Origin of the sequence: Janthinobacterium sp. EB271-G4-7A (assembly GCF_020858075.1) — a bacterium.
Classification (GTDB): Bacteria; Pseudomonadota; Gammaproteobacteria; order Burkholderiales; family Burkholderiaceae_D; genus Janthinobacterium; species Janthinobacterium lividum.
Genome location: NZ_JACYMI010000001.1, coordinates 2,994,552 through 3,052,222, shown reverse-complemented (window position 1 = coordinate 3,052,222; position 57,671 = coordinate 2,994,552). Strand labels below are relative to the sequence as shown.

Sequence of the window (57,671 nt, the reverse complement as noted above, 5' to 3'; positions counted from 1 at the left end):
CAGCGAACTGATGTTGCAAGCGGAACCGGAAGATCTGGTCAAGTTCGGCCTGATCCCGGAACTGGTGGGCCGTCTGCCCGTCATCGCCACCCTGGCTGAATTGACGGAAGAAGCGCTGATCCAGATCCTGGTCGAGCCGAAGAATGCGCTGATCAAGCAGTATTCGAAGCTGCTCGAGATGGAAGGCGCGGAACTGGAGATTCGTCCGGCCGCCTTGCATGCGATCGCCAAGAAGGCGCTGGCGCGCAAGACCGGTGCCCGTGGCCTGCGTTCCATCCTGGAACATGCTTTGCTGGACGTCATGTACGAACTGCCGAGCGAACAAAATGTGGTGAAAGTCGTCATCGACGAAAATACCATCACCAGCGGCGCCAAACCTTTGTTGATTTATCAAGAGACTGCCAAGGCCTCCGGAGAAAATTGATTACTGCCGAGACAAATGCATAAAAAGGGTTTTGATTCCTTAATGCATGGCAGTACAATTTAAATCAATGAGTGCAGGCTTCAATCGGAAAGCCACTCGCGGCGCTTAGCTGCGCGTGGCTTTTTTACTGTGAAAACTGCATTTATTACCGTCATGCGGGTGTGTTTTGCGAAATAGACAGAAAAATGTTTGTTTCACAGAATTATTTATTCTCGCCGGTCTTGTGTTTTGGCAGCGAGCGCCAACATCGTAAACACGCTTTCTATAAGGTACGCCATGACAACTTCCAAATTAACTGAGCAAACTCAACTGCCGTTATTGCCGTTGCGGGATGTCGTCGTTTTCCCGCATATGGTGATACCGCTGTTCGTTGGCCGTCCAAAGTCGATCAAGGCGCTGGAAGCTGCGATGGAGCAGGGCAAGAGCATCATGCTTGCCGCTCAAAAAGCAGCCGCGAAGGACGAGCCGTCTCCTTCGGATATCTATGAAATTGGCTGCGTCGCCAATATTCTGCAAATGCTGAAGCTGCCCGATGGCACCGTCAAGGTGCTGGTCGAAGGCGCGCAGCGTGCCCGTATCAACCACATCAGCGATGCGCCGACGCACTTCATCGCCGACCTGACGCCGCTCGAGTCCGAGCCGGGCGACGAGTCGGAAGTCGAAGCCATGCGCCGCGCGATCGTGCAGCAGTTCGACCAGTACGTCAAACTGAACAAAAAGATTCCACCGGAAATCCTCGCTTCGCTGTCGGGCATCGACGATGCCGGCCGCCTGGCCGACACGGTTGCCGCGCATCTGCCGCTGAAGCTTGAGCAAAAACAAGTCATCCTGGAAATTTTCAGCGTGGCCAAGCGCCTCGAGCACCTGCTGGGCCAGCTCGAAGGCGAGCTCGACATCCTGCAGGTGGAAAAGCGCATCCGCGGCCGCGTCAAGCGCCAGATGGAAAAGTCGCAGCGCGAGTACTACCTGAACGAGCAAGTCAAGGCGATCCAGAAGGAACTGGGCGAGGGCGAAGATGGCGCCGACCTCGACGAGCTGGAGAAAAAAGTCGCTTCGGCAAAGATGCCGAAGGAAGCGCTCGACAAGGCCACCAACGAGCTGAAAAAACTCAAGCTGATGTCGCCGATGTCGGCCGAAGCCACCGTCGTGCGCAACTACATCGACACCCTGGTCAATTTGCCTTGGAAAAAGAAATCCAAGGTCAATAACGACCTGGCGAATGCGGAAAAAGTGCTCGAGGGCGACCACTACGGCCTCGACAAGGTCAAGGAACGCATCCTGGAATACCTCGCGGTGCAACAGCGCGTCGACAAGCTGAAAGCGCCTATCCTGTGCTTCGTCGGTCCTCCGGGCGTCGGCAAGACTTCGCTGGGCCAGTCCATCGCCCGCGCGACGAACCGCAAGTTCGTGCGCATGGCCCTGGGCGGCGTGCGCGACGAAGCCGAGATCCGCGGCCACCGCCGCACCTACATCGGCTCGATGCCGGGCAAGATATTGCAATCGCTGTCGAAAGTCGGCGTGCGCAATCCTTTGTTCCTGCTCGATGAAGTCGACAAGATGGGCGCCGATTTCCGTGGCGATCCATCGTCGGCCCTGCTGGAAGTGCTCGATCCGGAACAGAACCACACGTTCTCCGACCATTACATCGAAGTCGATTTCGACTTGTCCGACGTGATGTTCGTGGCCACGTCGAACTCGTACAATATTCCGCCAGCCTTGCTCGACCGCATGGAAGTGATCCGTCTGTCCGGTTACACGGAAGACGAAAAGACCAGCATCGCGCAGCGTTATCTGCTGCCGAAGCAGATCAAGAACAATGGCTTGAAGGAAGAGGAAATCTCGGTGGCCGAGTCGGCCTTGCGCGACATCATCCGCTACTACACGCGGGAAGCCGGTGTGCGTTCGCTCGAGCGTGAAGTGTCGAAGATCTGCCGCAAGGTGGTCAAGATGCTGCTGCTGAAGAAATCCGACAAGAAGGTCATCGTCAACTCGAAGAACCTGGATAAATTCCTTGGCGTGCGCCGTTATGATTTTGGTGTCGCAGAGAAAGAAAACCAGGTAGGCCAGGTGGTCGGTCTGGCATGGACGGAAGTGGGCGGCGATCTGCTGACTATCGAAGCCGTGTCGATGCCGGGCAAGGGCGGCATCATCCGCACGGGTACGCTGGGCGACGTCATGAAAGAGTCGATCGAGGCAGCCCGCACGGTGGTGCGCAGCCGGGCACAGCGCCTGGGCATCAAGGCGGACGTGTTCGAGAAGAGCGACATCCACATCCACGTGCCGGAAGGCGCGACACCGAAGGACGGTCCTTCGGCTGGCGCGGCCATGACGGTGGCGATGGTGTCGGTCTTCACGGGCATCCCCGTGCGCGCCGACGTGGCGATGACGGGCGAGATCACCTTGCGCGGCGAAGTATTGCCGATCGGCGGCCTGAAAGAAAAGCTGCTGGCAGCGCATCGCGGCGGCATCAAGACGGTCCTGATTCCAGAGCAGAATGTGAAAGACCTGGCCGATATTCCGGACAACGTCAAGAACAAACTGGAGATCGTTCCCGTGCGCTGGATCGACAAAGTGCTGGAAATCGCCCTCGAACGCATGCCTGAAGCGTTGGCGGACGTCGCTGCGGTGGAGGCTGTCACGGCTGCCGCGGCCAAGCCTGACGCGGCCGGCGAGGTAGTAAAACACTAACGTTTTACCCCTGTTTTCCCCAAACAAGCGCTTTTAGAGCGCTTGTTTTATATTGAAACGTGAATTGCGCCCCCAAAGCGCTTGACACATATACAGTGTGGCTTGTTTAATACGCCTGCACATTTTTTTCGCCGGACAGCTGTGGTGCCAAAAGTGCCGCAACGATACGGTAAACGTTTTATACCTTTGTAATTGGGGATGCTAGTGAACAAGACTGAATTGATCGACCACATTGCTGAAAAAGCTGACATTTCCAAAGCCGCCGCTGCGCGCGCACTCGACGCTGTTATCGGCGGCGTGACGGAAACTTTGAAAAACAACGACAGCGTGACGCTGGTTGGTTTTGGCACTTTCTCGGTCAGCGAACGCGCTGAGCGTACCGGCCGCAATCCGCGTACCAAAGAAGCGATCACGATCGAAGCTGCAAAAGTTCCAAAATTTAAAGCTGGTAAAGCTTTGAAGGATGCTGTAAACTAACGGACTTCGGTGAGGTGACAATCACCGGAAACATTTGGCGGCGCCTTCGGGTGCCGCGATTTCAGGGTTGAAGTTCTTTGAATCGCAACCCTGGATACAAATGCAAGTAGTACTGTGTATTTTTCGGAGTGGTAGTTCAGTTGGTTAGAATGCCGGCCTGTCACGTCGGAGGTCGCGGGTTCGAGTCCCGTCCGCTCCGCCAAAAAAATACGCTCTCAAGGAGTGGTAGTTCAGTTGGTTAGAATACCGGCCTGTCACGTCGGGGGTCGCGGGTTCGAGTCCCGTCCGCTCCGCCAGAATATAGAAGCCCGCGCTGCTGAATAAGTAGCGCGGGTTTTTCTTTTATGCGCCCGATTATCTTTGCCCCCCCCTCGTTTTAATTCTGCCGCCATGCTTTTTCCGAATGGCCCGCGCGCGCATTTAAATCCGCTTTAAGCTTTGCCAGGTTTAATGTCCAGGCTGCCGCCTGGCCGGCCATGCGCCGCCAGGGCAGGGCGGGCGCCCTGATTTACTCTTGCTATAGCGCTATGGGCATTGTAGAATCAGGAGATAATGGCTTGGGCGTCAGAATCCTGCTTTAGTTCCAGCGCCAAGTTGTTGAATCTAAAGGGGAAGTGGACATCTGTCCCGTCCATTCCGCCGAAGAAATCAAGGCGAACGCATGTTCGCCTTTTTTTATAGTGATCCACTCATCCCGAATTGGCTGACCATGTTTGAATTTATTCGTACCCATCGACGCTTGATGCAGTTTCTCTTGATGCTGGTCATCGTCCCGTCTTTTGCACTGGTCGGTATCAGCGGCTACCAAAGCTTCGGCGATGGCGCGAACACCATCGCCAAGGTCGGCGACCAGGTCGTTACGCAGCAGCAATATGAAGAAGCGCAACGCCAGCAGATCGACCGCTACCGCCAGATGATGGGCGAGCAGTTCGACCAGAAAATGTTTGACACGCCGGAAGCACGCCAGAGCATCCTCGACAACCTGATCGCCGAGCGCGCCGTGGCCGCCGAAGTGGGCCGTAGCCACCTGGTCATCAGCGATGCCGTGCTGCAAAAGGAAGTGCTGGAAATCCCGGGCTTGACCTTGCCGGACGGTAAATTCGACCTGGAACGCTACAAGGCCATGCTGGCAGCCCAAGGCATGACGCCGCAGATGTACGATGCGCGCCGCCGCAGCGACCTGGCCCTGCAGCAACTGGCCGGCGCCGTGCAAGGCACCGCCTTCGCGCCGAGCACCGTCTCCAAGCGTTTGTCCGACATCACTTCGGAAGAGCGCGAAGTGCAGGAACTGCTGCTGCCGATCGCCCAGTACGTGCCGGAAGTCAAAGTGACGGACGCCATGATCAAGGCTTTCTATGACAAGAACAGCAAGTTCTTCGAAATCCCGGAACAAGCCAAGGTCGAATACGTCGTGCTGGACGACAGCGCCGCCGGCGAGCAAGTCGACGTCACCGACGCCGACGTGACCGGCTACTACGCGAAGAACCAGAAAGCCTACACGACGGAAGAAGCGCGCCAGGCCAGCCACATCCTCGTAGCCGTCAAGAAAGACGCCTCGGCCGCCGACAAGGCAGCCGCCAAGGCCAAGGCCGAAGCCATCCTGGCCGACGTGCGCAAGACGCCTGCCAGCTTTGCCGCCGTGGCGAAAGCCAAGTCGGAAGATCCGGCGTCCGCAGAGCAGGGCGGCGACCTGGGCGTGATTGGCAAGGATGGCTTGCCGGCACCGCTGCTGAGCGCTGTCGCGAAACTCAAGCAAGGCGAGATCAGCGACGTCGTCGCTTCCGATTTCGGCTTCCACATCCTGACCGTCACCTCGCTCAAGCCACAGCACGTGCGTGCGCTGGATGAAGTGCGCGGCGAAATCACGGCGGATCTGCGCAAGCAATTTGCCGCCAAGAAATACTCGGAAATGGCGGAAACGTTCACCAACACGGTCTACGAGCAATCGGACAGCCTGAAGCCGGTGGCCGACAAGCTGAAATTGAAAGTGGAAACCGTCGCCAACCTGTCGCGCACGCCGTCGCCAGCACTGGGCAAGGCGCCGTTCAACAATGCCAAGTTCCTGTCGGCCATCTTCTCGAACGATTCGCTGAAAGACAAGCGCAACACGGAAGCCGTGACCGTTGCGCCGAACGTGCTGATCGCCGGCCGCGTGGTGGAATTCAAGCCGGCGACCAAGCGTCCGCTGGCCGAAGTCGAAACGATGATCCGTCAGCGCGTGACCCTGGAAGAAGCGGAAAAGCTGGCCAAGAAAGCGGGCGAGACCAAGCTGGCAGCCTTGAAGGCATCCGGCGATGCGACGGGTTTCGGCGCGGCGCAATGGGTATCGCGCAGCAAGCTGGACGGCATCAACCGTGCCGCCATCGCGCAAGTCATGAAAGCGGACACGAGCAAGCTGCCAGCCTATGTGGGCGTGGACCTGCCAGCCCTGGGCTACGGCATCTACCGCATTGCCAAGGTGCAGCAGCCGGAGCAAGTGGACGCGGCGCGCCGCCAGCAAGAGAAAGACCAGATCGGCGGCATCCTGGCGCAACAGGAAATGTTCGATTATGTCGAGTACCTGAAAGCCAAGGCCAAGGTGAAGATCGTCAAGCCGGTCACCGCCCCAGCCACCCCAGCGCCGGAAGCACCGTAAGATTTAGTTTCCACGCATAAAAATAGCCGCTCTCAAGCGGCTATTTTTTTGAACACCTGCTAAAACTTACTGCGCGTCGTGACTTGCGTCTTGCGATGCTCACTGTGCTAAAGCACAGTTCCGCTTCTCATCCACAATTCACTTCCGCTCGCTACAGTTTTATCAGGTGTTCGGTACACTGGTTTACTTAGCTTTCAGCAACGGCGCCAGCTGTGGCCAGATATTTTTCAGGATGGTTGGATGGGCTAGCGCATTCGGGTGCATGCGGTCGGCCTGGAACAGCTGCGGCTGGTCGGCGATGCCTTCGAACATGAAGGGCACCAGCGGCGCCTTCCATTCCCTGGCCAGCTTGCCGTATACGCCGTAAAACTGTTCGCCGTAGGCGCGGCCATAGTTGGGCGGCATGCGCATGCCCACCAGCACCACCTGCGCCCCCGTCTTTTTCACGGCGTCGCCCATGGCGCGCAGATTCGCTTCGGCGGCCGCCACGGGCAAGCCGCGCAAGCCGTCATTGGCGCCCAGTTCGATCAGCACGACATCGGGCTGGTGCTTGGACAGCAGGGCGGGCAGGCGCGCGCGGCCGCCGCTGGTGGTCTCGCCGCTGATGCTGGCATTGACGATGCGCGTATCGTTCTTTTGCGCCTGCAGCCGCTGTTCCAGCAGCGCCACCCAGCCCGTGCCCCGCGCCAGCCCATACTCGGCCGAGAGGCTGTCGCCGAGCACCAGCAGCGTTTTTGGTGCAGAATAGGCGTTCGTCATGCTCGATACCAGCAGCAGGGCTGCCGCAGGAAGCAGGGACAGCGTGCGCCGCCGCATGCGGCTGCTGCCCTTGACACTTATTTGTTCACGAAATTTTTTAAGATAGATCAGCATGCCCGAATTCCCTAAAGCGACTTCCACCAGTTTTCTCCCGTCAGAAGCAGCGGCCCAGCGGCCCGCCGCACCCCACAGCCAAAATGCCCAGCCGGCCATCGAAGTGGTCCAGCTGGCCAAGCGCGTACCCGATGCCGATGGTGAGCTGACCATCCTGCATCAAGTCGATTTTACCGTGCAAACGGCGGAGACGCTGGCCATCGTCGGCGCCTCCGGTTCCGGCAAGTCGACTTTGCTGGGCTTGCTGGCGGGCCTGGACACGCCTAGCGAGGGCAAGGTGATCCTCGATGGCACGGATATCTTCGCCCTCGACGAAGACGGCCGCGCCGGTTTTCGCAAGGAAAAGCTCGGTTTCGTGTTTCAGTCCTTCCAGCTGCTGGCCCATTTGACGGCGCTGGAAAACGTCATGCTGCCGCTGGAATTGCGCGGCGACCCGGACGCGAAGGAAAAGGCGCAAGCCATGCTGGGCAGAGTCAACCTGGGCAGCCGCCTGAAGCACTATCCGAAATACCTGTCCGGCGGGGAGCAGCAGCGCGTGGCCCTGGCCCGCGCGTTCGTGACGGAACCGCCGCTGCTGTTCGCCGACGAGCCGACGGGCAGCCTCGATGCGGCCACCGGCGAGGCCGTGATCCAGCTGATGTTCGAGCTGAACCGCGAACGCGGCTCGACCCTGGTGCTGGTCACGCACGACAGCTCGATTGCGGCCCGCTGCGGGCGCACCATCACGATTGCGGCGGGCAGGTTGGTGTAATTGCGGCGCGGTGGTGTTGGATTACGCTGCGCTAATCCAACCTACGGCTTGAGGATGTCGGACGTCGGGTAGGTCGGATTAGCGGAACGCGTAATCCGACAAACACGCACCGCATGCCTATGCCGACAAGGCATTGATCAACCTGCGTATCGCCGGGATCAATTCCCCCGCCGTCAACCCGATGGGGCCGCTGCCTGCCGCCACCAGCGCATCGGCGGCGGCGCCGTGCAGCCACACGGCGCCCAGCGCCGCTTCCCATTCCGGCCAGCCTTGCGCCAGCAGGCTGCCGCACAGGCCGGACAACACGTCGCCCGTGCCGGCCGTCGCCAGCGCGGGGCCGCCCGTGTTGTTGACGACGACCTGGCCGTCGGGCGCGGCGATCACCGTGCCCGAACCTTTTAATACCACGATTGCGCCCAGCTGCGTGGCCAGCTGGCGCGCCGCGCCCAGGCGGTCAGCCTGCACTTCGGCCACCGTCATGTCGAGCAGGCGTGCCGCTTCCAGCGGATGCGGCGTCAATATCGTCGCTCCGGCACCCGTGCGCACGGCCAGCGCCGATTGCAGCTCCGGTTCGGCCGCCATCAGGTTCAGCGCGTCCGCATCCAGCAGCAGGGGGCTGTCGCTGTCAATGGCGCGCTGCAGCAGTTCCACCGTATCGGCCTTGTCGCCGAGGCCGGGGCCAGCCACCAGGGCCGCGAAGTGCAGGCCCGAGAAATCCACGTCCCTGGCGTGCCGGCACATCAGTTCCGGCTGGCCGCTGTCGAAGGCGGGCGGTGCGTCGGGAAACGCGATATACACTCTTCCCGCGCCCGCATGCAGGGCCGTGCGGGCGGCCAGGATGGGCGCGCCGGCCATGCCTTGCGCGCCGCCGATGACGGCCACGCTGCCGTAGCTGCCCTTGTGGGTATTCTGGCGCCGTGGCTGCAGCTGGCGGGCGAACAGGTGCAGGCCGCCCAGCTGCGCCTTCGCCGCGGGCAGCAGGGCAGGGGCTATGGCCAGCGCAGCCACTTCCACTTCCCCCGCATGGTCGCGGCCATTCGCCGTGTGCAGGCCTGGCTTGTCGCCGATGAAGGTGAGCGTATGCGTGGCGCGGATGGCGACGCCATCGATGGCGCCCGTGTCCGCGTGCAGGCCGCTGGGCACATCGAGCGCCAGCACGGGGCAATCGAGATTGTTGACCAGCTGCGCCATGTCGCGGCATTCGCCGTCCAGGGGACGCGACGCGCCGATGCCGAACAGGCCATCGATGACGAGGTGCCAGGGCGCGGCGCCCACTGCCGCAGACGCCATCGAAGTTGCCGCTTCCATGAAGCGGGCGGCGCTGTTGCGCGCGCGGCTCAGCGCCTGTTCGCGCTCGGGCGACGTGGCTTGTGCCTCGGGCGCCAGCCAGACGAGCACCTCGGTGCCGCTGCCGGCCAGGTGCGCGGCCGCTTCCAGCGCGTCGCCGCCGTTGTCGCCGGGGCCGGCCAGCACCAGTACGCGCCGGTGGCCCGCGCCGTCGCCATCTTCCTGGGCGTGCAGCAGCTTCAGGGCGGTACTGGCGGCAGCCTGGCCCGCGCGCTGCATCAGCAGCCCTTGCGGCAGGTCTTGCATGGCCGCTTGTTCGATGGCGCGCAGTTCGGCGATGGAGTACAGCGGTGTTGCAGAGTCGATCAGGGGCATGGAGCGTGTTCCGTTAGTCAGCATGTCTTCAACATAAGGCCGAAGCGGTCGAAAGGCAAGGCGCGCACGCCTGAAACGCGTCCCTGTTTGGCGGCTACAATAGCCATCTCACATAAGCGCGGGGGCAAGGCGATGGACTGGCAATTCTGGATCGACCGGGGCGGCACCTTTACGGACATCGTGGCGCGCCGTCCTGACGGCAGCCTGGCCACCCATAAGCTGCTGTCGGAAAACCCGGGCCAGTACCGCGACGCGGCGCTGGCCGGCATGCGCCAGTTGATGGGCCTTGCGCCTGGCGCGCCGCTGCCCGTGGAACAGGTGGGCGCCATCAAGATGGGCACGACGGTCGCCACCAACGCGCTGCTCGAACGCAAGGGCGAGCCCACCGTGCTGGCCATCACGCGCGGTTTTCGCGACGCCTTGCGCATCGCCTACCAGAACCGCCCGCAGCTGTTCGCCCGCCAGATCATCCTGCCCGAACTGCTGTACGGCGACGTGATCGAGATCGATGAAAGGGTGGGCGCCCATGGCGACGTCGTGATGCCGCTCGACGAGGCGGCCGCGCAGGCCGCGCTGGACCAGGCCTATGCGCGCGGCGTGCGCGCCATTGCGATCGTGCTGATGCACGGCTACCGCTATCACGCGCACGAGGCGCGGGTGGCGCAGCTGGCGCGCGAGGCCGGTTTCACGCAGGTGTCCGTGTCGCACGAGGTCAGCCCCATGATGAAACTGGTGGCGCGCGGCGACACCACGGTGGTCGATGCCTATCTGTCGCCTATCCTGCGCCGCTACGTCGACCAGCTGGCGATGGAGCTGCCCGGCGTGCACCTGCAATTCATGCAGTCGAACGGCGGCTTGACGGATGCGCGCGCCTTCCAGGGCAAGGACAGCATTCTGTCCGGTCCCGCGGGCGGCATCGTCGGCATGGTGCGCGCCAGCGCGCTGGCCGGTTTCGATAGAGTCATCGGCTTCGACATGGGCGGCACGTCCACCGACGTGTCGCATTACGCGGGCGAATTCGAGCGCGTGTTCGAGACGCAGATCGCCGGCGTGCGCATGCGCGCACCCATGATGAGCATCCACACGGTGGCCGCGGGCGGCGGCTCCATCCTGCATTTCGACGGCGCCCGCTACAAGGTGGGGCCGGACAGCGCGGGCGCCAACCCGGGGCCCGCCAGCTACCGGCGCGGCGGCCCGCTGGCCGTCACCGACTGCAACGTCATGCTGGGCAAGCTGCAGCCCGCGTTCTTCCCCCGCGTTTTCGGCCCCGACGCGAATGAAGCGCTGGACGTGGCCACGGTGCGCGCCCAGTTCGAAGCGCTGGCGCGCACGGTGAGCTCCACCCCGGAGCAGGTGGCCGAAGGCTATATCGCCATCGCAGTCGGGAACATGGCCAACGCCATCAAGCAGATTTCCGTGCAGCGCGGCCACGACGTCACCGAATACACTCTGACCAGCTTTGGCGGCGCGGGTGGCCAACACGCCTGCCTGGTGGCCGACGCGCTGGGCATGCGCACGGTGTTCATCCACAGCCTGGCGGGCGTGATGTCGGCCTACGGCATGGGCCTGGCCGACCAGAGCGCCATGCGCGAACAGGCCATCGAGGTGGTATTGGGCGTGGATCTTGCCGGCGATTTCGCGCAACTGGGCGAACTGGCGCGGGGCGACTTGCTGCGCCAGGGCGTGGCAGGGGGGCGCATCGCGCTGGTGTCGCGCGTGCACCTGCGTTACGAAGGCACGGATTCGGCCCTCGTCGTGCTGTTCGATACGGCCGCCGGCATGCAGGCGCAGTTCGAAGCGGCGTATAAAAAACGCTTTTCCTTTTTGATGCCGGCGCGCGCATTGATCGTCGAAGCCATTTCCGTGGAAGCCATCGGCGCGTCCGATGCGCCGCAGCCGGCCACGCCGGCGTATGCGGCGCGCGCGGGCGCGCTGGCGCCCGTGCAGACGGTGGACATGTACTGCGCCGGCGCGTGGCGGCCAAGCGGCCTGTATGCGGCAGACAGCCTGCGTCCCGGCGACGCCATCGATGGCCCGGCCATCGTCAGCGACGCCAACGCCACCACCGTCATCGAACCGGGCTGGCGCGCGGACGTGACGGCGCATGGCCATTTGATCTTGCGCAGAGTGGTGGCCTTGCCCGAGCGGCGCGCCATCGGGACGAATGCCGACCCCGTGATGCTGGAAATTTTCAACAACCTGTTCATGTCGATTGCCGAGCAGATGGGGCTGCGCCTGCAGAATACGGCCCATTCCGTCAACATCAAGGAGCGGCTCGATTTCAGCTGCGCCATCTTCGATGCGCAAGGCCATTTGATTGCCAATGCGCCGCACATGCCCGTGCACCTGGGGTCCATGGGCGAGAGCATCCGCACCGTCATGACGCGCAATGCGGGAACCATGCGGCCGGGCGACGTCTTCATGCTGAACGACCCGTACCACGGCGGCACGCACTTGCCCGACGTGACGGTGATCTCGCCCGTCTTCGATGAAAAGGGAGAATCCATCCTGTTCTACGTGGGCTCGCGCGGCCACCATGCCGATATCGGCGGCACCACGCCCGGTTCCATGCCGCCCGATTCCAGGCGCATCGAGGAAGAGGGCGTGTTGATCGACAATTTCAAGCTGGTCGACGGCGCCACGGGTTTGTTGCGCGAGGCGGAAACACTGTCCCTGCTGGCGGGCGCCAGCTGGCCGGCCCGCAATCCCCGGCAAAACCTGGCCGACCTGCGCGCCCAGGTGGCGGCCAATCAGAAGGGGGCCGAGGAACTGCACAAGATGGTCGCGCATTTCGGCCACGCCGTCGTGCAAGCCTACATGGGCCACGTGCAGGACAATGCCGAGGAAGCCGTGCGCCGGGTCATCACGACCTTGAAGGATGGCAGCTATGCGCTGGACCTGGACAACGGCGCGCAGATCAAGGTGGCGATCAGGGTCGACGTGGCGCGGCGCAGCGCCGTCATCGACTTTACGGGGACCTCAAGCCAGCTGCCGAACAATTTCAATGCGCCGTCCGCCGTCTGCATGGCAGCCGTGCTGTACGTGTTCCGTACCCTGGTCGACGACGAGATTCCCTTGAACGCGGGCTGCCTGAAACCTTTGACCGTGATCATCCCGCCCGGCTCCATGCTCAACCCGCAGTATCCGGCCTCCGTCGTCTCGGGCAACGTGGAAACCTCGACCTGCATCACGAACGCCCTGTATGGCGCGCTGGGGGCGATGGCCGCCTCGCAGGGGACGATGAACAATTTCACGTTCGGCAGCGCCAAATACCAGTATTACGAGACGATATCGGGCGGCTCGGGCGCCGGCCCCGGTTTTGACGGCACGGACGTGGTGCAGACGAACATGACCAATTCGCGCCTGACGGACCCGGAAATCCTCGAGTGGCGCTTCCCCGTGCGCCTGGACAGCTACAGCATCCGCGCCGGGTCGGGCGGGGCGGGGCGCTGGCACGGCGGCAATGGCGGCGTGCGCCGGGTGCGCTTTTTGGAGCCGATGACGGCGGCGATCCTGTCGAACAACCGGATTATTCCGCCTTTCGGCATGGACGGCGGCGAGGCGGGCGCGCTGGGACGCAATTACGTGGAGCGGGCGGACGGCACGGTGGAGCACCTGGCGCATATCGGCAAGACCGGCATGCTGGCGGGCGACGTGTTCGTCATCGAGACGCCGGGCGGCGGCGGTTACGGCAAGACGGAATAGGCCATGTCGGCACTGGCACCGCTGAGCTGCGCGCGCACCTGGCCCACGTCGCGCATGGGCGCGCGGCCGAACTGGCGGCTGTATTCGCGGCTGAACTGCGATTCGCTGGCGTAGCCGACGCGGTAGCCGGCCGTGCCCGCGTCGATCTGCTCGACCAGCATCAAGCGCCGCGCTTCCTGCAGGCGCAGCAGCTTCTGGTACTGCATCGGCGTCATGGCCGTGATCGCCTTGAAGTGGTGGTGCAGCGACGACATGCTCATGTTCGCCATGCCGGCCAGGTGCTCGATGCGCAGCGGTTCGCAATAATTGTGCTTGATCCAGTCGATGGCTTGCCCCACCTGGTGCGACTGGCTGCTGGCCAGCGCCATGTGGCGCAGGCGCGCGCCGACAGGACCATTGAGCAGGCGGTAGGTCAGCTCGCGGCGGATCAATGGCGCCAGCGCGGCGATTTCTCCCGGCTTGTCGAGCAGGCGCACGAGGCGCAGCATGGCGTCAAGCAGCTCGGCCGACACGTCGCTGACGGAAATGCCGCGCGTGGCGGGCAGGATTTTCTGCTGCGCCGCGCTTGCGCTGCTGCTTTCGCTGTCGAGCAGCGCGGCCACGTCGGCGATGTCGATGCCCAGCACCACGCACAGATGCGGTTTGTCCACGCTCGCTTCCACCACGCGCACCTGCACCGGCAGGTCGACGGAGGTCAGCAGATACTGCATGCGGCTGTAGTGGAAGGTTTCGCTGCCCAGGGTGACGTCCTTCGCCCCTTGCGCAATGATGGCCACGCTGGGGCGCGCCGCATGGAACAGCGATTCCGTGACGGACGACTGGCGGTGGAAGGTGAGGTTGCCGATGGCCGTCGTGTAGTCGCCCGTGCGCGGCGCGTGGCGGCTGATCAGGGCGGCGATTTCATCTTGCGGCGGGAGTGGTGTGGGCAGGGTGGACATGTGGGCCAGTATGCGTCAGGTAGGAAAGGGCAGGGGCTGATCTTACGCAGATTTGGAGGATCGTGCAAAGGTCTTGCAGGATCGCGATAACGGCGGCCGGGTATCTCGGGCACACTTGTGCAATCGCATGCACGGCACGCGTCACCCCCTCGTCACACATATATAGATACAGGAGTTTTCATGACCACCATCGCCAAAGGCTACGCCGCACTGGGCCCGACTTCCGCACTGCAACCGTTCACGTTCGAGCGCCGCGCCCCGCGCGAAGACGACGTGGCCATCTCGATCAAATATTGTGGCGTGTGCCATTCCGACATCCACCAGGCGCGCGACGAATGGGGCGGCGCCGCCTTCCCGATGGTGCCCGGCCATGAAATCGCCGGCGTCGTCACGGCCGTTGGCGCCAACGTCAGCAAGTTCAAGGTGGGCGACCACGTGGGCGTGGGCTGCTTCGTCGATTCCTGCACCACCTGCAAGACGCGCAACGTGGACCTGGAGCAGTACATGCCTGGCCTGATCCAGACCTACAACGGCCTGGAAGCGGACGGCAAGACGGCCACGCAGGGCGGTTACTCGGACAGCATCGTCGTCAAGGAGGGCTATGTGCTGTCGATTCCCGACAACCTGCCGCTGGACGCGGCCGCACCGCTGCTGTGCGCCGGCATCACCCTGTATTCGCCGTTGAACCACTGGAAGGCGGGCCCTGGCAAGCAGGTCGCCATCCTCGGCATGGGTGGCCTGGGCCACATGGGCGTGAAAATCGCCCACGCCATGGGCGCCGAAGTGACGGTGCTGAGCCAGACCCTGTCGAAGCGCGAAGACGGCCTGCGCCTGGGCGCCAATCATTACTATGCCACCAACGATGCGGAAACGTTCAGCAAACTGGCCGGCACGTTTGACCTCATCATCTGCACGGTGGGCGCGTCCATCGACTGGAACCAGTACATCAACCTGCTGAAGGTCGATGGCAGCATGGTCATCGTCGGCATCCCGGACGGCGCCGTGCCGCCGATCAGCGCCTTCGGCCTGGTGGGCGCGCGCCGCAGCCTGTCCGGCTCCATGATCGGTTCGATCAAGGAAACCCAGGAAATGCTGGATTTCTGCGGCAAGCACAATATTGTGTCGGACATCGAGATCATCCGCATCCAGGATATCAATGAGGCGTTCGAGCGCGTGGTCAAAAGCGATGTCAGATATCGTTTTGTGATTGACATGGCGTCGCTGTAACACCCGGCGCGCTTGTGTTTGTTGGATTACGCGCTTTGCGCTAATCCAACCTGCGCATATCCAGCGTTCCGGTAGGTCGGATTAGCTCGCAGAGCGTAATCCGACATCCCCACCAAATCATCCCATCCCCGCCAAAAATCAAGCTCCCTTGTCAATTTTTCTTTCCTTGCGTCAAAAATCGGCATAAAATGAAACCGTACAGTACAGTTTCACTACGTAGATTTAAAAATCAGCCATCCCCGGCGTGTTGGCCTGGGCAGGGGAGGCGTCATGGATAAAAAATGGACACTTCAGTAAATAAAGGGGCGCCGGCGATCCCGGCGGTCTTCAGGGGCAAGCGGCTTGCCCTGACGGTTTTTGGCATTTTTCTCGGATTTTCCGGCCTGGCCCTGGCGGCGGGCGGCATCGAACTGATTACCCTCGGCGGTTCCTGGTATTACCTGCCGGCCGGTCTGGGCCTGCTCCTCGCCGGCGTGCTGTATTTGCGCCGCAAGCCGCTGGCCAGCAGCATCGTCGCCGTGCTGGTCGTCGCCACCGTGGTCTGGGCCGTATGGGAAATCGGCTTCGCCTTCTGGCCCATGGTGCCGCGCCTGGCGCCGTTCCTCGTCATCGGCCTGGTGGCCGCCTTGCTGCATCCGTGGCTGGCGGGCCGCAAGCACAATGGGCAGTCGCGCGGCTTCGCGGCCCTGTTTGCCGTCGTGCTGGTAGCCGGTTTCGCTGCCATGTTCAAGCCGCAGGGCGTGCTGGAAGCCACCGCGCAGCCGCAGCAGGATGCCGTGAAGGCCATCAATGACGGCAGCGCCAACTGGGCGCATTATGGCTATAGACCGCAGGGCACGCGCTTCGCGCCGTACACGCAGATCGACAAGGCTAACGTCGATCAGTTGCAGGTGGCGTGGACCTACCGCTCGGGTGAACTGGCCGAAGGCGCGTCCGAATCGCAGAATACGCCGCTGCAGATCGGCGACACCATCTATACGTGTACGCCGACGAGCAAGGTCATCGCGCTGGACGCGGACACGGGCAAGGAGCGCTGGACCTTCGATCCGAAGCCAGCCAACACGAAGACGTGGAACCGCTGCCGCGGCGTCGGCTACTACGAGCCGGCCGCAGTGACAAAACCGTTCCAGTTCGAGGGCATGCAGCCGGCCAGCGCGCCGGTGGCGGGCGCGTGCGCCAGGCGCATCGTGCAAGTGACCATGGATGCGCGCTTGATCGAGATCGACGCGCAGACGGGCAAGCAGTGCGAGGGCTTCGGCGACAAGGGCTCCGTCGACCTGACCGTCGGCCTGGGCAAGGTCAAGATGAACGTGCCGTACTACGCCTACACGTCCGCGCCCACGGTGGCGCGCAACCTGATCATCCTAGGCGGCTGGGTCTTCGATGGCCGCTCCACGGATGAACCGTCGGGCGTCGTGCGCGCCTACAGCGCCGACACGGGGGAACTGGTGTGGGCCTGGGACCTGGGCAATCCGGCCATCACCAAACTGCCGCCGCAAGGGCAGACCTACACGCGCAGTACGCCCAACATGTGGTCGACCCCGGCCTTCGACGACGAATTGGGCCTGGTGTACCTGCCGACCGGGAACGAGCAGCCCGACTTCTGGGGCGGCAAGCGCCCGCCGCTGACGGAAAAATACGCGTCGGCCATCGTCGCCCTCGACATGGCCACGGGCCGCGAGCGCTGGACGTATCAAACCGTCCACCACGATATCTGGGACTACGACGTGGCCGCACAGCCGGCCCTGTACGACGTCCCGGACGGCAAGGGTGGCAAGATTCCCGCGCTGGTGCAGCTGACCAAGCGGGGACAGATATTCATGCTGGACCGCCGCACGGGCAAGCCGATCGCCGAAGTCATCGAAAAAGCCGTGCCGCAGGAGCACGCAGCCGGCGACTGGGTGGCAAAGACGCAGCCATATTCCACCGGCATGCCGGCCCTGGGTGCGGAAGCGCTGACGGAGCGCGACATGTGGGGCGCCACCTTCTTCGACCAGCTGGCGTGCCGCATCAGCTTCCGCAAGCTCAATTACCAGGGCGAGTTCACGGCGCCAAGTACCAGGGAGACGCTGATCTACCCGGGCTACTACGGCGGCTTCAACTGGGGCGGCGCGGCCGTCGATGAAAGCAATGGCTATATGTTCGTCAACGATATCCGCATGCCGCAAGTGGTCAGGCTGGTGCCGCGCGAAACGGTGGACGTGGCCAAGCTGACCTCGGGCCACGGCGTGGGCAGCACCTATCCGATGGATGGCACGCCGTTCGTCATCGACCACAAGGCGTTTAACTCTCCGCTGGGCATTCCCTGCCAAAGTCCGCCGTGGGGCGTGTTTGCCGCCATCGATCTCAAGACGCGCACGAAAGTGTGGGAGCGTCCGGCCGGCACGGTGCAGGATGCCGTCATCAACGGCGTGCGCGCCCGGCTGCCTGTCCCGCTGGGCATGCCGACCCTGGGCGGCGGCATGAGCACGGCGTCCGGCCTGGTGTTTTATGCGGGCACGCAGGATTATTATTTGCGCGCCATGGATATCGCCACCGGCCGCGAAGTGTGGAAGGCGCGCATGCCGGTCGGCTCGCAAGGCACGCCGATGACGTATGTGTCGCCCAGGTCGGGCCGCCAGTATGTCGTGGTGGTCGCGGGCGGCGCCCGCCAGAGTCCGGACCGGGGGGATTACGTGATAGCATACGCGCTTCCCAAGACACAGTAAGAGTCAGCTTCATGCCCCAGTTGCGCACCGTTTCAGCTTCCCCGACTACCCGAAGCGAGGAGCGGCGGCGCAAGCTGCTGGTGGCGGCAGCGTACCTCTTCCTCGCCTCAGGCTACGACGGCGTCAGCATGGACGCCATCGTGGCCGAGGCGGGCGGCTCGAAGGCCACCGCCTACCGCTACTTCGGCAGCAAGCAGGAGCTGCTGGTGGCGGTGGTGGAATACTTGTGCGCCGACTTCATCATCGACTTGCGCCGTCTCGATACCTCGCAAGCGGGCCTGGAACAGGGCTTGCAGCTGATCCTCGATGAACTGGTGGCCGTCGTCACCAGTCCCCGCCACGTGGATTTCTACCGCCTCGTCGTCACGGGCGCGGCCGCCGTGCCGGCCGTCGGCCTGACCTGGTACGAACACGGCCCGCAAGTGTGGCACGCGCTGATCCTGCGCCTGCTGGAACAACAGCGCACCCGGGGCCGCATCGCACCCGACACCTCGTTTTCCAATTTGCCGCAAATCCTGTTCGATGCCGTCTTCTCGCACCTCACCACGCGTACCGTCATGCTGGGGCAGGGCGGCGATGCGGCCACGTTCCGGCCCTTGATCGCGGAGCTGATCGAGCTGGTGGTGGCGCGGGTGGAGCGTAGCCCGGATTAGGCCCGGAAGGGTTGCAATCCGGCTGGCGTGATCTCGCGAATCGCATGCACGGATACGCTGCCGGTTGCGATGGCCTCCGCCGGCGCGCGCAAGCCGCGAGGAGTTCCAATATGCCGGCAACTCGCGCCATACATGCAGGCCGTCTGCCGCGCCGCTGTGCCGTCCCGCCAGACTATCCCGAGCCATCCGGTTTTCATCTTGCATTGTTTGTAACTGGGACATTTTGTCTCAATGTATGGAAATTGTTTTAAAGTAGTATGCATCAGAGCGTGCAGCAATACCAACCTTGAACAGGCGCTGCTGAAGCAGCGTTTTGAGGTGGCGCTCCCCATGATAGATAGTGTCAAGTAATAGACTGGAAATACGCAAAATGATGGATTGGACCCCTATAGTCTTCGTTACGTTCAAGGCTCTCGTGCTCGGCACGGGCATGTTCTTCGCCATCAAGTGGCATTACGATCAAGGGAAGAAGGATAAGGATAAGGCGAAGCAGAATCGCGCGGTGCTGCGCGCGAGCGGCAAGGTGGTCGCAGGCTTCGTGCTATTGCTCATGGGCCTGGGACTCGTCACCTTCGTCATTGTCAGGATGGTTGGTCTGGACATGACCCTCCCTTGATGCGCCAGCCATTCATCAGGGCTTCTTCTGCGGGAGCTGTTCGGCAAGCCCGATGAGGATGCCTTCAGGGCCACGGATGTAGCAGAGCCGATACATGTTTTCGTACTGGACGACTTCGCCGGCCAGCTTCGCGCCGCGTTTGACGAGCCGGACGAGCGTATCGTCGATATCGTCGACGGTAAACATGACACGCAAGTAACCGAGAGCGTTCACTGGGGCGTTGCGGTGATCGGCGGCCACGGGCGGCGCGAGGAAGCGCGATAACTCGAGACGGCTGTGGCCGTCCGGCGTACGCATCATGGCAATCTCGACGCGCATGCCAAGCAGTCCCGTGACGCCATCCGCCCAGTCTCCTTCAACCGGGGCGCGCCCTTCGAGAGCGAGTCCCAGTTCGGTGAAGAACTCGATGGCGGCATCGATGTCTTCTACCACGATGCCGACATTGTCCATACGCTTGACTGTCATCTTGCCTCCTGGGTGCCTAACGTCAACTGGACGTCAAATTGCCGCCTTGACGCATGCACTCTCGCCGCAGATTCTCATGGTCACACGGTTGCGACAGGATCAGGTAGCAATACCATACTTGTGTTGCGTGGCAGCGTATTGCTGCTTCAGCGACTCCAGTTTCGGATGCTTGGGATCGATCTTGCTGATCACCTGCATCTGGTGCTGCGCCTGTTCGGCCAGCGGGGCTTCCCAGCCCAGCATGTTGAGTTGGCGCAGGATGGCGTCGACGGAAGCGAACAGCACCGGCAGGTTGCCCGGCGTCTTGCGCAGGGCCTGGCGCAGCACGAAGACGGCGCCCTTGAGCTCTCCGCTTTCCGATTTGCTGGCCGCATCCTGCATCAGTTCCTGCACCTGGTTGCTGATCTGCTGGCCCATGCCTTGCGCCAGGTCGTGGCGGCCCGCCTTTTCAAAGACATCGACGGCCGCTTCCATCGTCACGTCGCTGTCGGCTTCGTTGACGAGTTTCATCATGACGTCGGACGCCGCCTGTTCCAGATTGTTTTTCAGGCAGCTTTGCACGAGGCCCACCTTCAGCTGCGTCGACAGGCCCCGCGCCGTGTCCAGGGCGGCGGCGGCCAGCTGCAGTTCGCTGGCGGCGGCGATGTCGTTGCCCGACAGTTCATGCAGCATGGCCGCCGAGATGGCGCGGCACGCTTCCACGTTGGCGCCGCCACGCAGCGAGCGTTCCATGTCGCGCAGCACGCCGCTCGCCTGCGGCGCATCACCTTTCTTGACCAGCGTCTTGACCAGGTTGACATGGTCTTCCGGGTCGCGGAATTCGGAGTACTTCGCTTTCGTCACCACCTGTTTATATGCCCGTTCGGCCGCGCCGATGTCTCCCGTGTCATAGGCGATGCCGCCCAGGTGGCGCAAGCGGCGCACCATGTGCGGCGAAATGGCCACCGCGTCCTCGAGGATTTTCTTCGCCTGCAGCTGCTGGCCCATGGCTTCATGGTTTTGCGCCAGCAAATCATAGGCGGCCATGAAGCGGGGATAGACTTCCACCAGTTCCAGCAGCGCATCCTGCGCCTCTTCGTGGCGCTGCTGCTCGAACAGGGTGCGCGCCAGTCCCAGATGGGCCCAGGCCATGGGCCGCGTGGCCAGCATGTCGCCATACAGCTGTTCCGCTTCCTTCCATTCATCGAGCGCGATGTGCAGTTCGGCGCGCAGGCGCGCGAAATCGGCCGCCAGGCGCGGGTGCTGCAGCTCGGCCGCGCGGCAGCTTTTCACGGCTTCGCGCAAGTCGCCCTTGTCGATCAGCTGATACGTGGGCAGGAACATGGCGCGCCGTTCGATGGCGCGCGCGATGCGCCCGCTCAGCACATCGACGGTGAACGGTTTCAAGATGTAGTCCGACGGGGTCAGCTCGGCCGCGCTGATCACCTTGCTGTGGATGGCTTCCGAGGTCAGCATGATGAAGATCGTCCACAGCCCGATCAGCTTATGGTGGCGCAAGTCTTCCAGCAATTGCTGGCCATCCTGGCCGTCCGTGCCGCTACCAAGATCGTATTCGCACAGGATGATGTCGAACGGTTTCTTCGTCAGCAAGCGGATGGCCGTGCCGGAATTGACGGCATATTCCACCTTGGTGATGGCCGCCTGGTTCAGCATATTGTGCAGATTGCCCCGCATGCTGGGGTTCGGGTCGACGATCAGGACAGATAAGTCGCTAGTTTCTGGCATGGTTCAGCTCTCGTTCATCTGTTCGGTCATTTGCGGGAACTCTTCTTATATGTATCTGCCTGGCAGTATTACTTTTTATCAGCATACTGCAAAGCCGGGCGACACTGCCAGCAAAATGCATGCAATCGGGTGCGGGGCAGGGTACCGGGTGCATCCGGTGGCGTGCGGCGTTGTATTTCATGGCGCCGTTGCCCTGTGCGCGGGTGCCGGCGACGCATATCCCAGCAAATAGTTGACTAGCATGATAGTATCCTAATTACAACTAATGTTGGATGCCGCGCAATCTTGCGGCCAGGCATGCGCAAGGCTGTACCGGGCGCTTTTCTTCTTTCTGGTGTCGATACCCGTATGCGTGTTCCTGACCTTTCTTCCCTGCGGCGCATTGCTGTCCCCCTCGCATTTGGCGGCAATAGCGAACAGCAGCACACCTATTTTGCGGAGCTGCACCGGGTCGGCATGGTCACGCAGCTGCTGGGCATCATTGCCTACAGCCTGACCTGGCTGATGATGCCGGAGCCGTATCATCCGAACTTCTCGCACGCCGTGCTGGCGTTGCTGGGCATGTTGACCAGCCTGATCGTGCGCTACCGCTGCACCACCTTGCCCGTGCTGACCATCACGGGCGCCTGCGCCGTGCTGACCCTGACTTTTGGTTTGCGCACCATGGCCGACGCCGTCCATCACGCCAGCTTCTGGGTCTTGCCCGTGGGCGTCTTCATGACCCTGGCCATCGCCTCCATCTTCAATGGCGGCCTCAGCTACCTGGCCGTGGTGGCCGGCGTGTGGTGGAACGTGGGCCATGGCCTGTATCCCGTCAACGCGGGCTTGCCCGATCAATCCTGGGCGCCGTTGATGATCGCCGTCAGCATCCTGTTCGGGCTGGCGCTGAATGTCAGCTTCAGTTTGTTGCGCTTGCGTAACTATCACTCCAAGCTGGAATTGACGCGGCTGGCCTTCCAGGACAGCCTGACGGGCCTGAACAACCGCCGCATGTTTACGCAGCGCGCCCAGCAGATGCATGGCGCGCCGCATGGCGGCATGCTGCATTTCCTGATGATCGATATCGACGATTTCAAGATCATCAACGACCAGCAGGGCCACGATGCGGGCGACGAGGTGCTCGTGCGCACGGCCGCCATCATCGCCGACAAGGCGCAGGGCCATCTGTGCGGGCGCCTGGGCGGCGAGGAATTCGGCGTCGTCTACGCGGGCGACCGCGAGGCCGTGCGCGCCTTTGCCGGCGCCCTGGTCGCTGCCGTCAGCCAGGCGTTTCATGCCGCACAGTTCGTGTCGATCAGCGTGGGCGTGGCCGAACTGGACCGGGGCAAGGACCTGGGCCACAGCTACCGGCTGGCCGACGAGGCGCTGTACCTGGCCAAGCGCCAGGGCAAGAACCGCTACGTGATCGCCTGACGGCTGCCTGATGCGGCTGTCTGGTGAATGCCTGGCTCCGTTGTTGCAAGTTGGCAAAAACTGCCGGTTTCAGGGGCAAAATGGCCGCAAAGCCATAAGTTCCGGTAATAAAGCAGGGGTAAAACGGGTATAATGCGCGCAAAGGAAATTTGCCGTACGAAAGATATTGTCATACCTACCTTTAACCCGCAGCCACGCTGCATCAACCACCTTCCAATCATGTTGATACTGCCGGGTTCCAATGCCCTGTCTCATTTCCGTAGCCACCGTCTGTTAAGCCAACTGCAAGCCGTCTCGCCTGCGATTGTTGCCGTACAAGCACGCTATGTCCATTTCATCGATGCCAGCGCGCCTCTCACCAACGACGACAGCACGCGCCTTGGCGCCTTGCTGACGTACGGCGAGCCGGCCCACGCTGACAATACGGAAGGCGCTGCCGAAGAATTCTTCGTCATCCCCCGTTTCGGCACGATTTCGCCGTGGGCCTCGAAAGCCACGGACATCGCGCACAACTGCGGCATGGCGCACATCAAGCGCGTCGAACGCGGCATCGCTTTCCGCATCAACCTGAAATCGGGCATCCTGGGCAGCGCCATTGGCGCCGGCAAATTGACGGACGAGCAGGTGCAAGCTGTGGCCGACCTGCTGCACGACCGCATGACGGAATCCGTGCTGCGCAGCGCGGACGACGCCAAGGACCTGTTCCGCACCCTGGAAGCGCGTCCTCTGGAATCGATCGACTTGCTGGGGCAGGGCAAGCGCGCACTGGAAACGGCGAACACGGAACTGGGCCTGGCGATGTCGGAAGACGAAATCGACTACCTGGACGCCGCCTTCACCAAGGCCGGCCGCAACCCGACGGACGTGGAACTGATGATGTTCGCGCAGGCGAACAGCGAGCATTGCCGCCACAAGATCTTCAACGCCGACTGGACCATCGACGGTGTGGCGCAGCCCAAGTCGCTGTTCGGCATGATCAAGAACACGCACGAACTGCAGCCGAAGGGCACCGTCGTCGCCTACAGCGACAACTCGTCCATCATGGAAGGCGCCACCGTGTCGCGCTTCTACCCGCGCGGCGACAAGCACGAATACGCTGCATCGACGGAACTGACGCACACCCTGATGAAGGTGGAAACGCATAACCACCCGACGGCCATCTCCCCATTCCCTGGCGCCTCCACGGGCGCGGGCGGCGAGATCCGCGACGAAGGCGCGACGGGCCGCGGCGCCAAGCCAAAAGCCGGTTTGACGGGCTTCACGGTCTCGAATCTGTCGCTGCCGGACGCCGTGCGCAGTTGGGAAACGGCCGCTTCCGTGACGGCGCCGCTGGCCTCCCGCACGGATGCGGACCAATACGGCAAACCGGAACGCATCGCGTCGCCCCTGCAAATCATGATCGAAGGCCCATTGGGCGGCGCCGCGTTCTCGAACGAGTTCGGCCGCCCGGTCCTGGGCGGCTACTTCCGCACGTATGAGCAGAACGTCGGCACGGATAAAGACGCCGTCTTCGGCTACCACAAGCCGATCATGATCGCTGGCGGCATCGGCAATATCTCGGCGCAGCACACGCACAAGAACGACATCCCCGTCGGCAGCCTGCTGGTGCAGCTGGGTGGCCCGGGCATGCGCATCGGCATGGGCGGCAGCGCCGCTTCGTCGATGACCACCGGCAGCAACACGGCCGACCTGGACTTCGATTCCGTCCAGCGCGGCAATCCGGAAATGGAACGCCGCGCCCAGGAAGTCATCAACGCCTGCTGGCAAATGGGCGCGGACAATCCGATCATCTCCATCCACGACGTGGGTGCGGGCGGCTTGTCGAACGCGTTCCCGGAAATCACCAACGACGCCAAGCGCGGCGCGATTTTCGACCTGCGCAAGGTGCCGCTGGAAGAATCGGGCATGGCGCCGAAGGAAATCTGGAGCAATGAGTCGCAGGAACGCTACGTCCTGGCCATCGCGCCGGAAAGCCTGCCGCTGTTCAAAGCCATGTGCGAACGCGAACGCTGCCTGTTCGCCGCCGTGGGCGTGGCCACCGAAGAGCGTCAATTGAAGCTGATCGACCCGGAACTGGGCAACGAGCCGGTCGACATGCCGATGGACGTCTTGCTGGGCAAACCGCCGAAGATGCAGCGCGACGTGGTCCACGTGGCCAACGATTTCCCTGCCATTGATCTCACCGGCATGGACCTGGTTGATGTCGCGCAAAAAGTGCTGCTGCTGCCGACCGTGGCCGACAAATCCTTCCTGATCACCATCGGCGACCGCAGCGTGGGCGGCATGACCGTGCGCGACCAGATGGTGGGACCATGGCAAGTGCCGGTGGCCGATTGCGCCGTCACCACCATGAGCTTCGAGGGCTACCTGGGCGAAGCGATGGCCATGGGCGAACGCACGCCGCTGGCCGTCATCGACGCAGCAGCTTCCGGCCGCATGGCCGTGGGCGAAGCCGTCACCAACATCGCCGCCGCGGCGATTGCAGACATCTCCGACATCAAATTGTCCGCCAACTGGATGGCCGCCTGCGGCCAGCCTGGCCAGGACGCAGCCCTGTACGACACCGTCAAGGCTGTCGGCATGGACCTGTGCCCGGCACTGGGCATCAGTATCCCCGTCGGCAAGGATTCGCTGTCGATGCGCACGACGTGGAAAGACGAGGGCACGGGCGCGGCGAAATCCGTCACGTCGCCGGTGTCGCTGATCGTGTCCTCGTTCGCGCCAGTGACGGACGTGCGCAAGTCGCTCACGCCGCAGCTGAAGACGGACAAGGGCGATACGTCCTTGATCCTGATCGATCTGGGCCGCGGCAAGAACCGCCTGGGCGCTTCGGCGCTGGCGCAAGTCATGGGCCAGCTGGGCAATGAAACGCCGGACGTGGACAGCGCGGAAGACTTGAAAGGCTTCTTCGCCGCCATCCAGAAGCTGAACAGCGACGACAAGCTGCTGGCCTACCATGACCGTTCGGACGGCGGCCTGTACGCCACCCTGACGGAAATGGCCTTCGCCGGCCACACGGGCATGTCCGTCAACCTCGACATGCTGACCATGGAAGGCGAGCACTCGAGCGACTGGGGCGACGCCAAGAACTGGACGGGCCAGGTGGCGGAACGCCGCAACGAACTGACGCTGCGCGCCTTGTTCAGCGAAGAGCTGGGCGCCGTCATCCAGGTGCGCGCGGAAGAAAAGTCGCTCGTCATGGACGTGCTGCGCACCTTCAACCTGGGCGCCTGCAGCCATATCATCGGCAAATTGAACGACCGCGACGTGATCGAATTCACGCGCGACGCCAAGCTGATTTACACCCAGCCGCGCGCGGAACTGCACCGCCTGTGGAGCGAAACGAGCTGGCGCATCGCCCGCCTGCGCGACAATCCGGCCTGCGCGGACGCCGAATACGACCGCCTGCTGGATGCGCAGGATCCGGGCATGTCGCCTATCGTCACCTTCGACCAGAACGACAACATCGCCGCGCCATTCATCGCCACCGGCGTGCGTCCCCGTGTCGCCATCCTGCGCGAGCAGGGCGTCAACTCGCACATCGAGACGGCCTACGTGATGCACCAGGCAGGCTTCACGGCTGTCGACGTGCACATGAGCGACCTGATCGCGGGCCGCGTCAAACTGGACGACTTCCAGGGCGTCATCGCCGTGGGCGGCTTCTCGTACGGCGACGTACTGGGCGCGGGCGAAGGCTGGGCGAAAACCATCCTGTTCAACGCCAGCCTGGCGGAACAGTTCGCGCGCTTCTTTAACCGCACGGACAGCTTCGGCCTCGGTATCTGCAACGGCTGCCAGATGATGAGCAACTTGAAATCCATCATCCCCGGCGCCCACGCCTGGCCTAAATTCACGCGCAATAAGTCGGAGAAATTCGAAGGCCGCTTTGCCATGGTCGAAGTCATGGATTCCCCATCGATCTTCTTCAACGGCATGGCCGGCACCCAAGCCGGCATCGCCATCGCCCACGGCGAAGGCTACGCCGACTTTTCGCAAACGGGCGACATCACCCAGGTCACCAAAGCCATGCGCTTCGTCGACAACAAGGGCGCCGCTACCGAAGCGTATCCGTACAACCCGAACGGCTCGCCGGAAGGCATCACCTCAGTCACCACGCCAGACGGCCGCTTCACCGTGCTGATGCCGCACGCGGAGCGCGTGTTCCGTTCGGTGCAGCAGTCCTACCACCCTGAAGCGTGGGGCGAGGATTCACCTTGGATGCGCATGTTCAGGAATGCGCGGAAGTTTGTGGGGTAATTAGTTCACGTGCAGGGCAGTGCTAGAGTTCAAGGCGCTGCTGCTGGGGTAGGAATGAGAAAGCCGCTGTCGGGAGACAGCGGCTTTTTTTAAATATGAATACCTTCAGTCAATATCTTTTTCTGTTATTAAGGCGCGCAAACATATCGCAGACCGCATAGCCGCCTTTTTCTGAAAATTATCAGCTTTTTCAGAGGTGCCAAAATCGCAGACTCCTTTTAATACGACTCTTTTGCACTCATGGGCATTCAAATCAGCAGCAGCATAGATTGCATATGCCTCCATCTCTAAGCCAAGCATTTTACGATGTTGTTGTTGCGCCTCTGTCATGACCGTTGATGATGCCACTACGCTTAAACCAGAAACTATAGGTCCATAATGTACAGCCCAAGTTTCACCAACATCTTGTGGGTATACTTCACGTGTAATTTTCGAAGAAAAATTTTTATCAGAGCTAAGGGAGCGCAGGTTTGTAATTATTGATTGCGACGCGCGATAAGGTTCGGGAGCCGCAAATAACGTCGGCCCTTCAGGTCCATCTTTTATTTTTCCTCCTTGCCACTCCCAACTTTGAGTGGCCACAATTACATCTCCTAGGTTAATACTATCTTCAAATCCAGCGCATATTCCAGTCATTGCAATTAGTTTTGGCGAAAATTCATTTATAAATTTCCCAGTTAATACCGCCGCCGCCGTTAGGCCCATCTGCCAAGAATAGCCAGCTACTATCCGGGTAATGCCTTTTTTCGTAACAAGATTCCCCTCCCAATAAAGTGTTTTTCCATCAAGTGTCCGAGGACCTTTAAGTTCAGGAAATACTTCCCTAACAGACGTGAATTCGGGATCTTCAAGCGCAGCAAGAATAACCACATCGGCTTGCAGATGTTTAGTGCTCGAAGATGCAACGGTATTAATGTGCTTAACGAAATAACACAATGCATCGCACCAAGATTGATCGGTTGGAGAGTATTGCAGCAATATCCATCCATGTCGATGAAATTTTTTGGATGCGCTTGAATATAAGCCCTCAATACCTGATAGGCCTACAACATATCGAGGGCGATTATACTCATCATCTAAAAATAGTTGCTCAAGAAGTTGGATCCCAGCCGTGTCGTCCGGACACTCCATTTCTCGAATCGGCATGCGTACATCTAAGATCATCAGATCAAAGTGCTTTTCTGACAAATGCTGACGGGAGTCGGCAACCGTAGTTGCCCTAATAATATTCTCCGATTTGTTTTGGCTTTCATCTTGACAACTTTTAATGACTTGGCATATTCTATCGAATTTCTCATGGTCATCTTCAACAATTAATATATCCAACTTCGTCACCCCTTTATATTTATCATTTTTGTCACACGCTCTTTCCATGTGTCGGTATCTGTTAAATATTGAATTAATCCCAAAAATTGAGAATTAAATTCGTTTACGAGCAAGTTTTGTAGCGTCCCTATATCTACAACTGTTGAGCCTTCATTCAATGCTTCAAATTGAGTGACGACGATTACATTTGTTTTTTTGGAAATAATCTGAAGGTATCTAAAAACCGCCAGCCCCCCTAGTCCTTGTGCACCATCAGCCCCATCGTCATGATTAGGAATTGCCATATCGAGAAGCAAAATGTCAAAAATATTATCATCTAGTTCACGTATTGCACCTGATACAGATACCGCTGTAGATAGTTCTCCACACCAAGATTCATTTAGTAAAAAATCTTGTATTTTCTTTCTTTTAAATTCATCATCTTCGACAAGTAAGATTTTATATTTCATAATTTTCTCTCTTAAGATAGAGATTGAAAACTAAATCCCATCCAAATGGATACACTGAATTCCAAATTTTCCGATACTGAGAAATCAATTTTTCCACCATGTTGTCCCTTTGACGCAAGCCATGATAATTTTATGAGCCCACTAAGGCCCTCGTTTACTAATGCAATTCGATTATTTCCGGAGTTCATAATGTTTTTTACATCATAAATTCGCCTTTTAATATTTTCTATATTTTTATCCTTGCTAATAGGGCTAATGATAGAAATGTAAAAGAAGCCGGTTTTATCTGAATCTTCTTCCCATTTGAAATTTAAGCGTATTTTTGCTACTTCATGCAGTCCAGAATGTTTGTAGATGTTGTCAAATATTATAAATAATGCATCCGTGACGCGAGAAATATTTGTTCCTGAAAATACAACATTTCCTGACTCTATTTTTGGCTGAAAATCCAACGTGAAATTAGGCCGTATTTTTTTAAACAGCTTCAATGCTAGTTCAAGAACCTGTTTCGAATTTAATGTTATATCGCTTGTTGGGTCGCGTTTTACTTCGAACCATTTCTTAACCGATTTAACAGCTTCCTGTAATGATCTAACGCCTTCATTGAGAGCTGAAATCACACTTGCCCTATCAACATCATCTAAACCACATTCGTTTACAGTTCTACGGAGATTGCTTAATAATTGTTCACTTCCTGAAAATATTTTCTCATCAATTGATCCTATAACAATTTTTAGTGATGAATTCAATGCCTCTTGAAATGCATTCCAAATATAATCAAAAAAAACATCAAAATTCTTAGCGCCTTCCCAATCTAAATGATAAGCATCCCATAATGCTCTATGCAGACCTGGAATAAAAAGTCCATGTGGTTTTGTGGCGGTGGATATTTGAAGTAAGTCGCTTCTAAAATGTTCAACTATGGCATCAAATGATATTTGAAAACTATCCAATGCAGTTAATAATAATTCTAAGGAACGTGCGGAGGAGCGAGATAGGCTTGTAGACCAGAATTTTTTGGTTAGCCCTATCGTGGGGGATCCAGCACCCACAAGATTGACTTGTTCAAGTGGCGCCCGTAAATAGCCAGCGAAGGATCCGTGCCTAATTCTAAGGCTTAAAAAATGGTCTAGCCCATCATCCTCTTTCCAAAAGCATTTACTAAATATTTCAGAAGCAATTAAAAATATAGGGTCCTTAAGATTTTGAGCTAAGCTAGTATTTTCTTTATTTTCGCTAGAATATACATTTTCTGAAAAATTCTTTTCTATTTCCTCAATAGACGGTGCCATTTTCGTAGTGCGCGCCTTCTTGGCTCGAAGGAATTCTTCGCGATAGGTTTTTTCGGCCCATTGTTTGATACCTTCTCTGTCAACGTTGATGCGGGCACTCTCCACTTCCTTTTCTGCTTTTCTTAAATCTTGCGACTGTAGAATCTCCATGGTTTCTGCGACATACCTATCGCTATATTCCTTATCTATATCTAGCATTGCGGCGCAAACATCAATGCGGAATTTTTCAATGTCTTCAACTGTGTGTAATCCTCCAACTAATCGCAAATTTTTAGGTACAAATATCTCTCTCAAAATAAATAATACTCTAGCGTCGCTTTTGTCTAATATGTCTAGTATTTTTGACGGCGACCCATCACGAAAATCGGATAGAATTTTTTTGCAAGCGAATTCAAGTAAAAATCTATTTCTGGATTCGCGATCGCCAAGAGATGTAAAATATAGTCCTATTATTACGTCTAAGATATCTAGCTCTACTAAATCGGCCCAAGTCTCTTTTCCTTCAAATATATACGCAAAGGGTAAAAAGGTCGAGCTACCAATATTAGTAATAGCAATTTTAACGCAAATCTTCAGTGTTTTATTTTCATCTCTGAAATTCAAGGCTACAGCTAGACCAAGCAACTGATTGCCATATTTCAATGATTCATTGCTCGATAGTGGAATATCTACACAATGGTTTTCATTTTCGGTTAATAAGCTAAATGAATTTTGTAAATATATATTTCTTTCCTCCGGTGACGACTCATAGATCGTAGACCAAGGGAGAGATTGTGTTAACGATTCTAGATTTACGTAGGATATATCTTGAAAGCAGGTGCTAGCTCGATACAATAGAAATCTTAGCTCTCCCGAGAATGGCAAAAAAATACCCTCTATCCAAGATTTGGCAGATAAAAACCATGGGAGAAAATAATACTTAGAGGCAAATGTTTGTAATTGTTCGTAGGTTGATATTAATTCAATATTTTTATCTTTAAAAGACAGTAATATGTCTGAAAATTGACGCTCTATATTTGAAAAATTTTCTGAGCTTACTCCAACCGATTCCGCTTGTTCTTTGGAACATAGTGAAATAATTGAAATTTTTCTAAAATCTGGAAATTCATTTATCGAACTTATTTTATGCAATAAATCAATGCTCGTATTTTTCTCAAAATGCGCAGAGTAGCTTAATGTATTGCATATCTGTACAAGTCGTGGATCTCCTAATTGGCTTAAAGGTGCTAGTACAGTGAGAAGTACACCATTCTTCTGGAAGTCTAAAGCACAGAATAAATGTTGGGGGACAGAAATTAGTAAAGCTTCATAAGCATCTACTAAGCTGAAACTTGAATTTATTCTAATGAAATCACTTAGGGACTCGCTACTGGTTTCTTCAAAGCTCATCGCTTTCACATTGATGAAATTTTTAAGATCGGATCGTGTAAATGTTTTTAATCGAAGATTCATTCTTCTCTGAAAACCACCTAATGTAGTATCCTCATCATATAAATCTAGAAACAAATACGAAAGATAGTCCGCGATAGATCCGTAAATTTCAAAGCGAGAATCTAAGTATTTATTAACCTCTTCTGAAGAAAAATCTTTTCTACTTAAAATGCCAATTTTTGCTTCTATTCCCCATAGTGTTTCACCATATTGTTTAATATGCTGATCAATAATATCGATTGCATTATCAAACTCTCCATTGTTAGTGAATCTGGCTAATTTTCCAGTGCATTCAATGTGAAAAATTAGCTTTTTTAGATTGTCAAAAATTTGGAATCCCGTCCAGGCCACCTCTTTTTCAAAAGGAAGGGACTTTAAAGGAATTACTCCGGAGATTTTGCTCAAATTCTCTGTTTTTATTGGAATAATAGTGTTTCTTCCAAAAGGTTTTACTCGCCTAATTTTTGAGAGTAAGGTGCGATAATTACTTATCACACTTTTTTGTCTTAACTGGTCTATTGTCGAGAAAAATCTTGCATTGCTCGGCTTCGCGCTTCGCAATAAACTAAGTGTTTGATCAGCCAATTATTCCTCGCATTTTGTGTTTTCTTTTGTGTGAATTGGTATTTTTTTAAAATTTCATGAATTTTAAATTTCCGATGTAATGTAATATATATTATTGGTGAAATTTCTTTAAATTCACGTGAAACTTTATTTTCTGAAATATTTCATCGAGAATCAGAAAGTGTTCACTTCATGGTTAGCACCTCACGCAGTGCGCGGTGAGGCCATTCTTGGCTGTCGTGGAGGACTACTATTGCCGGAATATGCCAGTGATGCTGGTGGATCAGGCCAGCCGGCGGCAGGAGAAACCAGCGGATTTTAATCAGTAGGCCATCTGCGGCCACCTGCTGGTCGATGCTCGTTTCCACGCGCTTAGCGAGAAATGGCCCGAGGAAGGAATTCGAGGTGCGCGACAGCAGCATCAGAATGCTGAACAAGGCAAGCGAGACGGCGATGCGTCGCGTGCGGATGCCGGCGATGCGCACGGAGTAGGCGAGGGTGCCGATGATGTGGATGATGAACGTCAGTGCGCAAATCAACAGCAATTGCTTGTCCATCACAACCTTGCAGTAAAGAAAATGTAATTCCATGCTGCCATGAAGTTACTTATTTTTCAACTGCAAATTATTTAACGTTGCGTGTGGCTCAATTGGCGTGGCGTTGCAGTTGTTTTTGAGAGCAAAGCAGGGCGATGGACGAAGGCGGCGCGCTCAGTTGCGTGCTTGTTGCTCGTCCCTTGCTTGTATTTCAAGCTTGCACCCTCAACTACCGAGCATGGCGGCGTGTCTTGCCGCATTGATCAATGAACAACCCGGAGGTACACCATGAGTTTCGATTCCTTTTTGTCCAAGCTGAAGTCCAAGGCAAGCGAGTTGAAAACCGAGGCCTTGAAGTACAAGAACAAGGATTTCCTCAACGCCGCGATGGCGGGGTCTGCCTTGATCGCCATGGCCGACGGCAGCGTCAGTGCGGAAGAGAAGCAGAAGATGGTGAAGTTTATTGAAAGCAATGATGCGCTATCCGTGTTTACCACCACGGACGTGATCAAAGCTTTCCAGGAATATGTGGGCCAGCTGGAGTTCGACAAGGATATCGGCGAAGCCAAGGCCTATCAGGCGCTGGGCAAGATGAAGTCGAATGTGGAGGCGTCGCGCTTGCTGGTGCGCATGATCATCGCCGTCGCTTCGTCGGACGGCAATTTCGATGCCAACGAGCAGCGCGTGGCCAGCAAGATCGCGCGCGAGCTGGGCTTGACTCCGGCGGAGTTCGAGTTGCAGTAAAGCCAGGCCAGCCGGCCCCGGCTGGCTTAACTCTTGTCCCACCACGGCGGCGTGCCCGACGACCAGGGGCACGCCATGTCCACTTCGCGTATCCTGTAGCGGATCTCGATCACCTGGCCGGGGCTGAAGGGACCGCGCTTCCAGTCGCCGGAATCAAAGACGTAGCCTTTGCCCTTGATGCAAAGACTGGTCGGATTGTTGCCGATGGGGCCGGTCGAGTGCAGGGTGACGCGCACTTCGCCGTTGGCGTCCAGCGGGGCGTCGCCGCCCATGAACAGTGGATCCGAGCCGATGTCGCAGACAGTGGTACTGCCGATCTTGCTGCAGCGCTTGATGTACGTTTGCTGGCGCGCATTGGCCAGGTAATTGTCATGCCGCATCGGCTTGCCATCGTCATAGGTAAAGCGCAGGGTCACTTGCGTGGGCTCGCTGGCAGGATGGCGCGTGGTGCTGGTGCAGGCGGCGCTGACCAGGGCCAGCAAGGGCCAGGCCAGCAGGCGCAGGCCGCGGCGCAGCATGGATCGGGATTGACTGCCGGATGGATGCTGCATGTGGCGTTGCCATTTGTCTCATGAACGGGGCGCCGATGATAGCATGTGAAGGCAGCGGTTCCGCTAGCACGCGCCGCGATTCAATTCCTGCAGCACTTTCTTGCACAGCATCCCATAACCGACCCCCGTGCCCCGTTTGTGTGCGGCCAGGTCGTAGCCGGCGCTGATGTCGTCCCACGTCACGCTGCCGGGCAAGGGGCGCAAGTTGTCGTCCAGGTCCATCTCGAAATGAATGAAGTGGCCGTCAGCGCTCAGCAGCTTGCCATACACGGCGGGCATGCCGGGCCAGGCCAGTTGCAGGTCCAGCATGAGGGCCGCATCGAGCGCCACGCCATGGCTGGCCGCGCACTGGCGCAAGGCGTCGGGCAGGGGACGGGCGCGCCACCAGGCCGCCGTCTGCTTGATGGTGGCCTGGGTCAGCGCGTTTTGCTGTTGCACGGAATACTGCTTGCTCATGGCTGCCACCCATGCGGCATGCGGCTTGCCGCCCTAGCGCGATGCCAGGCCCATGCTTTGAACATGGGCTGGCACGATGGCGCCGCTGGCCAGTTTTTCGGCCGGCATTTGCATCAGCACTTCGCCGCCCACGCTGCCATCGTCGCGCAGGTCGATGCGCATGGCCAGTTGCCGGTCGAGCGCCACGAAGCTGTCGCTGCCGGTGGCGATGATGCGGTGTTCGTCCTGGTCATTGATGCGCGCATACATCATGGCGCCGATAGTTCCCGCGTTGCGCAGATAGAGCACTTGCCCGTTCGACAGCTCATAGCCGCCGCGGAACGGGGCAAACCTTTCCGCACTCATGAAATGTTTGTGTGCCGGCAATTCGATCGTGTGCAGGCGTCCGCCGGGAACGACGACGGTCTGGCTGTCGGGCAGCGTTTGCGCATTTGCCAGCAGGGCGCAGACGCCCAGGGTGCCGGCCAAGATCCATGTTTTCATTTTTTTACCCATCCTTGAACTGTGGTGCCGTCCGCTGCCGGCGCGGCGATGTTGATGCGGGTGACAGGGAAACCGAACCGGCTGGTCCGCAAGCTCTGCTGTCACACTGGCAAGGCGCGGACTGCCGGTGTTGCCAGTGTAGATAGGCAAGATGCAACGCGCATCATCCGATCGGATGACACGGCCTCATGCATCGAGCACGGCCAGGTGCGCTGTGGCACCGTGGATCAGGGCGATCAGCTCGCCCTGGCGCCGCGTATCCGTCTTTAAATAGGTATGGTGCAGATGCGTCTTGACTGTGTTGACGCTGATGCCGCCCTGCGCGGCGATTTCTTCGATGGTGGCCCCTTGCGCCAGCGCCTTGCCCACTTGCGCCTCCGCTTGCGTCAAGTCAAACAGCTGGCGCAAGGCAGGGACGGACGTGCACGTTTTTGTGGGGTCGCGCGCGATCAGCAGGGCGCAGGTGGGCTGGCAATCGGCAAGCGGGGTGACAGTCAGGGCCAACGGCGCTTGCTGCTTGCGCGGCAGGCGCAGCGACTGGCATTGCGCTGCGCCACCGGCGCTGGCGATCACCAGGCGCACGGCGCGCATCAGGGCGGGCGGGGCAGCGTGTTCCAGCTGAGCCGCATGCAGGGCGTGGCCGGCGGGAGTGGCGAAACGCAGTCCGAGGTTGGTGTCGAGTACCAGCACGGCGGCGCCCATGGCGTCGAGCGCCGCCAGCGCGCAGTGGCTGGCCAGTTGCGCTTCGCGCAGGCGCTGCTGCAGGCACAGGGCGCGTTGCAGATGCGGCAAGAGCTCCTGCCATTGCTGGCCGCTCAGGGCTGCGCTGTCGAGCTGCGGCCAGTCGCCCGTGCCGCAGGCCGAGTCGTACATGGCGCCGATCAGTTTGCCCACATCCGCCCTTACTGTACCTGTGTCCATGCTTGCCCCCAATCCTGACTACATCAGTGTGCCGCGGGCGTACAGGTGCGGAACTGGGTAAGGGCAGTGTGGTGCAGCACTTGGCCCCACCTTTGTAAGGAAGGGCTGGACGCTGCCATCTGGCCTGGGCATCTTTCAAGATAGTATAAATATGGCACCGCTGCAATGCGGCGCTGTAGCGGATTGCGGATATCCGCTACGTACTTTCGGCAACCAGGCGTTCCACGAGCATGCGGGATTTTGCATCCATGGCATGAACACAAGGTCACCAAGCTCTTTTGGGCCGAGCGCGCCTGTGACGTTCGCGTGCAAAGATCAAGTTTCCGCTCTGGCAGCAGTCAGTGCAACCTGGAATGAACCGGCGCCAGGGGCGGCAATGGTCAAAGTCAAATGCATGATGACTTGGCCGTTCATCGATACCGCATAGCTCGTGCTCGATAGGCCTGCAGTCGCACTGGCCGGCGTGACCATCTTCGATTGGTAGGTGGCCCCCTGGGTCTTCAAATAATCCAGGAAGCCGACCACCAGATTCCTGGTCATCGACGCGTCCAGGTCATTTGCAAAGACATTGCATGCGCTCTCGCCGATACTCGTCAGGACGAAGCGAGAGTTGTCGAGTTGCACGTTCCAGGCATTACCAGAGTAAGCCCCCAGATATGCTGCCGCATCGATGCTTGATAGCCTTTGAAAGCCCGGCCGTGCTAACCAAGCCTGGAATTTTTCGGGATAGGGGAAGTTCATAAAACAGCCTTGAACGAACTGGTCAACGACCTGCGCGGTAGCCAATTCGGACGCTTTAGGAGAAGCGCAAGCGGCGAAAGGGGAAACAGACAACAGAAGTGCCGCAACGATTTTCTTCATTACTAACCTTAAATTTAGTTGCTATCTATCCGTTTCCGGCCGCTACTGGATGGCCGGAATAGTTTAGTGTACGAGGTTGTTGCTTTCAGGGCAAGTTGGCGGTTTTATCATGCGCCCGATGGGCGAGGACAAGGAAACTGGCAGGCGGCACGGGCCAGGGACAAAAAATCCCGGAAAAATGGCGATTTTGACCGCGTGCTATAGCATCCGAAGCAATCGGACACATGGAAAACATATCCATAGGGTAAGCTTCGGGGCTAAGCTATTTCGCAACTCTATCAAAATTACATGACCTCCATAATGATCCCCGACGTCGCCCTGGTCGACAATACCGAACAACGCACGCCGCTCGTGCTCGTGCTGGACTGCTCCGGCAGCATGGATGGCGAGCCTGTCTCGCTGCTGAACGAAGGCCTGGCCTTGCTGGAACAGGAACTCAAGTCCGATGTCATCGCCGCCAAGCGCGTGCGCATCCTCGTGATTCAATATGGCGCCCACGATGAAGCCGTGGTGGCCAGCAACTGGTGCGATGCCATGGATTTCACGGCGCCACGTCTGGAAGCGAACGGCACGACGCCGACCGGCGCGGCCGTCGAACTGGCCCTGGCCGAGATCGAGCAGGAAAAGCAGCGCTTCCGCGCAGCAGGCGTGGCGTATACGCGGCCGTGGCTGTTTTTGATGTCCGACGGCGAGCCGACGGACCGCTGGCAGCACGGTGCCGAACAGGCGCGCGCAGCCGAGCAGGCCAATAAAGTGGCGATCTTCCCCATCGCCGTGGGCGACCACGCAAACATCGATACCCTGGGCGAATTCTCCAGCCGCGGCGAGCGCGGCGTGAAGCAGCTGAAAGGCTTGCAGTTCCGCGAACTGTTCCTGTGGCTGAGCGCCAGCATGCAGGTGGTGTCGCAATCGCGTCCCGGCGCGCAGGCTCAGCTGGCCTCGACGGACGGCTGGTCCGTCGTGAGTACGTGAAAGCCCGCTGATCCATGACGATAGTAAATCAGCATTGGCGCGTGTTCGGCGCCTCCGTCACGGGCAAGGCGCACCTGGATAAAGACATCCCTTGCCAGGATGCGCACGCGCACGCCGTCGTGAACGACGTTTTGCTGGCCATCGTCTGCGATGGCGCCGGTTCTGCCCGCCTCAGCGAACAGGGCGCGCAGTTTGTTGCCGCGCACACCGTGCAGGCGCTGGCCGGGCGGCTGGAGCAGGGCGTCACCGTGCAGGATTTACATGACGGTGCGCTGGCGGCCACCCTGGCGCAGATCCGCGCCGCGCTGGACGACATCGCCCGCGCCGCCAACGCCACCCTGGATGACTACGCCAGCACCGTGGTGGGCGTGGTCATGGGCCGCGACAACGGTTTCTTTTTCCACCTGGGCGATGGCCTGGGCGTGGCGCAGCTGATCGATGGCGGCGAACTGATCTCGCTGCCCGCCAACGGTGAATACGCCAACGAAACCTATTTCATCAGCGGCGAGCGCTGGCGCGAACAGCTGCGCCTGCTGCCGATTTCCCGGCCCGTGCGCGGCGTCGTGCTGATGTCCGACGGCTGCATGCCCTTTGCCATGAGCAAGAACAATGGGGCGCTGTACGCGCCATTCATGGATGCCGTGCAAGGCTATCTGCGCACGGTCGACAGCGTGGAGCTGGGTAATGCGGCGCTGGCATCCACCCTGGCCGACCCGCGCACGCACCAGATCACGGGCGATGACAAGACCCTGCTGCTGGCCTTGCGCGCATGAGCCGGAAGCAAGGTGTGACACCGGGCCTGAGTCCCGGTGGAAAAATTTGGCTGGATAAAGTCCGCAGTTTGATCTTGGGCAAACTCGTCAAGAGCGGCGGCGCGGGCAGCGTGTATCTGTTGCCGGGCGCGCCCGCGCAGGTCGCCAAGCTGTACCACCCGCACCTGGACCGGGCCGCCAACCGGCGCAAGCTTGAAGCGATGCTGGAACTGTCGCCCGAGTTGCCCGACCAACTGGAAAACGGCAAGCGCTACGTCCAGATCGCCTGGCCGCAGGCGGCCGTGTTCGACGGCCAGGGCGGCTTCGCCGGTTTCGTCATGCCCTTGTTGGACATGGCGCAGACGGCCGAGCTGGAACAGATCATGCAGGAGCGCCAGGCGCGTGCGGCAGGATTGCCCACGGGACTCGGTCCCAAGCTGACCCTGGCCGCCAACCTGGCCGCCGTCATCGATGCGCTGCACCAGCAGCAGCATTACGTGGTCGATTTAAAACCCGTAAATCTGCGCTTTTACCGCGATTCGCTGTACATCGCCATGCTCGACTGCGACGGTTTCAGCATCCAGGGCCATGCCGAGCGTTTTCCTGCCGAGCAATTCACGGCCGACTACCTGGCGCCGGAATTCCAGCGCAAGGGCATGCCGGCTGGCACGGAAATGGCGCAAGACCGTTTTGCACTGGCCGTCGTCATCTTTCAGTTGCTCAACTTTGGCATCCACCCGTACAGCGGGCGGCCCGGCAATGCGCAAGTGGCGACCGACATTCCAGGGCGCATCCGCGACGGCTGCTATGCGTACGGCATCAAACGCCACAAGCAACTGGCGCCGAACGCCACCAGCGGCCACGCGCTGATGCCGCCCGAGCTGCGCGCCATGTTCGACCGCGCGTTTTCCCCATCCCCCAAACCGCAGCGGCCATCGGCGGCCGACTGGGCACAGTTGCTTCGCGGCTATGCACAGCGCAGCGGCGGCAAGCTCGTCGTGTGTACCGCGAATCCCGAACACCAGCATTTTGCGGGCCAGGGTTGCGCCGCCTGCGCGCGCGACAAGGTCATCGTCGCGGCCGCGCAAGCCTCGGTGCAGGCGCAGCAGATGCAGGTGCAACAGCCGCCGCAGCAGCGCAGCGCGCGCCGCACGGCGCCGGGTCAGGCGCCCGTGCGGCTGGCTGCGGGCACCGCGCAGGCCAATGCGGGCGGCATTTCCGGCAAGGGCTGGGCCGTGGTGGTGCTGCTGATCGTGCTGTTCCTGATCGGCTTTACGGCCTGGACCTCGTCGCCAGACGAAGTCAACAACAAGGCCAGCTTGCAGGCGCAAGCGGACCAGGCGGCTGGCCTGGAAGTATTTCGCTGGCGCCAGCGCAAGGCTGCCGGCTTCCAGCAGTCCGACGCGCGCAAGGCCGTGCACAGCCTGTCGCAAGCGATGACCAGGGGCGACGATGGCGCCGTCACGCGCGGCTTGCAGCTGCTGTACCGGGCCGGCGAGGACAAGTCGTCGCGCTACGAGGGCGACAAGGTGCGCGCGCGCCTGCGTACCACCTTGATGGAAGGCCTGGGCGCGATGCCCGGCTATGCCCCGGAATTGGCGAAGACCTATCTTGACCAGTTGCAAGCCGACCCGCGCGACCACCTGGCAGCGGCGGCCATGGGCCGCATGCACCTGAGCCTGAACGAACCGCAGGCGGCGCGTCAGTACTTCGAACAAGCCGTGTGGGGCCGTCCCACCGATGGCGTGTCCTGGCTCGGCATCGCGGCCACGGCCCTGCTGCGTGGCGGCGATGAGCACGATGCCGTCAATATGGTGGCGCTGGCGCAGCTGACGTCTTACCGTTACGCGGTAGAAAACGCCATGCCGACGGAACCGGGCGAGCCGTCCGACAATGGTGTCGCCGCCACGGAAAAACGCATGGACCGGGCCGCCAAGGTGCTGCGCCTGGCTCAGGGGGGGGCCTACCAAAAGCGCTGGGACAAGGCGCTTGCCGATGGCGCGCTGCTGGCGGCAAAACTCAAGGCCTTGCCGCCCTTGCCGGACCAGCCTGCGGGCGTGCTGCGCGAGACGATGACGACGGTTGATTACGGCGTGCTCGACAAGCAGAATGCGACTGGCGAAAACCGCTTGACCCTGTCGATTGCCGCCGACGGCACCCTGACGCATGCGGTGGCGGAAATGCCGATGGAACCCCAGTTGAACAAGGTCATGCAGGACAGCGTGAAGCGCTGGACCTATTTGCCGGCCGTCAAGCATGGCCAGTTGCGGGATGCCAAGGCGGAGGTGCTGGTGCGCTACCGCAATGGCCGGGTCAGCTTTGTGCCGGCCGAGCCGCGTGTCTCGCCGGACGATTAAAGGAATGACATGAAAATCAAGACCCTCTGCGCGTTGTTTGGCGCTTCCTTGCTGTGGCCCGCGCTGTCGCAGGCGGAAATCGTGCAGCGCCAGGTGCTGACAGCCATCGCCGCCGAGCAGGACAGCGAAGGCGGCGACGTGTTCACGATTGCCGGCACGACGGCCTGCGGCGGCAAGCAGATACGCATGGATGCCCGCTCGGTGAACCTGGACGAGGCGCCGTACGAAGCGCTGAAAGCCGAACTGGCCCGGCGCATCCGGGACAAGACGCCCATGCTCGTCACCCTGAAAAAATGCCCGGAGGATGCGAGCGTGCCCATCGTGCGCCAGATCGCCGCCTGCACGCCAGCCGCCTGCGCCGATGGCCGGGCGCGGCTGTACCTGCACGAACGTTTCTACCCCATCGAGCAGGAAAACGCACCCAACGTGCTGTTGTTGCCCTTGCCGAAAGGCAAACTGCCGGGCACGTGGAAGGTGGAGATTTATAGCGTGGCGGGACACAAGCTGCGTCTGTCGGGCCAGGTCAACCGCGCCGACTATGCGCAGGGCGAGCTGGTGGACGGCTATGTCGCGTATTATCCCAATGGCAAGATCGAGAAGCAGGTGGCGCAGGATGGGCAAGGCCGCCAGCACGGCATCGGCAGCAAGTATTATCCGGACGGCACCCTGGAGCTGCGCGGCAACTGGCGCCATGGCATGCCCGAGGGCGAACACCAGCGCTATCACGCGACGGGCAAGCTGAGCGAGACGAGCAGCTACCGCGACGGCCAGCGCCTGGACGGGCCCGTGCAAACCTTCGATGAAAATGGCAAGCCGAGCACCAGCTACACTTTGCGCGACGGCAAGATGGAAGGCGAGATGCTCACGTATTTCCCGGATGGAAAAGTCTCCAGCCGCTCGGAAATGCAAAATGGCAAGTCCAATGGCGTGACGACGAATTACTACCCCGATGGCGCCGTGCACGCCAGGATGACGCAGGTCAACGATTTACCCACGGGCGAGGCGCTGGAATTTTATCCTGACGGCAAGGTGCAAAGCCGCCAGCAATATGGCGACGCAGGCGGACTGCTGAGTATCCAGCGTTATAGTCCCCAAGGCGTGCTGGTGCTGGAAAGACGCTGGGATGCGCAATGGCGCGAGCAAGGCACGTCGCGCTCGTGGCACGAGAACGGCAAGCCCGAGCAAGCCATCGAGTACGTGAACGACCGGCGCGAGGGTTGGAGCCGCAGCTGGCACGAGGATGGCAGCTTGAAAAGCGAATGCCGGTATGTGGCAGGCAAGCCCCAGGGCGCATGCGGTGACGCGCCACCAGCGCCGGAATTGCAGCGCAAGGAGCAGGCATGGCGCGCACTGTGAAGCATCTGTTTGGCGCCATGCTGCTGTTGCCGGCGCTGGCCCATGCCGAGATCGTGCAGCGGCAAGTGATCACGGCGATCACGGCTGCGCCTGGCAGCGGCGATATCCTGACCGTGGACGAGGACACGGGCTGCGGCGGACGGCAGCTGCGCATGGATGCGGCGTCAGTCGGACTGAACGAGGAGCAGTATGGCGTCATGAAGGCCGAGCTGGCCAACATGATACGCGACAAGAATCCCTTGCTCGTGCGCCTGCGCGCCTGCCCGGCGTCCGGCCGGACTGGGGCCGAGGCCAAGGCCGAGGCCATTCCCGTCATCCACATGCTGCGCGGCTGCGATGCGCAATGTGCCGATGGCAAGGCCCGTTTATATTTGAACCACAACCTGTCGCGCGGCGAGGTGATGGAACAGGCGCGCTATGCACTCGTGCTGCCGCTGCCGCCCGGCAAGACACCGGGCACCTGGCAAGTCGAGATCTATCATGTGCGCGAAGGCGAGCCGAAGCGGCTGATTGGCCAGGTCAACGATCCCGATTATCTGCGCGGCAAGCTGGTGGGCAACTACAGCATGTATTACCCGCATGGCCAGCTGGAAATGCAGGTGGAGCAGGATGGGCGCGGCGTGCAGGAGGGCGTGCAGATCCGCTATTATCCGGACGGTCAGCTGTCCATGCGGACTACCTGGTGCAATGGCGTGCAGGAGGGGGAGGAGCAGACTTACCACCAGAATGGCAAGCTGATCGAGTCGCGCACCTACCGCAACGGCGCCCGCGCCGATGGTGTGGTGGAAACGTTCGACAAGGACGGCAAGCTGCGCACGCGCACGACCCAGGTCAAGGGCCGGACGGATGGCGAAATGCTGCTGTTCTATCCGGATGGCGCCGTGGAAAGCCGCAGCCGGCATGACAACGGCATCATGACGGGGCCCAGCACCCGCTATTTCCCGGATGGCAAGGTGCAGCGCACCGCCAATTACGTTGACGGCAAGCCAGTCGGCGAGAGCGTCGAATACTATCCGGACGGTAAAGTCGCCATCAAGCGCACGCACAGCGGCCACTTTGTCTTGCGCAGCACACAGCGTTTCAGCCGGACGGGCGTATTGATCGTGCACAAGCTGTGGAACGAGGGCGGCCGCGAGGAGGGCGCGCTGCGTTCCTGGTATGCGAATGGCAAGCCGAGGCAGCTGATCGAGTACGTGGATGGCGAACGCCAGGGCTGGACGCGGCACTGGCGGGAAGATGGCAGTGTGGAAAGCGAGTGCCGCTATGTGGCGGACGAGCCGCAGGGGGCGTGTACGGGCGAGTCAGCCAAGATGTCGTACACGGAGGATGGGATCGAGTTTGAGATGCCGGAACCGTGAGCCGGGGAGGTTGTTGCCATTCGATCATTGACGCACGGCCGGCCTTTTTGCCAGCCATGTACTGAAAATGGCACTGGATGGCGTCCAGAGTTTGTTCGCTCCCAGCAGCGTGCTGTGGCGTCATTTTTCGTATATAAACACCGTTGCCAGCCTGGACTGGACTGTGGCTAGACAATCGTCTTTACTTTAGCCCTCCAAAGGCGGTTGGGACAAGGGCGCTGAGTTCCTCGGACGCGGCGATGTGAGCCGCCAAACCAGTCTGAGCTGGTGCGATGTGGTCGGCCAGCACGTGGTGGTCTGGATAGTCGCCGCTGCTCTGTTGACGGAAAGCAATCGGTGCGTCGTCGAACAGTCGCTTCACTCGGATGCGCCAGGCCAAGGTTGCTTCAGCAATACCGTTGCCATCGATTCGAGCAGTCCCATATACCGCGAATGTGGGTAGCACCTGCATGCCAGGAAAGAACAAAGTGCCGTGCGTGATGGGGAAGAGTAGTTGCTCTAGCGGCCCATTGATGCCACGCGAGGAATAGTCGTCTGCTGGCCCTCCGACCGACACCCCCAGCAGTGCGCGCTTTCCCGCAAAGCCCCCCTCGCCGTAGCGATAGGCATTGCCGGCCCCTTTGTAGCCGTAGGCCAAACCAAAGGCCCACACGCGGTCTATCCACCCCTTCATGATTGCGGGCATGCTGAACCACCATAGCGGGAACAGCAGGATCACCGCATCCGCCGCCAGAATCTTTCGTTGCTCCTCTTCGACGTCGGGAGTCTGGCAACCGTTGGAAAAGGCGTATCCAGATTCCTCAATGAAAGACAGGCGCTCCTGGTTGGCTCGATTGGGAAAATCCTGGCCGTCAAACACCGCCTTCCATCCCATGGCATATAGGTCGGATTGCATGACTTCGTGGCCCTGAGCCTTCAATACCTCGGCAGATATTTCGGCAAGTTGACGCGTCACGGATGTCTGTTCGGGATGAGCATGGACGATAAGAATTTTTCTATTGTTTGACTGCATGGCCTGGCTTTCACAAAGTATTGAGAGTGGAGGCAGTTTGCATTGCCTCTAGGTATTTGTGAAATCAAAAAAACTTTCTGCTACTATCCATTGCATGGATAGCAAAAAGCGCTTGGACCTCAATCTCCTGGTCACATTGGAAACTCTTTTGGTGGAGCAGAACGTGACCCGGGCGGCTGAGCGCCTGTACCTTAGCCAGCCAGCAGTTAGCGCACAATTGAGCCGCCTGCGCGAACTGTTCGATGACCCTTTACTGATACCGGTGCAACGTGGCATGCTGCCAACTGCCAAGGCTCTCGAACTGCTTGATCCGCTTCGCCACGCGTTAGATCAGGTGCGCGCCACATTGACTGGACACCGCCACTTCGATCCGATAAAGGCTCGACTTACCGTTACCATCGCCTGTACAGACTACCTGCAGAAGACGGTGATCCAGCCATTGGTAGTTGCGCTACGGAAGCGTGGTCCCGGTGTGCGATTTGCTTTGCGCCATCTTGATCCGCTACAGTTGGAAGCGCAGATGGCTAGCGGCGAAGTGGACCTGGCGCTGATGACACCCGAGCATGGCCCAGTCAGCTTACGCAGCCGGCATTTGTTTGACGAGCACTATGTGCTTATCGGCAGACATGGGCATCCCGAACTGCAACGAGGACTTTCTGTTGAACAGTTCGCAGGGTTGGACCACGTAATCGTCTCGCTGCGTGGTGGCGACTTCACGACGCCTGTGGACGACGGACTCGCAGCGCTGGGTTATCAGCGTAATGTTGTGCTTTCTGCGGCGTCGTTCCTGCTCGTACCTGAAATCGTCGCGCATTCTGATTTTGTCGCCCTGGTGCCGGCACGGCTGGTGCATGATCGCGGCGAAGTGCTCAAGGTGGTCGAATGTCCTTTCCCTGTGCAGGGCTTCGCCGTGAGCATGCTGTGGCACGAGCGCAACCATGGCCACAGCGGACAACGCTGGGTACGCGAAGCTGTCATCGATCTGGCAGGCAAGCTGTAATTCAAGCCGAACGTGGCTGGAAGCATTAACATCTCAACGTAATCACGTCGAGGACGCCATTGCAATTGAAGCAGATACGATAATGGATGTAATTGCAAGGATCGACCTCTTGTGCCCTTGCCTGGGCAACTAGCCATGCAGAATTGACAATCTCGAAAGAGCAGTCGTCGCGGGGAGCGTGGTCCGTAAACTCTTCCCAACGAAATGCAAGAACGTCAATGAACTTCTTTTCGCACTCCTGCTCCTTCCAATCCGTGTAGCGAAGCAGTAGATCGCCAAATTGGTAAAGCAGATGAACGCTCTCAGCGTCAGCAGTTGACAGGCCGATGTCAATGTCTTGAAGCTGTTCCTCAAGTGTTACCGTGTTCATGATTTGGCCTTTTTGTCCGGCTTAATGAGCGGCTGTCCGCTGTCCCTGAATGTTTTTCTTCTCACGTCACCAGAGTCTGCTTCTGGCCGAATCCAGCCAATCGTCCACGAACTATATCGGGTCTAAGTCCTTGGGAAATTGGCCGGCGCGCTGCCACTGCTCTTGATCGAGGTCTTCCGTCAAGTCACGCAGCTGCCAAGCCCTGTTCAAGTGAGCAAACACATGGCCGAGGTCAATGCGAAGATTTACCTCATCGTAGTTAGCCTCGCTACTCATCTCCGATATGAGCGTGGTCAAGTGTTCTTGCGCATCTTCAAGCTCGTACATCAGTGTGGCCCATGCTGCCGGAGCGTTTTCTTTACTAATCATAGGACAACCTTAAACTACACTTCAATAACGTCGTGAACTTCCGCTTATGGCCGGTACGAGTCATGTTCTAGTTGTTGAGGCGATAGATGCGCTTAACTTCGTCTAAGGACAGCTTTGTAAGGCTACCTTCTATTACTTGCAACAGTGCAGATGCTGGAAAATGTAAGGTGACAATTTCACCGCCTGGCCGTTCGACGGTAGTTCGGTAATCGCAAGGTAGATCGCAATCATCTCCGAGGTAGTCTTCGATGAAGTCAGCAAGCTCATAGTCGCCCACAACGACGATGACATGCTCATCATTGTGCAATCCAATTTGAATATGGGGCAAGACTTGCTTCATATTTTTCCTACAAATTCAAATAAAAGCGCCGATGTCGACCGGCAGCTTTTGGCCGGCTACGGTCAGTTCAATCACACGGAACTTCATAAATCGCAGACTCTTCCTCAGGTCCCCTGATGCGGATGACCTTGAACTGAGACACGGAAAATTTGAAAGCAACCAGCAACTCTTCTACTGACTCCGTTAAAGACTTTGCCCACTCAACCACAGTTGCCTCAGTTTCTTCACCAGGTTCAATATCGGCGAGGGCTCGAAGTTCTCGACGCTCAGGAAAACATGCGATGGGAATAAAATCATCGAAACCTTGTTCACGGATTATTTTTTGTGTAATACCAGCAAATTCGTCTAATTTCATATCTTTGTTTTCATTGTTTGCACTCCGCTTGGAAGGTCTGCTGCTGGCCGATCTCAGCCATACAGTGTACGTCAACTGTCGCCCCCAAAGTAGGGGGAGAGCGCTACATGTTTAATCGTGCAAAACAATCTGAACTTCGATGCTTCGCGTTGTCGCAAGCGCGCGGAGAAAGGTGCGGAACATTCGAATCTCATCTCCAATCGTGCCGCTAGCACTTGGCAGGCCACAGACTAACACCCGCGCAGGTAATGCAAACTCGCTGGAATTACAGAGCAGATCTTGAAGGAAGACCCAAGTTATTTCCCTATCTATTGGCACGCCAAAAGCGACCGCAACGGATTGACGAACGAACAATGCATTCTTCGCGTAGGTAAGATCTATCGTTACTTGCTTGTTGCACATATCTGTCGAGTCAATCATGGCCGGGTGTAGCTCTAACGCTGCGTCCTCTCCTGGCCGGATGAAGCCACCTCAAATTCCATACTTGTTCTGAACGGCGGCCTCAAGCTCAGCTTGCGCCAAGCCTGCCTGTTGCCAAAATGCAAAAAAATACTCCAATGTTTCAGCAGAATTGCCGATATCCATAGGATGCAAGACGCATATGGCCGTTCTTATTTTCAAAACGTCTGGCGCGTCCGATTGGTCTCGGCCTTCAATTGCTCGCCAGAGACGTACACGCTCACCGATGACTTCCTCAGCCGTCGCCGCACCGGTGATGTATCGATTCGCCACAGCTGCTGCTGACTTGGCAACCGCAGGCAATTGCTCAGTCACACTTCCGATAGCCTCAATCATGAATCGCTGAGCTAAAGATTGCTCTGCAGGGTCGTCCAGGTCCACCGCAGATGCAATAGCATCAAAAAGTCTCTTACTCAACATTTACGTCAAATTTCCCTGCTTGTTCGATGCCTGCAGCGGGACCGCTTCCGGCACATAGCGGAATACCGCAATGACTCATCGCGCGATGTGATGCATTCAGAATTGGAAGGCGCTTGTGTTTGTCGTCTACCGATGCGGCGGCGTCAGCACGCTGGCGATCGCCTTCGGCAAGGTTTCCGGATAATCGCGGCTGAAGTGCAGGCCGCGGCTTTCGCGGCGGGACAGGGCGCTGTTGACGATCATCGAGGCCACGTCGACGAGGTTGCGCAGTTCCAATAAGTCGTGCGTGATGCGGAAGTTGCGGTAGTACTCGTCGATCTCTTCCTTCAAGAGCGCGATGCGGTGCTGGGCCCGTTCCAGGCGCTTGGTCGTGCGTACGATGCCCACGTAATTCCACATGAAGCGGCGCAGCTCGTCCCAGTTGTGGGAAATCACCACTTCCTCATCCGCATCCGTGACGCGGCTTTCATCCCAGTCGGGCAGGTATGGCGTGCCCAGCTTTTCCTTGCTTTCGATGTCCTGCGCGCAGGCGCGGCCGATGACGATGCATTCCAGCAAGGAATTCGAGGCCAGTCGGTTCGCCCCATGCAGGCCCGTGCAGGCTGTCTCGCCGACCGCATACAGGCCCGGCAAGTCGGCCCGGCCCGCCAGATCCGTCACGACGCCGCCGCACGTATAGTGGGCGGCGGGCACGATGGGGATAGGCTGCTTGGTTATGTCGATGCCCAGTTCCAGGCAGCGCGCGTAGATGGTCGGGAAGTGTTCGATGAGGAATTCGGCCGGCTTGTGGCTGATGTCCAGGTGCACGTAATCGAGACCCCGTTTCTTGATCTCGAAGTCGATGGCGCGCGCCACCACGTCGCGCGGCGCCAGTTCGGCCCGTTCGTCGTGGGCCAGCATGAAGCGCTGGCCGGCCGCAGCGCCCGCTTCGGGCGGCAGTTTCAGCAGGCCGCCTTCGCCACGGATGGCTTCGGTGATCAAAAACGATTTCGCATACGGGTGGTACAAGCACGTGGGGTGGAACTGGATGAATTCCATGTTTGACACGCGGCAGCCGGCGCGCCAGGCCATGGCGATGCCGTCGCCGCTGGCCGTGTCGGGATTCGTTGTATATAAATACACCTTGCCGGCGCCGCCCGTGGCCAGCACGGTGTGCTCGGCGGCAAACGTCAGCACTTTACCCGTTTGCTCATCCTGCACGTACAGGCCATGGCAATGGGGCTGGGCATTGCGCTGCGTGGGCTTCATGCCCAGCTTGTCGGAGGTGATCAGGTCGATCGCGCAATGGTGTTCGAACAGGCTGATGTTCGGGTGGGCGCGCACCTTTTCTTCCAGGGTTACTTGCACGGCATGCCCGGTGGCGTCGGCCGCGTGGATGATGCGGCGCTGGCTGTGTCCGCCTTCACGGGTCAGGTGGAAACCCAGCTCGGCCGTGGCATCGCGCGTAAACGGCACGCCTTGCTCGATCAGCCATTCGATGGCTTCGCGGCCGTGCTCGACGATGTAGCGCGTGGCGCTCTCGTCGCACAGGCCGCCGCCGGCGATCAGGGTGTCTTCGATGTGCTGCTGGTGGCTGTCGCCCGAGTCCAGCACGGCCGCGATCCCGCCTTGCGCCCAGTTGCTGGCGCCATCGAGCAGCGCACGTTTGGAAATGATCGCGACGGTGCGCGTCTCAGCTAAATGCAGTGCAACCGATAAACCCGCCAGGCCACTGCCGACAATCGCTACATCAAATTTCATGACATTTATCTTTTTTCAGGGGAAGCATACTATAGTCCATTTCACATCAATCGGTAATGTGTTGAGATAAATTCTGCCAGTGAAAGATAGCTGGGGCCGTAGCTTGTGGCGTATCAATGTCTTCGTGGAACAGTTCGCCATGATGGCAAGACCGGTGGCAAGCCGCCCTGTGCGCGGCGTGCCGCCTTTGCCGCAGGAGGCCCCATGATCCGCATCTTCAGCCATTACGTCTCGAAAACAGCGTTTATCTTGCTGTTGCTGGAAATCATGATCCTGCTGCTGTCGGCCACCCTGACGTCGCTGCTGTGGCTGGCGGATGGCAGCCGCGTGCTGCGGGTGAGCGAGGTTTACCTGTCTTCCTCGATCTTTGCCCTGGTCATCGTTTTCAGCATGAGCGCGCTGGGCATGTACCAGCACCGCTCGCGCGAAGATATCCGCAACACCTTATTGCGCATCCTGCCGTCGTTCGCCTTGGGTTTTGCCGTGCTGAGCGTGCTGATCCGTTTTATTCCTTCCTTGCATTTCGGACGCGGCAGCGTGCTGATCTTCGGCCTGGGCGCCATCGGCGTGCTGCTGGCGCGCCTGGTGGTGTTCAAATCCTCGCAATCGGCGCTGATGGAAGGCCGGCTGATCCTGGTGGGCGGCGGGGCGCTGGCGCGCGAATGCATGGAGCTGGCGGCGAGCAAGATCGGTTTCCACCAGTTTACGGTGGTCGGCTGCATCGATGTGGCGGGCGAGCGCTGCTGCGTGCCGGCCTCGGCCTTGTTGCCGGCCGAGCCGTCGCTGCTGGCCATGGCCCAGCGCCATGCCGCGCATGAGATCGTCGTGTCCGTCAGCGACCGGCGCAATGGGGCGTTTCCTGCCAAGCAACTGCTGGAATGCGCGCTGGGCGGCGTCAAGGTGATCGATGCGGCCACGTTCTTCGAGCGCGAAGCGTGCCAGATCCGCATCGATTCCCTGCAACCGAGCTATCTGATCTATGGCGGCGGCTTCGACCAGAGCTTTTTCCGCGCCGCATCGAAGCGGCTGTTCGACCTGGCCGCCAGCGGGGTCATCTGCCTGGCCGCGCTGCCCGTGATGCTGGCGACGGCCCTGTGCATCCGCCTGGAAGATGGCGGCCCCGTGTTTTACCAGCAAGAGCGGGTAGGGCGCGACGGCTTGCCCTTCAATGTGCTGAAATTTCGCAGCATGCGCTGCGACGCGGAGCGCGATGGCAAGCCCATCTGGGCACTGGACAACGATGCGCGCATTACGCGCGTGGGCAAGCTGATCCGCAAGCTGCGGATCGACGAGCTGCCGCAAATGCTCAATGTGTTTCGCGGCGAGATGAGTTTCGTGGGACCGCGCCCAGAGCGCGCCTACTTTGTCGAGCAACTGAAGGAGCAGGTGCCGTACTACAACATTCGTCACAGCATCAAGCCGGGCATCACGGGCCTGGCGCAAGTACGCTATCAATATGGCGCTTCCGTCGACGATGCGGTGAACAAACTGCAATACGATTTGTATTATGTGAAGAACAATAGCCTGTTCCTCGACTTGTTGATCCTGCTCGACACGGTGCAGGTAGTGCTGTTTGGCAAGGGCAGCCGATGATACGGGCGCAGTCGGACTGGCTGGCAGCGGCCGACGCAGCGGCCCTCAGCCATGGCCTGGCGTCGCTGGCTTTCTTCGTGCTGGCGCTGCTGCTCATCAGCAACTGGCGCGCGCGGCAAAACGTGCGCGCCTTGCTGGTCGCTTGCCTGGCGACGGGCGGCTGGGCCACGGGCGCGGTGGTGCTGGTGCTGCTGGGACAGCGCACCGCCTTGGCCGGCGATGCGCTGGAACTGCTGCGCACCCTGGCCTGGCTGGTGTTTTTGCTGCTGCTGATCGAACCGTCGCGGCCCCGTTTGCGCCTCGTGCTGGCCGGCATCGCCCTCACGGCGCTGGCGCCCTGGCTGTTCTCCCTGGCTTCATCCTGGCTGGCATTGCCATTGCCTGCGCGCATCATTGCCAGTGTCTGCCGTTTGCTGCTGGCCGTGCTGGGCATGTTGCTGGTGGAACAGTGGTACCGCAACACGCCACCGTTGAAACGCTGGGGCATCAAGTTTGCCTGCCTGGGCGTGGGCGGGCTGTTCGCCTATGATTTCTATCTGTACAGCGACGCCTTGCTGTTTCGCACGGTCAACGATGACATCTGGGCGGCGCGCGGCATCGTCGACGCCTTGTGCGCGCCGCTGCTGGCCGTCTCTGCCGCGCGCAATCCGGGCTGGGCACTGGGCCTGTCCGTCTCGCGCCAGATGCTGTACCGCTCGGCTGCCTTGCTGGGCTCGGCCATCTACCTGCTGGCCATGGCGGCCAGCGCCTATTACTTGCGCTATTTCGGCGGCACCTGGGGTTCCCTGATGCAGATGGCTTACCTGGGCGGCGCGGCCCTGCTGCTGGCGGGCGTGCTGTTTTCCGGCAGCCTGCGCGCCAAGCTCAAGGTGACGATCAATAAACATTTTTACAATGCCATCTTCGATTACCGCGAGGAATGGCTGCGATTTACGCGCGCGCTGTCCGAGGATGGCCCGGCGCTGGGTGAACGCACGATACAGGCCATGGCGCAGCTGGTGGAAAGCCGCGCCGGCGCGCTGTGGATCTTGCGCGAGCAAGGGCAATTTGCCCCGGCCGCCAGCTGGAACTGGCCGCCGGGCACGTGGAGCGAGCCGGCGTCCGGTCCCCTGTGCCAGTTTCTGGAGGCAAGACTCTGGGTGATCGACGTGCCCGATTGCCAGCAAAACCCGCGCCAGTACGGCGGCTTGCGCTTGCCGCCCGCGCTGCTGGCGCTGCCCGACGTGTGGCTGCTGGTGCCCCTGATGCTGCATGGCCAGCTGTTCGCCTTTGTGGCGCTGGCGCGGCCCCGCACGCGCATAGTCTTGAACTGGGAAATCCGCGACGTGCTGAAAATTGCCGGCAGCCAGGCCGCCAGCTACCTGGCGCACCGCGAGTCGCTCGATACCCTGACGGTGGCGCGCCAGTTCGACTCGTTCAACCGCATGTCCACTTTCATCGTGCACGATCTCAAGAATTTGGTGTTCCAGTTGTCGCTGCTACTGAGCAATGCGGAAAAGCACCGCGCCAATCCCGCCTTCCAGGAAGACATGCTGGGCACCCTCGACCATTCCGTGCAGAAAATGAAGACCTTGCTGCAAAAACTGGCGCGCGGCGAGGCGCCGGAAGCACCGGCGCCGCTGCAGCTCGACGGCTTGCTGCGCCAAGCCGTGGCGGCCAAGGCCAGCCTGGCGCCGGCGCCCCGGCTGGAAATCGTCGATGGCGAACTGACGGTGCTGGCCAACCGCGCGCGGCTGGAGCGGGTGCTGGGACATTTGATCCAGAACGCCATCGAGGCCACGGCCAGCGATGGCAAGGTGGCCGTGCGGCTGCGGCGCGTACAGCACACGGCCGTTGTCGAGCTCGACGATACGGGGCAGGGCATGAGCGAGCAATTCATCCGCGAGCGCCTGTTCAAACCGTTCGACACGACCAAGACGGCGGGCATGGGCATCGGCGTGTTCGAAAGCCGCGAATACCTGCGCGAAGTGGGCGGCAGCCTGGAAGTGCGCAGCGAGCCGCAGGTGGGCACGACGTTTCGCGTGATCCTGCCGCTGCATGCGGCATAGCAAAGGAGTGGGGTGCCATGGGCAAGCAAAAACTGCTGGTCATCGAAGACGATCCCGGCCTGCAAAAACAGTTGCACTGGAGCTTTGACGGCTACGAAGTCTTGCTGGCGGGCGAGCGCGAGGCGGCGCTGGCGCTGGTGCGGCGCCACCAGCCGGCCGTCGTGACGATGGACCTGGGCTTGCCGCCCGATCCGGACGGTGCCACGGAAGGCCTCGCCACCTTGCAGCAAATCCTTGCGCTGGCGCCGGACACGAAAGTCATCATCCTGTCGGGCAACCAGGAGCGCGCGCATGCCTTGAAAGCCATCGCGCTGGGCGCTTACGATTTCCACCAGAAACCGTTCGAGGCCGACATGCTGGGCCTGGTCATCGCCCGCGCGTTTTATCTGCACGCGATGCAGCAGGAAAACCGCCGCATGCTGCAGACGCAGGCGGATTCTCCGCTGGCCGGCATCGTCAGCCGCGATCCGGGCATGCTGAAACTGTGCCGCAGCGTGGAAAAAGTGGCGCCCTCGTCGGCCAGCGTGATGCTGCTGGGCGACTCGGGCAGCGGCAAGGAATTGATTGCGCGGGGCTTGCATGCGCTGTCGAGCCGACATGCGCAACGTTTCGTGGCCATCAATTGCGCGGCCATCCCGGAGAACCTGCTGGAAAGCGAGCTGTTCGGCTATGAGCGGGGGGCGTTTACGGGCGCGGCCCGGCAAACCCTGGGCAAGATCGAACTGGCCCATGGCGGCACCTTCTTTCTCGACGAAATCGGCGACATGCCGATGGCGTTGCAGGCGAAATTGCTGCGCTTCTTGCAGGAAAGAGTGATCGAAAGGGTGGGCGGCCGTGCCGAGATCGCCATCGACGTGCGCATCGTCTGTGCCACGCACCAGGATCTGAAAGTGCTGGCGGAACAGGGGCGTTTCCGCGAAGACCTGTTTTACCGGCTCAGCGAAATTGTCTTGCGCATCCCGCCGCTGCGCGAGCGGGCCGGCGATTGCACCTTGCTGGCGCAGCATTTCAAGCACAAGTTCTGCGCCAGCGAAGGCCGCAGCAACCTGCATTTCAGCGCCGGCGCGCTGCAGCTGATCGAAAGCTATGGCTGGCCCGGCAATGTGCGCGAAGTGGAAAACTGCATCAAGCGGGCCGTCATCATGAGCGACGGGCCGCAGATCGCGGCCGATGACCTGGGCTTGCCCGCCAGCGCCCAGGCCGCTCCCGCCGATGAATCCATCAATCTGCGTCAGGCCCGCGAAGCGGCCGAGTACAAGGTCATGGTGCGCGCGCTGGCCCGCGCCGACGGCAATATCGCCAAGGCGGCCGAACTGCTGGGCGTGAGCCGGCCCACCCTGTATGACTTGATGGGGCACCACGGCATCAAGTAAGCCGTCTTACTGATATGGATTAAATATCAAGATTGTGTATGGCGTCGCACATACGCTGGCGCCGTCACGGCGCATCCTAGCCTCATCAACAACAAGGAGGGGTTATGAACGCGATCAATTTATTGATGAAGGACCACAAGGCCGTCAAGGCCCTGTTTGCGCAGTATGAGAACCTGAGCGACCGCTCCTTTGCCACCAAGAAAAAACTGGCCGACCAGATCTGCCAGGAATTGACCGTGCACACGCAGCTGGAAGAAGAAATCTTCTACCCGGCCGTGCGCCGCCCGATCCATGACGGCGACCTGATGGATGAAGCCGTCGTCGAGCACGCGAGCGCCAAGGAGCTCATCGCGCAGATTACCGCGATGGATCCCGCCGACGACCTGTACGACGCCAAGGTCAAGGTGCTGTCGGAGCAGATCGAGCACCACGTCAAGGAAGAAGAGGGCGACATGTTTCCCAAAGTGCGCCATACGGCCGTCGACCTCGACGCGCTGGGCAAGGAAATGGCCGCGCGCAAGGAACAGCTGACGGGCGTCGCCGCCTGAGCGGCTTAAAAAATCAACAACCAAGGGAGTATTCCATGCAAGCTACACAATTGTCCGTGTCGGACCTGAACAATCCGGGCGTATCCTGGGGTGCCGTGCTGGCGGGTGCAGCCGCCGCGGCCGCCTTGTCCTTCATTTTGCTGATTCTCGGCGTGGGCCTGGGCCTGTCGTCCGTGTCGCCGTGGTCGTTCAACGCGACGGCCATCGGCGTGTCGACCATCGCCTGGCTGGCCTTCATGCAACTGGCCGCGTCCGGCATCGGCGGCTACATGGCGGGCCGGCTGCGCGTGAAATGGAGTTCCATCCACACGGATGAGGTGCATTTCCGCGATACGGCCCACGGCTTGCTGGCCTGGGCCGTGGCCACCCTGATCACCGTGGCTGTGCTGGCCGGCGGCACGCGTGCCGTGCTGAGCGGCGCCATCGACGCGGGCAGCGGCGTGGCGGCCGCCATAGCCCCCGCAGCGGCAGCGGGCGCAGGTGCTGCTGGCGCCAAGCAAGGCGAGGGCAGCGGCGCCAATCCGCTCGACTATTTCTCGGACATGCTGCTGCGCGCCGCGCCTGCCGCACCGGCTACCACCGCCACCGGCACCCTGGCGGCGCCTGCGGCCAATGCCAGCACCGCCGAGCAGCGCGTGGAAATCGGCAAGATCTTCGCCACCGGCCTGTCCACGGGCAGCCTGGCCGCAGATGACCGAGCCTACCTGGGCCAGGTCGTGGCCAGCCGCACGGGCTTGACGCAGGCGGAAGCGGAAGCGCGCGTCGACGCCGTCTACGCCCGCGCCGCCAAGGCTGCCGCCGATGCCAAGGCTGCCGCTCAGCAAGCGGCTGAAACGGCCCGCAAGGCCGGTGCCCACACGGCGCTGTGGATGTTCGTCGCCTTGTTGCTGGGCGCTTTCGTTGCCAGCCTGGCGGCAACGTTTGGCGGCCGCCAGCGCGACCATGAGCGCGTGCTGCGCCATGTGACCATTTAATTCACCGATTTAATCTAGGAGACTGCCATGCGTTCCATCCTCTTGCTGCTGCTGGGCATTCCATTGCCCATCGTCATACTGATCGCCCTGTTCGTGCATTAATAATTAATAAGACGTTGACGTAAAAAACGGCGCCCGCCGCAAGCCGGGCGCCGTTTGTGTTGAAGCGGGTCCATGTGTAAGATGGCGCGATCTTTCCACCGAGACTATCCATGACCTTGACCGCCCTGCGTCCCTTGCTGAAAACCGCCGCCATTGCTGCCTTTGCCTGCAGCGTGCTGGCCTCGTGTTCCACCCTGATCGGCCCGCGCGACGTGAATGTGTCGCTGAGCAAGATGCAGCAAGGCCTGGAGCGTCGCTTTCCCATCGACAAGCGCGTGCTGTCCGTGCTGGATGTCAAACTGACCCACCCGCAACTGTCGCTACAGCCCGAGCGCGAACGGGTTGCCCTCAGCGTGGACGCCAGCGTCTTGCCGCCCTTTATCCGCCAGAGCTGGCGCGGCAGCCTGGCCATGTCGGGCCGCCTCGTGCTCGACGCCCAGCGCAACGCCGTCTACCTGAGCGAAGCGAGCGTGGACAAGGTCACCATCGATGGCATGGACGAGTCGCAGCAGCGCCAGTTCGCCAAGGTGGCCAGCCTGGTGGCCGACCAGCTCATGCACGAAACGCCGATCTATACGTTCAAACCCGACGAATTGCGCTATGCGGGCGTGCAATTCGTGCCCACGCAGATCAGGACCACGGGCAATGGGTTGACCGTGACGTTCGAGCCGGTGAAGTAGTGGTGAAGTAGCTTAGGCCTCGAACGCGGGCGCGCCGATTTGCGTGGCCGTGTTATTGCGCGGCGTCGCCTCTTCATGGAACAGGTCAGCCAGGTACTCGCATAGCGCATCTGCTTGAATATCGTCCGGAATAATGAAATCGGCGGGCCTGCGCTTGCCTTCCGCACCGAGATAGAAGGCGCGCCAGGCGCCCTGACTCTCCCGGACACCAATCAGCGTGCCGAAAACATTGAATCTGAATTCCTGCATCAAACTTCTCCAGTTAAAGAGCCAGGCAAAAAGATGTGGCGAGCGACAGGTATGGCTATTGCTAGATGGTAACATTTGCTGATCATCGGCGCGGGCTTGAGGCGTGCTTCAGCGAACATCGGATCACAGGAGTTGTTCAACCGCCATTGTTGCCCCGCAAGCAGGCCGACTATAATCCTGCCTCTCATGCCTGGACACAGCATGTTCCCCAACATGAAGTTAAAACAATTAAAGGAATCTTCGTGAAACGCTCACTCATCAGCGCCGCCTGCTGCGCCTTGTTCGCCTTCTCCTCGCCCGCGCTGTACGCCCAGCAAGGCGCTACCGCCGCCGCGCCCGTCTCCGGCATCGACCTGAAAACCCTGGACCCTGCGGTCAGCCCCAGGGATGATTTCTACGGCTACGTCAACGGC

General features: G+C 59.7%; 47 protein-coding genes, 2 tRNA genes and 2 pseudogenes (2 of these 51 cut by a window edge). 28 read left to right on the top strand and 23 right to left on the bottom strand.

Annotation, left to right across the window (positions count from 1 at the left end; all coding sequences use genetic code 11):
• From clpX to IGS58_RS13775, 6 genes are all read left to right on the top strand, one after another.
• Positions 1-424 carry the 3' end of an ATP-dependent Clp protease ATP-binding subunit ClpX gene (clpX, locus tag IGS58_RS13800; protein WP_034787303.1) on the top strand. 845 nt of this gene lie to the left of the window's left edge, so only the last 424 of its 1,269 coding nucleotides appear in the window; its start codon lies off the left edge, out of view; the stop codon is at positions 422-424.
• A 276-nt stretch (positions 425-700) separates the two neighbouring features.
• On the top strand, positions 701-3,112 hold the full coding sequence (gene lon / locus IGS58_RS13795) for an endopeptidase La (protein ID WP_034787304.1): 2,412 nt from the start codon (positions 701-703) through the stop codon (positions 3,110-3,112).
• A 204-nt stretch (positions 3,113-3,316) separates the two neighbouring features.
• Complete coding sequence (locus IGS58_RS13790; RefSeq protein WP_010398442.1) at positions 3,317-3,589, top strand: HU family DNA-binding protein; 273 nt, start codon at positions 3,317-3,319, stop codon at positions 3,587-3,589.
• A gap of 125 nt (positions 3,590-3,714) precedes the next feature.
• Positions 3,715-3,791, top strand: a tRNA-Asp gene (locus IGS58_RS13785).
• Between the two features lie 17 nt (positions 3,792-3,808).
• Positions 3,809-3,885, top strand: a tRNA-Asp gene (locus IGS58_RS13780).
• Positions 3,886-4,298: 413 nt separating this feature from the next.
• Positions 4,299-6,224 (top strand): SurA N-terminal domain-containing protein, encoded by a 1,926-nt coding sequence (locus tag IGS58_RS13775; protein ID WP_268989831.1) that lies wholly within the window; start codon positions 4,299-4,301, stop codon positions 6,222-6,224.
• A gap of 183 nt (positions 6,225-6,407) precedes the next feature.
• Here the strand turns inward: IGS58_RS13775 and IGS58_RS13770 are convergent, their stop codons facing one another.
• Positions 6,408-7,097, bottom strand: a complete 690-nt coding sequence (locus IGS58_RS13770) for an arylesterase (protein ID WP_442908363.1) — start codon at positions 7,095-7,097, stop codon at positions 6,408-6,410.
• Between IGS58_RS13770 and IGS58_RS13765 the strand changes: the two genes are divergently transcribed.
• On the top strand, positions 7,096-7,848 hold the full coding sequence (locus IGS58_RS13765) for an ABC transporter ATP-binding protein (RefSeq protein ID WP_070259770.1): 753 nt from the start codon (positions 7,096-7,098) through the stop codon (positions 7,846-7,848). The two genes, IGS58_RS13770 and IGS58_RS13765, sit on opposite strands and share 2 nt — an antisense overlap.
• Positions 7,849-7,965: 117 nt before the next feature.
• Here IGS58_RS13765 and IGS58_RS13760 read toward each other — a convergent pair whose 3' ends face one another.
• Positions 7,966-9,510: an NAD(P)H-hydrate dehydratase gene (locus IGS58_RS13760; RefSeq protein ID WP_230521738.1), complete on the bottom strand. Its 1,545-nt coding sequence runs from the start codon at positions 9,508-9,510 to the stop codon at positions 7,966-7,968.
• 132 nt (positions 9,511-9,642) lie between these two features.
• On the opposite strand from IGS58_RS13760, the gene IGS58_RS13755 reads away from it, so the two are divergent.
• A complete protein-coding gene (locus IGS58_RS13755; RefSeq protein ID WP_230521737.1) occupies positions 9,643-13,215 on the top strand; it encodes a hydantoinase B/oxoprolinase family protein in 3,573 nt (1,190 codons plus the stop codon).
• On the opposite strand, the gene IGS58_RS13750 is transcribed toward IGS58_RS13755, so the two are convergent.
• Positions 13,197-14,153, bottom strand: coding sequence for an AraC family transcriptional regulator (locus tag IGS58_RS13750; RefSeq protein ID WP_230521736.1), 957 nt, complete (start codon positions 14,151-14,153; stop codon positions 13,197-13,199). The two genes, IGS58_RS13755 and IGS58_RS13750, sit on opposite strands and share 19 nt — an antisense overlap.
• Positions 14,154-14,333: 180 nt before the next feature.
• Between IGS58_RS13750 and IGS58_RS13745 the strand changes: the two genes are divergently transcribed.
• The 3 genes from IGS58_RS13745 to IGS58_RS13735 all read left to right on the top strand — a co-directional run bounded on the left by IGS58_RS13745 (position 14,334) and on the right by IGS58_RS13735 (position 18,741).
• Positions 14,334-15,380, top strand: a complete 1,047-nt coding sequence (locus IGS58_RS13745) for an NAD(P)-dependent alcohol dehydrogenase (protein ID WP_034787320.1) — start codon at positions 14,334-14,336, stop codon at positions 15,378-15,380.
• Positions 15,381-15,661: 281 nt separating this feature from the next.
• Positions 15,662-18,088 carry a membrane-bound PQQ-dependent dehydrogenase, glucose/quinate/shikimate family gene (locus tag IGS58_RS13740; RefSeq protein WP_230521735.1) on the top strand — a complete coding sequence of 809 codons (2,427 nt, stop codon included), beginning with the start codon at positions 15,662-15,664 and terminating at the stop codon, positions 18,086-18,088.
• A gap of 11 nt (positions 18,089-18,099) precedes the next feature.
• Positions 18,100-18,741, top strand: a complete 642-nt coding sequence (locus tag IGS58_RS13735; RefSeq protein WP_230521734.1) for a TetR/AcrR family transcriptional regulator — start codon at positions 18,100-18,102, stop codon at positions 18,739-18,741.
• Between the two features lie 35 nt (positions 18,742-18,776).
• On the opposite strand, the pseudogene IGS58_RS13730 reads toward IGS58_RS13735, so the two are convergent.
• A pseudogene (locus IGS58_RS13730) lies at positions 18,777-18,933 on the bottom strand (PLP-dependent aminotransferase family protein); the annotation flags it as partial.
• Between the two features lie 178 nt (positions 18,934-19,111).
• Here IGS58_RS13730 and IGS58_RS13725 point away from each other — a divergent pair.
• Complete coding sequence (locus IGS58_RS13725; protein ID WP_034787325.1) at positions 19,112-19,357, top strand: hypothetical protein; 246 nt, start codon at positions 19,112-19,114, stop codon at positions 19,355-19,357.
• A 15-nt stretch (positions 19,358-19,372) separates the two neighbouring features.
• Here the strand turns inward: IGS58_RS13725 and IGS58_RS13720 are convergent, their stop codons facing one another.
• Positions 19,373-19,822, bottom strand: coding sequence for a VOC family protein (locus IGS58_RS13720; RefSeq protein ID WP_230521733.1), 450 nt, complete (start codon positions 19,820-19,822; stop codon positions 19,373-19,375).
• A gap of 99 nt (positions 19,823-19,921) precedes the next feature.
• Positions 19,922-21,547 (bottom strand): tetratricopeptide repeat-containing response regulator, encoded by a 1,626-nt coding sequence (locus IGS58_RS13715; RefSeq protein WP_070259783.1) that lies wholly within the window; start codon positions 21,545-21,547, stop codon positions 19,922-19,924.
• 348 nt (positions 21,548-21,895) lie between these two features.
• Between IGS58_RS13715 and IGS58_RS13710 the strand changes: the two genes are divergently transcribed.
• Together IGS58_RS13710 and purL are read left to right on the top strand one after the other, a co-directional pair.
• Entirely contained in the window at positions 21,896-22,960 is a 1,065-nt protein-coding gene (locus IGS58_RS13710; protein WP_230521732.1) for a GGDEF domain-containing protein, read from the top strand.
• 219 nt (positions 22,961-23,179) lie between these two features.
• Positions 23,180-27,217 (top strand): phosphoribosylformylglycinamidine synthase, encoded by a 4,038-nt coding sequence (gene purL, locus IGS58_RS13705; protein ID WP_230521731.1) that lies wholly within the window; start codon positions 23,180-23,182, stop codon positions 27,215-27,217.
• 105 nt (positions 27,218-27,322) lie between these two features.
• Here purL and IGS58_RS13700 read toward each other — a convergent pair whose 3' ends face one another.
• The 4 genes and pseudogenes from IGS58_RS13700 to IGS58_RS13685 all read right to left on the bottom strand — a co-directional run.
• Complete coding sequence (locus tag IGS58_RS13700) at positions 27,323-28,543, bottom strand: phosphorylase family protein (RefSeq protein ID WP_230521730.1); 1,221 nt, start codon at positions 28,541-28,543, stop codon at positions 27,323-27,325.
• A gap of 5 nt (positions 28,544-28,548) precedes the next feature.
• Positions 28,549-28,992 (bottom strand): response regulator, encoded by a 444-nt coding sequence (locus IGS58_RS13695; RefSeq protein ID WP_230521729.1) that lies wholly within the window; start codon positions 28,990-28,992, stop codon positions 28,549-28,551.
• 11 nt (positions 28,993-29,003) lie between these two features.
• The gene (locus IGS58_RS13690; protein WP_230521728.1) at positions 29,004-32,300 is read right to left on the bottom strand and encodes a hypothetical protein; all 3,297 of its coding nucleotides are present in this window, start codon (positions 32,298-32,300) and stop codon (positions 29,004-29,006) included.
• A 278-nt stretch (positions 32,301-32,578) separates the two neighbouring features.
• Positions 32,579-32,836: pseudogene (locus IGS58_RS13685) on the bottom strand (lipid II flippase family protein); the annotation flags it as partial.
• Positions 32,837-33,103: 267 nt separating this feature from the next.
• Here IGS58_RS13685 and IGS58_RS13680 point away from each other — a divergent pair.
• The gene (locus IGS58_RS13680; protein ID WP_211549426.1) at positions 33,104-33,559 is read left to right on the top strand and encodes a tellurite resistance TerB family protein; all 456 of its coding nucleotides are present in this window, start codon (positions 33,104-33,106) and stop codon (positions 33,557-33,559) included.
• A 26-nt stretch (positions 33,560-33,585) separates the two neighbouring features.
• On the opposite strand, the gene IGS58_RS13675 is transcribed toward IGS58_RS13680, so the two are convergent.
• The 5 genes from IGS58_RS13675 to IGS58_RS13655 form a co-directional block, all read right to left on the bottom strand.
• Entirely contained in the window at positions 33,586-34,110 is a 525-nt protein-coding gene (locus IGS58_RS13675) for a hypothetical protein (RefSeq protein WP_230521727.1), read from the bottom strand.
• Between the two features lie 63 nt (positions 34,111-34,173).
• The gene (locus IGS58_RS13670) at positions 34,174-34,566 is read right to left on the bottom strand and encodes a hypothetical protein (protein ID WP_230521726.1); all 393 of its coding nucleotides are present in this window, start codon (positions 34,564-34,566) and stop codon (positions 34,174-34,176) included.
• Positions 34,567-34,599: 33 nt separating this feature from the next.
• Positions 34,600-35,049, bottom strand: coding sequence for a hypothetical protein (locus IGS58_RS13665; protein ID WP_230521725.1), 450 nt, complete (start codon positions 35,047-35,049; stop codon positions 34,600-34,602).
• Positions 35,050-35,235: 186 nt separating this feature from the next.
• Positions 35,236-35,970, bottom strand: a complete 735-nt coding sequence (locus IGS58_RS13660; protein ID WP_230521724.1) for a helix-turn-helix transcriptional regulator — start codon at positions 35,968-35,970, stop codon at positions 35,236-35,238.
• 315 nt (positions 35,971-36,285) lie between these two features.
• The gene (locus tag IGS58_RS13655) at positions 36,286-36,831 is read right to left on the bottom strand and encodes an NMCC_0638 family (lipo)protein (protein WP_230521723.1); all 546 of its coding nucleotides are present in this window, start codon (positions 36,829-36,831) and stop codon (positions 36,286-36,288) included.
• 288 nt (positions 36,832-37,119) lie between these two features.
• On the opposite strand from IGS58_RS13655, the gene IGS58_RS13650 reads away from it, so the two are divergent.
• The 5 genes from IGS58_RS13650 to IGS58_RS13630 all read left to right on the top strand — a co-directional run bounded on the left by IGS58_RS13650 (position 37,120) and on the right by IGS58_RS13630 (position 43,626).
• On the top strand, positions 37,120-37,803 hold the full coding sequence (locus tag IGS58_RS13650) for a vWA domain-containing protein (RefSeq protein ID WP_034787343.1): 684 nt from the start codon (positions 37,120-37,122) through the stop codon (positions 37,801-37,803).
• A 14-nt stretch (positions 37,804-37,817) separates the two neighbouring features.
• A complete protein-coding gene (locus tag IGS58_RS13645; protein ID WP_230521722.1) occupies positions 37,818-38,576 on the top strand; it encodes a PP2C family serine/threonine-protein phosphatase in 759 nt (252 codons plus the stop codon).
• A 74-nt stretch (positions 38,577-38,650) separates the two neighbouring features.
• Positions 38,651-40,912, top strand: a complete 2,262-nt coding sequence (locus tag IGS58_RS13640; RefSeq protein WP_230521721.1) for a hypothetical protein — start codon at positions 38,651-38,653, stop codon at positions 40,910-40,912.
• Between the two features lie 9 nt (positions 40,913-40,921).
• The gene (locus IGS58_RS13635; protein WP_230521720.1) at positions 40,922-42,268 is read left to right on the top strand and encodes a toxin-antitoxin system YwqK family antitoxin; all 1,347 of its coding nucleotides are present in this window, start codon (positions 40,922-40,924) and stop codon (positions 42,266-42,268) included.
• The gene (locus IGS58_RS13630) at positions 42,253-43,626 is read left to right on the top strand and encodes a toxin-antitoxin system YwqK family antitoxin (RefSeq protein ID WP_230521719.1); all 1,374 of its coding nucleotides are present in this window, start codon (positions 42,253-42,255) and stop codon (positions 43,624-43,626) included. The genes IGS58_RS13635 and IGS58_RS13630 overlap by 16 nt, the downstream gene beginning before the upstream one ends.
• Before the next feature lie 181 nt (positions 43,627-43,807).
• Here IGS58_RS13630 and IGS58_RS13625 read toward each other — a convergent pair whose 3' ends face one another.
• Positions 43,808-44,638, bottom strand: coding sequence for an NAD(P)H-dependent oxidoreductase (locus tag IGS58_RS13625; protein ID WP_230521718.1), 831 nt, complete (start codon positions 44,636-44,638; stop codon positions 43,808-43,810).
• Positions 44,639-44,750: 112 nt separating this feature from the next.
• Here IGS58_RS13625 and IGS58_RS13620 point away from each other — a divergent pair, with 112 nt between their 5' ends.
• Positions 44,751-45,638 carry a LysR family transcriptional regulator gene (locus tag IGS58_RS13620; protein ID WP_230521717.1) on the top strand — a complete coding sequence of 296 codons (888 nt, stop codon included), beginning with the start codon at positions 44,751-44,753 and terminating at the stop codon, positions 45,636-45,638.
• Positions 45,639-45,663: 25 nt separating this feature from the next.
• Here IGS58_RS13620 and IGS58_RS13615 read toward each other — a convergent pair whose 3' ends face one another.
• From IGS58_RS13615 to nadB, 6 genes are all read right to left on the bottom strand, one after another.
• Positions 45,664-46,008, bottom strand: coding sequence for a hypothetical protein (locus tag IGS58_RS13615; RefSeq protein WP_230521716.1), 345 nt, complete (start codon positions 46,006-46,008; stop codon positions 45,664-45,666).
• A gap of 111 nt (positions 46,009-46,119) precedes the next feature.
• The gene (locus IGS58_RS13610; RefSeq protein ID WP_230521715.1) at positions 46,120-46,377 is read right to left on the bottom strand and encodes a hypothetical protein; all 258 of its coding nucleotides are present in this window, start codon (positions 46,375-46,377) and stop codon (positions 46,120-46,122) included.
• A gap of 67 nt (positions 46,378-46,444) precedes the next feature.
• A complete protein-coding gene (locus IGS58_RS13605; RefSeq protein ID WP_230521714.1) occupies positions 46,445-46,717 on the bottom strand; it encodes a hypothetical protein in 273 nt (90 codons plus the stop codon).
• 67 nt (positions 46,718-46,784) lie between these two features.
• The gene (locus tag IGS58_RS13600) at positions 46,785-47,072 is read right to left on the bottom strand and encodes a hypothetical protein (protein ID WP_230521713.1); all 288 of its coding nucleotides are present in this window, start codon (positions 47,070-47,072) and stop codon (positions 46,785-46,787) included.
• Positions 47,073-47,543: 471 nt separating this feature from the next.
• Entirely contained in the window at positions 47,544-47,951 is a 408-nt protein-coding gene (locus IGS58_RS13595) for a hypothetical protein (protein WP_230521712.1), read from the bottom strand.
• A 126-nt stretch (positions 47,952-48,077) separates the two neighbouring features.
• Positions 48,078-49,691 (bottom strand): L-aspartate oxidase, encoded by a 1,614-nt coding sequence (nadB, locus tag IGS58_RS13590; protein WP_034787348.1) that lies wholly within the window; start codon positions 49,689-49,691, stop codon positions 48,078-48,080.
• 204 nt (positions 49,692-49,895) lie between these two features.
• Between nadB and IGS58_RS13585 the strand changes: the two genes are divergently transcribed.
• The 6 genes from IGS58_RS13585 to IGS58_RS13560 all read left to right on the top strand — a co-directional run bounded on the left by IGS58_RS13585 (position 49,896) and on the right by IGS58_RS13560 (position 57,009).
• Positions 49,896-51,284, top strand: a complete 1,389-nt coding sequence (locus IGS58_RS13585; RefSeq protein WP_151095105.1) for a TIGR03013 family XrtA/PEP-CTERM system glycosyltransferase — start codon at positions 49,896-49,898, stop codon at positions 51,282-51,284.
• Positions 51,281-53,332, top strand: a complete 2,052-nt coding sequence (prsK, locus tag IGS58_RS13580) for an XrtA/PEP-CTERM system histidine kinase PrsK (RefSeq protein WP_230521711.1) — start codon at positions 51,281-51,283, stop codon at positions 53,330-53,332. Before IGS58_RS13585 ends, prsK begins: the two co-directional genes overlap by 4 nt.
• Before the next feature lie 17 nt (positions 53,333-53,349).
• On the top strand, positions 53,350-54,705 hold the full coding sequence (gene prsR / locus IGS58_RS13575; protein WP_070259811.1) for a PEP-CTERM-box response regulator transcription factor: 1,356 nt from the start codon (positions 53,350-53,352) through the stop codon (positions 54,703-54,705).
• Positions 54,706-54,809: 104 nt separating this feature from the next.
• Complete coding sequence (locus tag IGS58_RS13570; RefSeq protein WP_034787351.1) at positions 54,810-55,253, top strand: hemerythrin domain-containing protein; 444 nt, start codon at positions 54,810-54,812, stop codon at positions 55,251-55,253.
• Between the two features lie 35 nt (positions 55,254-55,288).
• Complete coding sequence (locus tag IGS58_RS13565) at positions 55,289-56,227, top strand: hypothetical protein (RefSeq protein WP_070259813.1); 939 nt, start codon at positions 55,289-55,291, stop codon at positions 56,225-56,227.
• A 212-nt stretch (positions 56,228-56,439) separates the two neighbouring features.
• Positions 56,440-57,009: a DUF1439 domain-containing protein gene (locus tag IGS58_RS13560; protein ID WP_070259815.1), complete on the top strand. Its 570-nt coding sequence runs from the start codon at positions 56,440-56,442 to the stop codon at positions 57,007-57,009.
• 12 nt (positions 57,010-57,021) lie between these two features.
• Here the strand turns inward: IGS58_RS13560 and IGS58_RS13555 are convergent, their stop codons facing one another.
• Complete coding sequence (locus tag IGS58_RS13555) at positions 57,022-57,258, bottom strand: DUF7661 family protein (protein ID WP_230521710.1); 237 nt, start codon at positions 57,256-57,258, stop codon at positions 57,022-57,024.
• A gap of 242 nt (positions 57,259-57,500) precedes the next feature.
• On the opposite strand from IGS58_RS13555, the gene IGS58_RS13550 reads away from it, so the two are divergent.
• Positions 57,501-57,671, top strand: partial view of a M13 family metallopeptidase gene (locus tag IGS58_RS13550; protein WP_230521709.1) — the beginning only. 1,878 nt of this gene lie beyond the right edge of the window; 171 of the gene's 2,049 nt are visible here — the first part of the coding sequence; its start codon is at positions 57,501-57,503; its stop codon lies off the right edge, out of view.

Bases quoted from the DNA above. Each gene is read 5' to 3' on its own strand.
- IGS58_RS13680 (WP_211549426.1), top strand. From the start codon at position 33,104: ATGAGTTTCGATTCCTTTTTGTCCAAGCTGAAGTCCAAGGCAAGCGAG.
- IGS58_RS13710 (WP_230521732.1), top strand. From the start codon at position 21,896: ATGCGTGTTCCTGACCTTTCTTCCCTGCGGCGCATTGCTGTCCCCCTC.
- IGS58_RS13765 (WP_070259770.1), top strand. From the start codon at position 7,096: ATGCCCGAATTCCCTAAAGCGACTTCCACCAGTTTTCTCCCGTCAGAA.
- IGS58_RS13755 (WP_230521737.1), top strand. From the start codon at position 9,643: ATGGACTGGCAATTCTGGATCGACCGGGGCGGCACCTTTACGGACATC.
- nadB (WP_034787348.1), bottom strand. From the start codon at position 49,691: ATGAAATTTGATGTAGCGATTGTCGGCAGTGGCCTGGCGGGTTTATCG.
- IGS58_RS13745 (WP_034787320.1), top strand. From the start codon at position 14,334: ATGACCACCATCGCCAAAGGCTACGCCGCACTGGGCCCGACTTCCGCA.
- IGS58_RS13775 (WP_268989831.1), top strand. From the start codon at position 4,299: ATGTTTGAATTTATTCGTACCCATCGACGCTTGATGCAGTTTCTCTTG.
- IGS58_RS13645 (WP_230521722.1), top strand. From the start codon at position 37,818: ATGACGATAGTAAATCAGCATTGGCGCGTGTTCGGCGCCTCCGTCACG.
- IGS58_RS13605 (WP_230521714.1), bottom strand. From the start codon at position 46,717: ATGAAGCAAGTCTTGCCCCATATTCAAATTGGATTGCACAATGATGAG.
- IGS58_RS13720 (WP_230521733.1), bottom strand. From the start codon at position 19,822: ATGACAGTCAAGCGTATGGACAATGTCGGCATCGTGGTAGAAGACATC.
- IGS58_RS13560 (WP_070259815.1), top strand. From the start codon at position 56,440: ATGACCTTGACCGCCCTGCGTCCCTTGCTGAAAACCGCCGCCATTGCT.
- IGS58_RS13615 (WP_230521716.1), bottom strand. From the start codon at position 46,008: ATGAACACGGTAACACTTGAGGAACAGCTTCAAGACATTGACATCGGC.
- IGS58_RS13715 (WP_070259783.1), bottom strand. From the start codon at position 21,547: ATGCCAGAAACTAGCGACTTATCTGTCCTGATCGTCGACCCGAACCCC.
- IGS58_RS13650 (WP_034787343.1), top strand. From the start codon at position 37,120: ATGACCTCCATAATGATCCCCGACGTCGCCCTGGTCGACAATACCGAA.
- IGS58_RS13630 (WP_230521719.1), top strand. From the start codon at position 42,253: ATGGCGCGCACTGTGAAGCATCTGTTTGGCGCCATGCTGCTGTTGCCG.
- IGS58_RS13625 (WP_230521718.1), bottom strand. From the start codon at position 44,638: ATGCAGTCAAACAATAGAAAAATTCTTATCGTCCATGCTCATCCCGAA.
- IGS58_RS13600 (WP_230521713.1), bottom strand. From the start codon at position 47,072: ATGAAATTAGACGAATTTGCTGGTATTACACAAAAAATAATCCGTGAA.
- IGS58_RS13695 (WP_230521729.1), bottom strand. From the start codon at position 28,992: ATGAAATATAAAATCTTACTTGTCGAAGATGATGAATTTAAAAGAAAG.
- purL (WP_230521731.1), top strand. From the start codon at position 23,180: ATGTTGATACTGCCGGGTTCCAATGCCCTGTCTCATTTCCGTAGCCAC.
- IGS58_RS13635 (WP_230521720.1), top strand. From the start codon at position 40,922: ATGAAAATCAAGACCCTCTGCGCGTTGTTTGGCGCTTCCTTGCTGTGG.
- IGS58_RS13760 (WP_230521738.1), bottom strand. From the start codon at position 9,510: ATGCCCCTGATCGACTCTGCAACACCGCTGTACTCCATCGCCGAACTG.
- IGS58_RS13585 (WP_151095105.1), top strand. From the start codon at position 49,896: ATGATCCGCATCTTCAGCCATTACGTCTCGAAAACAGCGTTTATCTTG.
- IGS58_RS13565 (WP_070259813.1), top strand. From the start codon at position 55,289: ATGCAAGCTACACAATTGTCCGTGTCGGACCTGAACAATCCGGGCGTA.
- IGS58_RS13655 (WP_230521723.1), bottom strand. From the start codon at position 36,831: ATGAAGAAAATCGTTGCGGCACTTCTGTTGTCTGTTTCCCCTTTCGCC.
- lon (WP_034787304.1), top strand. From the start codon at position 701: ATGACAACTTCCAAATTAACTGAGCAAACTCAACTGCCGTTATTGCCG.
- IGS58_RS13675 (WP_230521727.1), bottom strand. From the start codon at position 34,110: ATGCAGCATCCATCCGGCAGTCAATCCCGATCCATGCTGCGCCGCGGC.
- IGS58_RS13660 (WP_230521724.1), bottom strand. From the start codon at position 35,970: ATGGACACAGGTACAGTAAGGGCGGATGTGGGCAAACTGATCGGCGCC.
- prsK (WP_230521711.1), top strand. From the start codon at position 51,281: ATGATACGGGCGCAGTCGGACTGGCTGGCAGCGGCCGACGCAGCGGCC.
- IGS58_RS13770 (WP_442908363.1), bottom strand. From the start codon at position 7,097: ATGCTGATCTATCTTAAAAAATTTCGTGAACAAATAAGTGTCAAGGGC.
- IGS58_RS13725 (WP_034787325.1), top strand. From the start codon at position 19,112: ATGATGGATTGGACCCCTATAGTCTTCGTTACGTTCAAGGCTCTCGTG.
- IGS58_RS13735 (WP_230521734.1), top strand. From the start codon at position 18,100: ATGCCCCAGTTGCGCACCGTTTCAGCTTCCCCGACTACCCGAAGCGAG.
- IGS58_RS13670 (WP_230521726.1), bottom strand. From the start codon at position 34,566: ATGAGCAAGCAGTATTCCGTGCAACAGCAAAACGCGCTGACCCAGGCC.
- IGS58_RS13665 (WP_230521725.1), bottom strand. From the start codon at position 35,049: ATGAAAACATGGATCTTGGCCGGCACCCTGGGCGTCTGCGCCCTGCTG.
- IGS58_RS13595 (WP_230521712.1), bottom strand. From the start codon at position 47,951: ATGTTGAGTAAGAGACTTTTTGATGCTATTGCATCTGCGGTGGACCTG.
- IGS58_RS13555 (WP_230521710.1), bottom strand. From the start codon at position 57,258: ATGCAGGAATTCAGATTCAATGTTTTCGGCACGCTGATTGGTGTCCGG.
- IGS58_RS13740 (WP_230521735.1), top strand. From the start codon at position 15,662: ATGGACACTTCAGTAAATAAAGGGGCGCCGGCGATCCCGGCGGTCTTC.
- IGS58_RS13610 (WP_230521715.1), bottom strand. From the start codon at position 46,377: ATGATTAGTAAAGAAAACGCTCCGGCAGCATGGGCCACACTGATGTAC.
- IGS58_RS13570 (WP_034787351.1), top strand. From the start codon at position 54,810: ATGAACGCGATCAATTTATTGATGAAGGACCACAAGGCCGTCAAGGCC.
- IGS58_RS13750 (WP_230521736.1), bottom strand. From the start codon at position 14,153: ATGTCCACCCTGCCCACACCACTCCCGCCGCAAGATGAAATCGCCGCC.
- prsR (WP_070259811.1), top strand. From the start codon at position 53,350: ATGGGCAAGCAAAAACTGCTGGTCATCGAAGACGATCCCGGCCTGCAA.